The following is a 57,671-nucleotide window of genomic DNA, read 5'->3' as shown; positions in this document are numbered from 1 at the left end:
TTCCGAAAGCTGCACTTTCTTCTCAAGTTCCTGCCTGTCACTTAAGGTATCCATCTTTTCAAAGCCTTCTTCATCCCCGGCAATCTGATCCATCTCAATAATACCCATGGACTGAATCTTCTCCAAGATAGCCTTACGGTCTTTTTTTAGCGCGCAGATACTAATTCTTTGCATCTGCAATACTGCCATAGCCGCATCCCTCCTTTTCTAGTATTCTTTTTTCAGCCATGTTAGAATTATATCAGTTCTGCAATAATCGCAGATACCGCTTCTGATTCTTTCGACAAAGCCGCTGCTTTTAGAGATGCTATCTCTTTCTCTACTTCAGCCAGCGCTTCTTGTTCCGACTTCTTACCCATTTCTTTTGCCGCATCAAGATTGGCTGCTGCTTTTGCTTTCGCTTCTGCTTCCACCTGCTCTTTTATACTTCCGGCTTCCGCAGAGGCTTTTTCAAGGATATCGGTACATGTTGCTTCAGCTTCTCTTACAATCTCTTCTGCTGCATTCTCCGTCTCCTTGATGGTTTTAATGGTTTCTTCTACCATCTGTTCACCACCTCTCTTGTTGTTAAAACAATACTGTAGTTAAAATTATAATATGGTTTTCTGGAAAAGTCTAGAAATTTGTTGCTTTTTCACAAAATCTTATCCTACAAGTTGATACATTTTTGTTAATTATCTAACATCTTCGTTGATTTCGAATCTTTCTTTTGACCTTTTACCACTCTAAATGATGCAGATGACCCTCCAGATTCATCCCTGCAAACCCATTCTGCCTGAGTGCTTCATATAAGACAATCGCTACAGAATTCCCCAGGTTCAGTGATCGGATATCTCCAATCATCGGAATCCGAATACAGTCATCTTTATGTTTTACCAAAATCTCTTCTGGTATTCCGGCACTTTCTTTTCCAAACATAATATAACAATTCGGCTCATACTTGACGTCTGTATATACGTTGGGCGCCTTTGTTGTTGCCATGTAGATCTTCGCTCCGGGGTTGCGTTCCAGAAAATCTTCATAGTTAATATATGTAGTTACGTCCAGATTACTCCAATAATCCATCCCGGCGCGTTTTAAGTTCTTTTCATTCAATCGAAAGCCTAATGGCTCGATGAGATGAAGTTTTGTATTGGTAGCGACACAGGTTCGTCCGATGTTGCCTGTGTTGGCTGGTATCTCTGGTTCAAACAGTACTATGTTTAGCATGATCTGACCTCCTAATCTTGGTTTCTGAGCCTGTCTATGAAATGTCCCAAGCGGCCGATTGCTTCTTTGAGATCTTCCAGAGAGTAGGCATAGGATACTCGCAGGTAGCCTTCGCCGCAATCTCCGAATGCGCTTCCTGGTACTACGGCTACTTTTTCTTCTTCCAGGAATCTGGTAGCGAATTCTTCGGAGGTCATGCCGAATTCCTGGATGTTCGGGAAGATGTAGAACGCGCCGAAGGGTTCAAAGCAATCTAACTGCATCCGCTTGAATTCATGCAGCAGGAATCTTCTTCTCTGATTGTATGCGGTTCGCATCTGTTGTACTTCATCATCGCAGTTTCTCAAGCCTTCAATTGCAGCATACTGGCTGTTGGTCGGCGCACACATAATTGCAAACTGGTGAATCTTCAACATCTGCTCTACGATCTTTTTCTGACCGCAGATGTATCCGAGTCTCCAGCCCGTCATCGCGAATCCTTTAGAGAATCCATTGATGACCAGTGTGCGTTCTTTCATTCCCGGCAAGGATGCGATGGATACATGGTCGTATTTGTATGTAAGTTCAGAATAGATCTCATCTGACAGCACAAATATATCATGTTTCTTCACCACTTCTGCGATCGGTTCCAGATCCTCTTTTGTCATAATTGCCCCGGTAGGGTTGTTCGGATATGGCAGAACCAATATCTTCGTCTTTGGTGTAATAGCTGCTTCCAGTTCTTCTGCCGTCAACTTGAATTCATTCTTCTGCTGCAGCGGAATGACTACCGGAACACCGTCTGCCAGGACTGTACACGGTAGATAGGATACATAACTTGGCTGCGGAATCAACACTTCATCACCAGGATCAAGCATCGCACGAAATGCAATATCAATTCCCTCACTTCCTCCTACCGTCACGATAATCTCACTGTCGGGATCATAGGAAACGCTAATCTTTCTCTGTAAATATTTACTTATCTCTATTTTTAAATCTTTTAAGCCTGCATTGGAAGTATAGAAAGTCCGTCCTCTCTCCAGAGAATAGATGCCTTCCTCGCGAATCCTCCACGGTGTGTCAAAATCCGGTTCTCCAACTCCCAGTGAGATTGCATCCGGCATCTCACTGACCAGATCAAAGAACTTGCGGATGCCTGACGGTGCAATGCCGACTACTTTCTTTGATAATGGGTCTCTCATTATGGTGTCACCAGCATCCTTTCTGATTTATTTTTCTTGAACATGATAGTTCCATGGTCTTTGTATTTCTTCAATATAAAATACGTCGAAGTACTGATTACATCTTCGATCGGAGATAATTTGCCTGAGACAAATCTTGAAACCTCCTGAAGCGTCTTTCCTTCCAGGGTTACTAACAGATCATATCCTCCGGATATCAGATAAACGGCTGTTACTTCCGGATAATTACAGATTCTCTCTGCCGTCTTATCGAACCCCTGATCTCTTCGCGGTGTCACACGAACCTCGATCAATGCATTCACATGCTCTTCTCCTGCCTTATCCCAGTCAATCAGCGTATGATAACCGCAGATAATCTTCTCCTTCTCCATCTGTGCGATCTCATTGGCAATCGTCACTTCGTCAGTTCCCATAAGAACTGCCAGTTCTCCCAGATCAACTCTGCTATTCTTCTCCAGATACTTCAATATCTGTTTCCTGATATCTTCCATCTTCTGCTCCTTTGCTATATATCTTCATAATCTCATCCGGCGCAGGTCGGTCTATGTACCGAACCTCTTCTCCGTTGTGAAGCATCTTATCATTGTTATCCGTCATCCGACCAATGACAGATGCTTCCACCTGTTCCCTTCGAAGCGCATCTGCCAGTGCTTCCCCATCGTCAGTTACCATCAGGAGACTTCCAACGGACGTTAACTGGTAAGGATTCAGCCTGTAATGCTCGCAGACCTCTATCGTCTCCTGCAGGACAGACAGTTTTCTCATGTCCAGTTCCAGTCCCGTATCGGCTTCTTTCGCCAGATTCCACAAAGCAGCCAGGATTCCTCCTTCTGTAATCTGACGCACGGCAGATACGCCCACGGCTTTTGCAACATCTATTTCTTTCAGGGCGAATATCTTCTCCCTGTAAGACAATATCTGCTTCATAAATGCCGGAGCGAATCTCTTCCTCAATTCTTGTTCTCTCTCATCCGCGATCCGTACCATGCCATCCATACCAGCCCATCCGGTAAGGACAACATCCTGCCCGGCTCGTCCAGTCTCCAGACACCACGGCTCGTCCTTTGGCGCTCGCGCAATACCCGTAACCGTAACCACAGGAATATTGACCACAGGGCTCTGCACACCCTTCACGCCAGTCAGTTCTATCCCCTGCTCTTTACAGGTATTCTTCATAATCTTCTCCATCGTACGAATCCTGGACTTATACGCATACTCCGGAATCGTAATCTGCACCTCAACACCCAGACACTTCCCACCAGATGCCGCCAACGAATTCACAACCGACGCAATCCCATGTATCCCAATCCCCTTCGACTGCCCACACACAACCGCCGTCTCGCTTAACAAATTCTCCGAATCTGTCCCTATCTTCATACACCTTCACCTCTAAATATACAGAACACCCCCGCTTCTCCCAAGCGGGGGTCCTTCCCCTAATATCTATATCCATTAAATAATTCAGAACCGCATACACAGCCGAACTACAACTGTGCCGCCTGAACAACCGCCTCATTGATCTTCCCCTGATCCTGGGTCGCAATTGCCGCTCTCACCAACGCCGCCGCTTCCGCATTCTCCGAAGCCGTCCCTACCTTAATGATCTGATCCGATTTCTCATATGTACTATAGTTAATCACATCCCGGCTGACTTCCACTCCATCCTGGTACACTATCTTCCACAACTGAGCCGTCTTACCGGTATGCGGACTTCCCGCATAACTTATGCTGCCAAGAGGTGCCTCTGCGTCCTCCTTGTAAGTGACCCCATAGTCATCCGTCGTAAGCGTTTCACTTTCAAAATCCACACTTCTTCCCGGATCACGGGTCTCTTTTCCATATATTGTAAACCTTAATTGATTCGCGCCATCAATCCCCGCCGCTATATAGATAGGGGTATCATAACTATTTTTAAATACAAAGTCCAGATAATCCCCTGCAATCGCCGCATCTCTGGAAGGTGACACATAATTTACCAGCATGGAGTGCGGATACCGCTCCACGACCTCCAGTTCTGCGAATAACACCGCATTATATAACGTCGTGGATACCTGGCAGATTCCTCCGCCAAAAGAGTCCACTACCTGCCCGTTCTCATAAGATCCTGCTTCTACATATCCATGCTCTGCATCATAAGGAGCCGTCTCATCATGAACCGACAGTTCTTCTCCCGGCATCAGTACTTTGCCATTCAAATGATCCACACCCGTCTTAAGGTTCTGCCATCTCTCGCCTCCGCCTGCATCTGTAGAAAATGTTCCCAATTCATCCTGTATGGTCTGTAGGTCTTCCTCCGTGACCTTCGGCTTCTCTTTCTTCAAAACCATCTTAACGGATAGGTCTTCATGTTTCCACTCATGATTCAATGCATTCTCAATCTCAGATAAGGAAGATTCTATATTAACGGTCTTTCCTTCCTGTTCCTTGGTAATCCGGAATCCGCCTGCACTCTTCTCAATCGCTGCATCTACCGCATGATCCGCCAGCGGCACCACGCGCTCTGTAATAATGGCACCAGCCCTTTCCTCATCCAATATAAAATTCTCCGCCAGCGTCAGTCTCTCTTTAGAAAGTCTTTTTAACTTCCGATAACGTCCCCAGATGCTGCCCTTTTTTCCATAATTTACCGCTTTTTGTATCGTCTTATCTATATCCTGATATGCAAGCCCCAGTTCCTCCAATGTTGCGTTCGCAGATGTATCTCCCACTTTCATGGTCACCACCTTCGCCTGGTCTTCTGCCAGATGCTGCTGTAACGCTTCCTTTGCTTCCTTCTGAGTCATCCCGGATACGTCCATGTCTCCGATAAAGATATTGTCGCAGATCTTATCTTCCGGGAATTCCCCCACATAGTGATGCAGAATTCCATATGCAACGCCTAAGATAATGAAAGCACACACGCAAAATAGACCTGCAAGCACTCTCCTTCTTCTCCGTCTTGCTTTGGATATCTTCTTCCTCTTGCGTCCCGTTTTCTGTCTACGATACTCTCCTGCCATTCTAATCCCTCTATATCTCTCTGATAACTAACACTACACCATCAGATATGGTATGATCGTGGTTGCAACCATAGCCACTATGACAACCATGATCACAATCGCTATAATTCTCCTAGTCTTTCTGTCGTTAAAATTCATACAACTACCTTCTTCTCTCTTGATACTTCACTACATTTTATACTCTTTGCAATATTTTTGCAAGAAACAATTCTGGCACTTCGGGCTCCTTGCCGTACAGATCGTCCTGCCAAACGTTATAATCTGGATATTATACAGAATCCAATGATCCTTGGGAAGTTCTTTCATCAGATCCATCTCTATCTTCTCCGGGTCCTGATTCTTCGTAAGACCCAACCGGTTAGAGATCCGCTTCACATGAGTATCTACCACAACACTCGGATCATGATAGATATTACCCCGAATCACATTGGCAGTCTTCCTTCCCACACCCGCCAGCGAAGTCAGATCTTCCAGTGTATGCGGAACTTCTCCGTCGAATTTATCCCTGATATCCTTCATGCAGGCAATGATATTCTTCGCTTTATTATGGTAGAATCCCGTGGGCTTAATATCCTGCTCCAGTTCTTTTAAGTCCGCCTCAGCAAATGCTTCTACCGACGTGTACTTCTGAAACAGATCCGCCGTCACAATATTCACTCTGGCATCCGTACACTGCGCACTCAGCATAGTTGCAGCCAAAAGCTGCCACGGAGTCTCGTAATTCAGATAGCATACATATTCGGTTCCATACTGTTCATCCAGCAGTGCCAGTATCTCTTTCGTTCTTTTTTTCATGATATCTCCTTATCTATGTAATCTGCTTTCTCTATCCTTCACAGTGTTTTCTCTTCTCTTTATAAAGTTTCTGTGCTTCTACTGCGCAAGTTCTTGCATCCTGACTCAAAGGATTCCGCTCCTGATAATCGAACAGAATGTATTCCCCAAGATAATCAAAATATTCCAGATGGGTCATCTTACGCATCTGATTCCTGTCATAACCAGCATATGTCGGAAGATACTCCCGCATCTCTTCCTCATTTTCATAAAATGCCCTTAACTGTTCTTTGGACACCTTATACTCTCCGGCGAATTCCGGGCGCATCTTCGCATTCTCCCGAAGATAATAATCATACGTTAACAATTCCCGGTAATACTCCTTCTTTGCCTCATGGTTTCTTTTAATATATTCCAACAGGATCTCATACCTGGCGCTTCGCTTATGCTGGATGCTGCCAAGATTCTTCTCCTCATAAAACCCGCGCAGCTCATCGTACATTCGGAACGCCGAATCATACTCTCCCTCCAGCGCTTCCATAGTATAGGTAAACTGTCTGCTATTATAATATACCTCTACCATCTCCTCTATGCCCTTCAGCCGGATTACATCCTCATAGATCAGCCACTTGGTATATAAGACCTCATAAGGCGGCTTACTCTTATAGACCAGTCCATACGCTTCTTTTTGCTCTTCCATATAAGATCCCTTCAGAACTTTCAGGAATCCCAATTGCAACTGTTCCGGTTTCAATGCATAGACATCATCAAACGAACGGGCAAAACTATGGATATCTTCATATGGAAGCCCTGCAATAAGATCCAGATGCTGATGAATATTCCCACTCTTCCGGATTCTATTCACAATCTTCGCAACCTTCGCAAAATCCATCGTCCGGCGTATCTCCCGGATGGTATCCGGGTTCGTAGACTGTACCCCGATCTCTAATTGCACCAGTCCCGGGCGCATGCTCTCCAGAAGCCGAAGTTCCTCTTCATTCAAGAGATCGGCTGCCACCTCAAAATGAAAATTCGTAATTCCTCTGTCGTGTTCTACAATATAGTTCCAGATAGCCATCGCATGATCATGCTTACAGTTGAATGTCCGATCCACGAACTTCACTTGCGGCACTTCATGGTCGATAAAGAACTGTAATTCCTTTTTTACCAACTCCAGATTCCGGAATCTCAGTCGCTTGTCCACAGACGAAAGACAATAACTACAGGAAAACGGGCATCCCCGGCTGCTCTCATAATAGACAATCTTGTGTTCAAAATCTTCAATCTGATGATAGATAAATGGCACTTTGCTTAATGCCATAACCTGACGCCACGGCTGTACCTCCACATCTCCTTTTGAATCTCGGAAGGTAATCCCGTCAATCCTTCGCAGGCTTTCATCTGTGCCTCCCTCTTCACGATATGCCCTGCACAGCCTTGCGAATGTCTCTTCTCCTTCCCCTTTCATAACACCTTTCACTTGGGGAAGACGCCCCAGAACATCTTCCGAGTCATAGGATACCTCCGGGCCGCCAAGCCAGATTGGCAGACCCTGTCTTAATTTCCCCAGTTCCCGGATAAGATCCTCGATATATTCCAGATTCCAGATATAGCATGAAAAACACAGGACATCCGGCTTACGCTTATAGATGTCCATGAGAATATCATCTTTCTGCTGGTTAATCGTATATTCCGCCAATTCAACCCCTTCATCCTGCGAATATGCTTTCAGGCTGTACACGGCAAGGTTCGAATGTATGTATTTGGCATTCACAGCCACCAATAATATCTTCATGTTTATCTCCCAATCTCCATTATCATATGACATGGATGATTTTTGCCTGAATTATAACATGCATCATCCAAAAAGTCAGTACTATAACACAAGGTTTTTCCTTACCCCATTGACATTTCGCTTAAAATAATGTAAATTAGAACTCGTGCAGCCGGGGTGTTAGCGGTACCTTGTACCTGCAATCCGCTATAGCAGGGGTGATATTGCGCAGAGGGCATAGATTTGTAGAGCTGCCCTTGACAAGTGGCGTCGAGGCTTGGGTCTTACGCGACGGAATTCTGTGAATCGTGTCAGGTCGGGAACGAAGCAACACTAAGCAGAACCTTCCGGGTGCCGTAAGGGTGCCTGGGCTGAGTTAACTGTTAAGGTAACGTCTGGGAATCTACGTTCGAAGCGCAATGCACAAAGAAGAGCATATGATAAGAGGGTATCCGCATCGTCATCTTACGACTTTGGAACACCCTCTTTTTATTTTACTTTTCTCTTTTCTTCGCTTCCCGCAATTCCTTGAAAAATGACTTCATCATCTGGCTGCATTCTTCTTCCATTACCCCGGTTGTCAGTTCCACCTGATGATTGAATTCCTCCATCTGGAGCAGATTCAGAATAGAACCTGCGCACCCGGCTTTCGGGTTCATACAGCCTACTACCACTCTGGTCATCCGGGATTGTACAATCGCGCCGGAACACATCTGGCAGGGCTCCAGAGTCACATACATGGTGCATTCTTCCAGACGCCAGTCATTCATCTTCCTGCTTGCTTTTTTAATTGCAATCAGTTCTGCATGTGCCAGTGTATTCTTATCCGTCGTCCTTCTATTATAGCCGCGCCCGATAATCTTATCCTGATATACAATGACGCATCCAATCGGGACCTCACCGATCGCATAGGCTTTTTTCGCCTGTTTGATCGCTTCTTTCATGTATTTTTCGTCTATACTCTGCATCGTACTTCTCCATATATCCATCGTTATATTCTGATGATTCATCACCTGGGCGGCTGTCTTTTGACATAGCGGCACCAGTATCCGAACTGCTCCTGGTCATTCTTCTCTTCCTCTGTAAGTTCTATACGGATATCCCGAATCGGAACAAATTCCGAGAAGCCAAATGCCCCCGCCGCCTTTGCCTCCTGCGGATGATAGATGCCAGGCACGCCAAGCCTTAACCGCTCTCCATCATCCAGAAGCACAAGATGATGGTAATTATAATATCCATGCAGCAGAAAACTATTATTGGACCACTTCCATTCACATCTTGGAAGACGCGCCAGTTCACTGCGCTGGATCTTAGAGCACTTAAAAGGGCTGGCAGGCTGCGCCTCGGATGAAGAATCGCTTTTTACGTTCTCCGCACATGCCTCTTCCATCATCTGCACCTCTTCCCCCTCTTCAGACGGAGAATTTTCTGGTTCCATCTTTTCTTCCGAAACCTTATCTGTCGGCATATCTTCTGAGGATGTGTTCTCTGAAGGCACCTTTTCCGGCGCTTCCGCCTCTGGTATCTCCTCCATACGCTCTTCCCGCTGCGTCACTTCCTGCCGCATTCGTTCCTCTAGCCCTTCCGGCTTCTGCCGCCATACGCGCATATGCTCTATATCGACAGGCATGTCATCCCACACAGCAGCATATCTGTGTCCCGTCTCACTCTCTAGGATAATCCCGTTGATCCGCGTGAAATTCCCCGGCACTCCAACATCCTCTTTCGTATAATACAGCCTGTAATTAATGGCAGGGTTCACATTATCCACTGTTCCCTGCCATATGCCTACGCATTCATCACCATCTTCATAGAACAGATAGATGCTCAACTTCTTCTCGCCTTTCATGTGCAGCCCTTTGCCATGTATATGTACCGCACACTCCTCTTCACCTTGCTCTACTTTAATGAAACCCACATTGCGTAGTCTTCTTCCCTGGTTATATTCGTACAGATAACGAATAAAACGCTTCAAACCTTCACTTCCAATCCTGGTTTATTTATCACAATCTATTCTCCAGGATTGTAAAAAATGCATACTTTATTTTCTTATATATGAATCGCCTATATAATCGCCTTCAACTCCTGATACAATCTCTTGGCATAACTGTCCGTCATTCCACAGATATAATCCGTTACCAGAAGCAGCCTCAGATACAACTTCTCAATCTCCGATTTCCCTTCCGCCTGATAATGATACGCCCGCTTATAATTGCTTGAAATAAAAGATACCATCCTCGCACTGATTGCATCCATCTGCTGCGTGTGGTCATCATACTTCACAACTGAGGTCATGAACTTATCCATTAAGAAATCCAGCATCGTCCCTTCTGTCACTTCCATCCGGTAGATTGCTTCCGCTGTGAACACTTCGCGAAATGCCAGATCTCCCAGAAGATCCATTAATTTCTCCGCAAATGTCTGATAGAAAAGGTCATGTCCGTAAGTCCCCTGCATAATCGCCTGATAATTGGAGGTGAATCCATATGTCGCACAACTGATCAGGAATCCCTGCACCCGGATAATCCAATTCTTAATCGCATACTCTTCCGGGTTCTCCACATGTTTCTCTTTCCCGCGCAGATACAGTTCTGACAATTTATCCGCCGGCTGAAATCCACCGCTTCCTGCACCCGAATATGTCTCCTGCAATTCTGTCAGTTCATCCAATAATTTATAATACGTCAAAAATCCCTTGATATATGCATCCTCAATATCCGCCGTCTTATAAGCAATATCATCCGCCGCCTCCAGAATGAATGTCAGCGGATGTCTCTTCCCATTCGTCCCCGTCTCTCTGGAAACCTCTTCATATATCTCCTGATCCGCAAAATAATATCCCAGTTTCTTATCCTTGATATTACCGGACTTCTCATTGATTTCCACAGAAGACACCGGATATTTCACAATCGTACTGAGAAGGGCATAGGTAAGATTCATCCCATTCTCATCCACTAGAAAATGCAGTTTGCTCACCAGCCTCAGTGCCTGTGCATTGCCCTCAAAATGATAGAAATCTTCCCGCATCTGCGGTGTCAGAATCTGATCAATCGGTGTTCCATGATACTGAAGCGCCGACAGATTCTTCCGAAACCAATCTCTGATTGCATCTTCCCCAAAATGTCCAAACGGCGGATTCCCAATATCATGAATCAGCCCCGCACACTGAAGAATACTGCATATCTCCTCTTTCATCCTCGGAGTGAAACTCGAATCTTTCTTATATACCAATATATTTTCTCCAATATTCTGTCCCAGAGATTTGGCAAACGAGGACACCTCCAGTGAATGTGTCAGCCTCGTTCTGATAAAGTCGCTCTTATCCAACGGGAATACCTGAGTCTTGTCCTGTAGACGGCGAAATGACGCACTGCCAATAATCCGATGGTAGTCCTTCTCGAATTCACTGCGCAGGTCAGAATTCCTGGTATATCGATTCTTTGCCGAACTTCCTCTATTTCTCTTCGTTGATAATAACTGCTCCCAGTTCACTTACGTTCAACTCTCTTCCTGCCATTCTCTAATCCAGATAGATCGGCGGATCATAATCCTTGCCAAGGAGCATCTTCTTTCTCTCCTGATATCCAAGAAATGCCCACTCCGTCATATCTGTCCACGCATGATTGCTTCTGTCATACACCTGCACATAACCAATTCTCGTCGGATGCATACGCACACTGTTGGACTGATACTCTCTTCCGGTATATGGATTCACATCACCATTGACAAGATCTTCTTCCTCCTGGCTTTCCTGCATATAATCTTCCTGTATGGATTCTTCGTCCATATATTCTGCAGATTCTTCGTCTACATAATCTTCCTGCACATACGCCTCTTCTGCATAACCTGTATCTGCATCATCCTCTGTATATCCATCCGCATACTCATCTGTAACATACTCAGTCTGCCGATCATCTTCATACTCAGCCTGTGTAACTTCCCCATTATACAGCTCCCGCTCGTCTTCTTCCACTATGTATTCATCCTGAGCATGTGGTTCTTGTTCTTCCTCTTGGCGAGACAAATCTTCTGTTGGCTGCGTGACTATCGACTGCGAAACTGTCGATTGTGGAACTTCCTGCTTCTTCTTACGCCGCTTCAGATAGGCTCTCCATCCACGGACTTTCTTCTCAGGCTCTTCTTCTATAACTGATGTCTCGTCTGATACCTCTTCTTGTGGCTCATCCGGATACTCTTCCGCTATCTGCTCTGACGATTCTCTCGGGACCTCTTCCTGTTCCCCCGTTGACAACTCCTCTGTCGACGCCTCATAACCAGCCTCCTGATGATCCGCCACAGACTCTTCTATAGATTCCTCATATCCTGAAGTCTCATACTCCGAAGTCTCGTACTCTAATGCGTCATGCTCTGATGCATCATATTCTGATGTACTGTAATCCGCCTCCGGCAGTTCTGCATTCTCTGCCTCTGCCAATGGCATCTCCTCAACCGGCTCCTCTTCGGGCGGCAGTTCCGCATTCCCCTCCAAGGCATCCAGGACTTCGTGAATCTCCACAAGTTCGCCAATCGTAATATCCCTTTCATGAGCCACTGGCGCCGCTTCCGCGGATGCCTTCTCCTGTCTGTCTTCTATATTATTATGTGTTCTTTCTGTTGGAATACTTTCACCCAGAATACTTAATTGAAACGGGCATCCGAGGATCTCCGCGATCATACGCATATCCTGCTCCTGAAAATTATCCCTGCCCAGTCTCTGTGTCAGATTCTGGCGGGACATCTTCTTCCCGGTCTGCGCTTCAATCGTCTCAGCGAGTTCCTTAATCGTCATACCCTTACGACTCAAGATAATTTTGACTTGCTCCCCAAACGTTAAATCCAGCATTGCTTGTCCTCCTTATTCAATTACTTTTGTATACTCACCCATCAGGCTTAATCTTTCGTTTCTGTAAACTATTCTATTTCTTGATAAACCTAACTTTTTCCCTCACTTTATTCTAACAAATACTTAAAAACCCGTCAACCAATGCCCTGAAGAAATTATGCACAAGGAATCTATTTTTCCATTATATTAACTACCAAATTTTTGTAAAATCTTTTGATTTTTCTGTACATTTCTCATAAAATATTAATTTTTTCTAAAATTGCTATTTACAAATCTCTCCGTCCGTGTATAATAAAGGTCATCAAAAACAAGGGCGTTTTCCTTCGGGAAGATGCCCTTACTTTTTATATCATAGGCAACTTCGTTCCCTATGATATAAACCCCTCCGGGGGATCGCACTGCGGCGAAGTAGAAGATGTCGCTAAGGCAACCCCGCAGGCGGAGAATCCTGCAAATCAGGATTCTATTTCATAAAGGAATTAAGGAGGTAAGTGCTATGAAGAAACTGGAGATTATCATTCAGCCGGAGAAACTGGAAGACTTAAAATCAATTCTTGACGAAAGCAGCGTAAACGGTCTGATGATTAGCAATGTAATGGGTTACGGCAATCAAAAGGGACACAAGAAAGTGTACCGCGGTGCAGAATATAATGTAAATCTTCTTCCGAAAGTAAAAGTTGAAACTGTGATCGAACCGGATGTTGCTGAGATGCTGATTGAAAAGATCGTATCTGAGATTCGTACCGGTACATACGGTGATGGCAAGATCTTCGTATATGAAGTAGAAGATGCAGTTCGTATCCGTACCGGCGAGCGTGGATCGGATGCTTTATAAAATCCTGATCCCAGCAATCAGACAACTCAATACCGCAAACTATCAAAGGAGATAATCGCGAAAATAAAAAATTGCAGTTATCTCCTTTCTTATTCCATTTTACGTAAATGAGGAGGTAATTATATGGATTTAGCAACTTTAATAGGAAATGGCATGGATGCCACAGAAGCAGCCGGTCTGCTTATGAATGTCATGTGGACCATGGTCGGTACAGTACTCGTATACTTTATGCAGGCCGGATTCGCAATGTGTGAAGCAGGTTTCACAAGAGCCAAAAACACTGGCAATATCTTAATGAAGAATATGATGGATTTCGTTCTTGGAAGTTTGTTCTTCTTCATATTCGGATTCGCGATCATGCATGGAACCGACTGGAACGGAATCATCGGAATCAAAGGTTTCTTCAATCCAACTTCACTGGCAGATGCGGACGGTATGTTTAACGGCCTCCCAATCGGAGTCTTCATGATCTTCCATACGGTGTTCTGTGCAACAAGTGCAACTATCGTATCCGGATCTATGGCAGAGAGAACTAAGTTCGCAGCATACCTGGCGTACAGCGCAACAATCAGTATCTTCATCTACCCGGTATCCGGACACTGGATCTGGGGCGGCGGCTTCTTATCTCAGTTAGGATTCCACGATTTCGCCGGATCTACCGCAGTACATATGGTCGGCGGTATCTGCGCACTGGTTGGCGCTAAGATCCTCGGACCTCGTATTGGAAAATACGACAAAGACGGCAAAGCAAGAGCCATCCCAGGCCACAACCTTCCAATCGCAGCACTCGGCGTATTCATCCTGTGGTTCTGCTGGTTCGGATTCAACTGTGGTTCTACTACCGCAGCATCTACAAGCCTTGGTCATATCGCTATGACTACAAACCTTGCAGCAGCAGCGGCAACATTACTGGCTATGATCGTAACATGGGTTCGCTATGGCAAACCTGATGTATCCATGACATTCAATGGCTCCCTTGCCGGACTTGTAGCGATCACAGCAGGCTGTGATGTGGTAAATGAATGGGAAGCAATCATCATCGGTGTTCTTGCCGGCATCCTGGTTGTATTCTCTGTAGAGTTCTTCGATAAAATTGCCAAGATTGATGACCCGGTTGGTGCCATCAGCGTACACGGTGTATGCGGTGCTTTCGGAACAATCCTGACCGGTGTCTTCGGAAACGGCTACACACTCGGAACTCAGCTACTTGGCGTTGCAGCAACAGCAGCATTCGTATTCGTTATGGCATTCATCGTATTTACGGTCATTGATAAGACAATTGGTCTTAGAGTTACCAGAGAAGAAGAAATCGACGGACTCGATGTTCACGAACATGGTTCTTCTGCTTACGCAGATTTTAACTTTAGAATCTAGTCCATGGCACATAGATTTCCCACTCTATCAATATCAAGCGGACGGGGAGCAGTTGTATCATTACAACTGCTCCCCGGTTTTGCCATACCTCTGACACATTCGCACAGATGCGTTACCATCACAGCACCATCTTCCCATTCAATTCCCGAACCACGGTTTCATCCATCTTCATGATCTCCCTGTCATATGTAAGAATCCCGTTCACCTCTTCTTCAACATCTGACAATTGCGTATACACCGTAGCAGATAGCCCCTTCACAATATTCGGAATCACTTCTCGTTCTATCCACTCCTGATACCCATGCGTCAGTTCTTTCTTCTTAACATATATCCTGTATCCATACACCTTCTTATACATCCGATGCCCCGGCACACTTAAGGAATATCCGCCGAATTCCGTAAGCGCCGTCACTCTTCGTTCCGGACGTATTTTCAGCGGGAAGAAATAATCATGAATACTCCGGATATCCCCGCCTCCCTGATCAAACCAACCACTTGCCTGATCGATCAATCTGGAATCATCAATCTCCCTCGCGATCCGGGTCACCACATCCGCATGGAACTGCCCCCAGCCCTCATTGAAGATTACCCACGTCACAATCGAAGGATGATTATACAGGTGATGCATCGTCCTTCGCATCTCGTGGACGAATTGCCTCCTTCCCCGCTCTTCCTTTCGACCAAGCAACCTCAAATGAGAATCTTTCATTTTAATATGAAGAAACTCCATCGCCGTTGCCATATAAGTAACATGCCACGCCTTGTATGGTCTTCCTCCATTCACCATATCCTGCCACACCAACATCCCAAGACGGTCACAGTGATAATACCATCTCTGCGGCTCAATCTTCAGATGCTTCCGCAGCATATTAAATCCCAGATCCTTCATCGTCCGGATATCATAGACCATAGCCTCGTCACAGGGCGGCGTATACAGACCATCCGGCCAATATCCCTGATCCAGCACTCCTTTTTGAAAATACGGCTGGTTATTCAGATACATTCGAGGGATTCCTCTGCCATCCTTCTCCACGCTAATCTTACGCATGGCAGCATAACTTTGGACACAGTCTTCACCCATTCTGACTTCTATACTATATAGATATGGATCTTCAGGACTCCAACTATGCATATACGGCAACGGTATGTCTACGCATCTCCCTGTTATTCCTTCTGCCTGAATCGGCTGCATATCCTCAGAATACACCATAACGGATATATTTTCCCGAAAACGAGAGTTCACTTTTATACGGAGAATTTTCTTATCATATAAGGGCATTGTAACAATATCTTCAATATGTTGATCCGGAACAAGTTCCATCCACACCGTCTGCCAGATTCCACTCTGCGCCGTATAGAACATACCGCCTCTGTTCAATCTCTGCTTTCCCCTACTATAATAGGAAGCATCACTGTAGTCCCTGACCATCACAACCAGTTCATTCGCCTCTTCCTCTAAAGCATCTGTCACATCCACGGAAAATGGCAAATAACCACCCAGATGCTTCTTCAGAATCTTTCCATTCACGTAAACGACCGCATACTGGTCCACCGCGCCAAAATTAAGAATCCATCTCTTTCCCTCTTCCGGCTTAACCTGAGATGGCAGCATTCTGCGATACCAAAGATATTCCGCCGGCTTCAACTGCCGGTTCACCCCCGACAGAGACGCCTCCGGCGAAAACGGAACCAGGATCTCACCATCATAATCCTGCGGCATCCCGTCCTCTATGGCAATCACATATTCCCAGACTCCATTCAGATTCACGTAACTCTCCCTCCGAAGCAGTGGTCTGGGGTACTCCTCCAATACGTGCTCTCTATCAATCTGCTCTGTCCATCTTGTCTTCAATTGCTTCATACACATTCCCCCGTATGTCTTCCTACTATAAATCCATCACATGAAGTTCTTCATCAATCTCGCAATCCGTCGTACAGACTGCCATTCTGGCATTCATCCCTGGTTTCCTATATTCCTTAAAATAATACTTCTCCGGGAATTCCTCCGGCCATCTTAAGAGAACCGGTCCTGCATTCTTCTCCCATCCGATCTCAAAAGAACGCGTATCCAGAGCCATCCCCCGCCGTGTCGCCTTCATAAAACTCTCCTTCATCACCCAGTAACGATAGAACAACTGCGTCTGCTTTTCCCCGCTTTCATTCATAATATGCTCATATTCCCCCGGACAGAAGAATCTCTTTGCCACATTCTCCCTGAACTCCTTCACTTCCTCCAGGTCACACCCCACCTGTGTCCCCGGGATGTCACTATATGCACACATCACATAATCCCCCGAATGCGACAGGTTATACACTGCCCCCTCCGGCACATCACACGTCTCCTTCACCTTCTCCCACAAACTCCACACCCCAACACTCTGCACCTTATCCTTCACAAGCCTGCACCGATCCACCTTCTCCTTCCGCCACCCCGGAAGCCTCCCATAATACTCCCAATACGTCTCTTCCGCCAGCAAAGCCCGAACATCCGCCACCCAGACCCTTACCATATCACTTACACCCCTCTCCCATTCTTTTTTCCGCTCTCAAGCCACTTCTATACTATAAATTCTATTATAAAATCCTCTCCCCCATTTTACAACCCACACATCCCCACAGGACTGTGTCCCCCTCTGCATCCTTTTTCTCATTTACACGTAACAGTTCAGCCCGCGCCATTCGCAAAACGCATCTGCGATGCTTCTCCGCTGCTACGCAGCTCTTTTTGCTCATAAAATGGCGCTCTGCTCATAAGCCGGATTGTGTGTTCATTCATGCAAGCATGATTCGCCCACAATCCGGCTTATGGCTGAACTGTTACTCATTTACAAATTATTTTCCCCAAAAGTGTTGACAACCATTTTTCGTTGCGGTAGACTAACATTAGTCTTTTTCGCACTTTAAACAACTAAAATTTTACAGTACGAATATTGCACTGATTTCGTATTCTACATATGGAGGAACATAAATTATGATCATTGTATTAAAACCACGCATTACAAAAGACGATGTCTCCCGTGTGGAACAGATGATAAAGAGACGTGGACTGGACACACATATTGTTGAAGGTGCCGGCCAGACCATTATCGGATGTATCGGAGACACCACTAAGATTGATTCCAAACTTTTCGAGGTTGACTCATCCGTAGACAAAGTTATGCACGTTCAGGAGCCATACAAACTGGCGAACCGTGCTTTCCACCCGGAAGATTCTATCGTTGATATCTCCGGTGTCAAAGTCGGCGGAGATAATCTTGCATTGATCGCAGGACCATGCTCTGTAGAATCTTTTGAGCAGGTATTAGAGATTGCCAAGGCAGCCAAGGCTTCCGGAGCCAACCTGTTAAGAGGCGGCGCTTTCAAACCTAGAACCAGCCCATATTCTTTCCAGGGTCTGGGACTTGAAGGACTGGATATCTTATGTGAAGTCAAGAAAGAGACCGGACTTCCAATTGTAACAGAATTAATGTCACCTGATTATCTGGACATATTTAACGAGAAAGTAGATTTGATTCAGATTGGTGCCCGCAATATGCAGAATTTTGATCTTTTGAAGCAATTAGGACAACTTGACCGTCCAATTCTTCTGAAGAGAGGCTTAAATGCTACTTACGAAGAATGGATTATGTCCGCAGAATACATCATGGCATCCGGTAACGAGAATGTTATCCTCTGCGAACGTGGAATCCGTACGTTTGAAACTTATACAAGAAATACTCTGGATCTTCAGAGTATTCCGGTACTGCGCAAACTTACACACCTTCCGGTTATCGTAGACCCAAGCCATGCCGGAGGAAAATGGTGGCTGGTAGAGCCTATGGCGAAAGCGGCTATTGCTGCCGGCGCTGACGGACTTATGATCGAAGTTCACAACAATCCGGAATGTGCATTGTGCGATGGCGCTCAGTCCCTGAAGCCAGCAAAATATGATACACTTATCAAAGAAGTTGCTCAGATTGCTGAAGTAATCGGGAAACACATGTAATTCGAATACATTTAACTAAAATATATCTTATTCAGGAGTAATATTATGAAACTGATGGTTAATCTGGGAAAAAACAGTTATCCCATTTATATTGAAAACAACATATTATCCCAGGCTGCTGCTTACATAAGCGAAGTATTTACCGGAAAGAAGATTATGATCGTCTCAGATGACAACGTATATCCTCTGTATGGACAGCAGCTTACAGATGCACTGTCTCAGACGTATGATTGCTATCATCTGGTACTTCCACATGGGGAATCTACCAAAGATTTTCAGATGCTTCCTACGGTATACTCAGCCCTTTTGGATGCCAAATTATCCAGAAGCGATCTGATCATCGCTCTTGGCGGCGGTGTCATCGGCGACCTGACCGGGTTCGCCGCTTCCAGTTACCTAAGAGGAGTGAAACTGGTTCAGATTCCGACTTCACTGCTTGCACAGGTAGACTCTTCTGTTGGCGGCAAAGTTGCAGTAGACCTGCCTCAGGGCAAGAATCTGGTTGGTGCATTCTACCAGCCTTCGCTGGTACTGATCGATCCACTCGTATTGAATTCGCTGAACAAACATTTTATCAGCGATGGTATGGGCGAAGTGATAAAGTACGGATGTATTAAAGACGCCGAATTATTTCACATCCTGGAATCGCACGATTCTTTCGAAGAACTTAAGGAAGAATTACCAGCCATCATTTATCGCTGCGTCGATATTAAGCGGATTGTTGTGGAGCATGACCAGTTTGACACTGGAGAGCGTATGCTCCTGAACTTCGGTCACACTCTTGCTCACACAATAGAGCAATATTTTAATTATGAAAGAGAGAGCCACGGAGAAGCCGTTGCTATCGGCATGTACCAGATTACAAAACTTGCCGAAGACCAAGGCCTAACCCCAATCGGAACTGCCGATCGTATTCTGAATGTATTGAAGAAATACGGGATGCCTTATGAGTGCCAGTTACCGCTTAGGGAACTGACGAACGCTATCACTCTTGATAAGAAGAATCTGAACAACAAGTTGAATGTAATTCTATTACATGATATTGGGTCCAGTTATATCTACCCAACAACTATAGAATTCTTTAACCGGCATAATAAAAACATATAACTATAGAATCCCTTAAAAAGAGCCACATGCGATATTGCATATGACTCTTTTTTAATTTTCGTTCTTTAATTGTTAACAATTAGTTCGTATTTTCATCACACTTTTATCACAGTTTCTGCGTATACTATAATTGTTCGAAAGAACAAAATTCTTTTTCATAACTTTTTCCTCAGGGCTGCACTCCTCCCAATTTGCAGTCCTTTTTAATTGCATTTTTATGCTTAGCCTTTCAATCCGCTCAAGGTAATCCCCCTTTAATCGCCTGACGCATGATAAAGACTCCGAAAGCAGTCGGAAGCGGAAGGGTAATACCAAAAAAACTTTATTTCCAATTTGGTACTTTTTGGTACTTCACTTGATTTTCAAGCACGTCCATGTTATACTACTCCACGTTGCAAAGCCCTCAAAACCAAGGTCTTATGGGGCTTGCCGCCGATTCCCGGCGTAACCCAGATACCTGCGGTATCTGAGTCTCGCGGCATTCGCCGGATGAATATGCAAGCATATTCGCCCGACTCATTGCTTCGCGGAAATGCACCGTGTGTTCGAGACCTTCCACACGTAAAACAAAACTAAAGGAGAACAAAATCATGAAAAAACAGAACATCAACTTTCTAACCCAGGCAGCCATGATCGCTGCCATCTATGTGGTGCTCACTTATGTATTCGCACCATTTTCTTTCGGAGAAGTCCAGGTAAGAATTGCCGAAGCGCTTACCATCCTTCCAGCATTCACCCCAGCCGCTATTCCCGGTCTGTTCGTTGGATGCCTGATTGGTAACATCTTAGGCGGAGCAATCCTCCCAGACATCATCTTCGGAAGTCTTGCAACCCTAATCGGCGCAACCTTCACCTACACACTTCGAAGTAAAAATCAGTTCCTGGCACCACTGCCTCCAATTGCGGCTAATACAGTTATCGTGCCATTCGTGCTGTACTATGGATACGGCGTAGCACTGCCAATTCCATTCATGATGCTGACCGTTGGAATCGGAGAGGTATTATCTTGCGGAGTTTTGGGAATGGTGCTGTACTTTGCATTAAAGAAATATAAGAATATTATTTTCCGTCCAATCGGAGGAAGAGCTTAATCAAAAAGGGACACGGCAATTTTAAATAGGGACGGGGGAAATCTCAATTTCCCCCGTCCCTATTTGCTATCCGATGTACGTATTGCCGCTTCCTGTGGTCATCTGATCCATCTGTTCATACGAAACACTTAAACGTTCCCCACTCGCCACATCAATATAAACCACATTCGTATCACTATACCCAATCAGAATTACTGCGCTATCCGCACTCAGCATTCCAATCACCGGGATATCCCGATTCAGGACATACAATAGTTCTTCTGTCGTACACCCTGTAAGATCAAGGCATCTGCCGCCATTTAGGTCCTTTACAATATCCACTGGCGCCTCATTCTGCTTCAACCTGTTACTCATCGTCTGGATGATTTCTTCTTTCCCACTGACCTCATACCTAAGATCCCGGTTGCCTCTTTCCCAGACATACGACTGGTCGGAGTCTACCACGACACCGTTGTACGAATTCGCCTGCTGGATTGCTTCTCCAGCCTTGTCGTAGATTCCCTGCAATTCTCCATAGCCATACACATAATATCCACCCGTGCTGCTGACATCATCGAAACTAACCGTTACCGGATTCTCAAACATAATCTGTTTCGGCTTTAGTATCTTCGGCTCTTTATCGGAAATACCGTCATTATAGGCAAGCCTTACCTGTGACTCTTTTAATTCTGTAACATAGGACTCCAGATAGATATTGCTCTTTTCCTTCTCCTCGTTATTCGTAATGTAATCCGAAGCAATACCTGTATAAGTCCCTCCGTTCTTTGTCACCCGGTTCAGGGTTATCATATTATCCTCGAATGTCGCACCAAGCACATAGGTTTCATCCACCTGATAGGTCTTAACAATCTCGCTCTTGCTATTCTGTATCTCGATCTTATACATCGGAACTGTCGTCTCTCCGGAGACCGTCTTCCCCATATCCTCAGTCTTCGCAACTCCATATACGAAGTCATTTTTCACGAATCCCAATGGACGGATGCACTCACCCGAACCACACTTGGCCGTCCGCTCCTTGCCAGACGCAAGATTCATTACAACAATCTTAGTTGCAGAATCCATCTCACCTCCATCCTGATAGGCTACCAGATGCCCGTCCTCTGACACCACATACTGGTCATCATCCAGATTCTCGACCACCGTATTGCTCTTTTCACTCTCCACATCGAACTCATAGAGAGTGCCATCCACCATGACGTACAGCATGTTCCTGTCTACGCTGTAATAGACCAGTTTGCTCAGTTCGCCTGCCGCATATCCGGCAGATTGGTCACTGGAGACGAATACCTTCTCCTCAACAGAATTCTTCTCTATATCATAATAATAGATTGCAATGCCAACCTCACCCTCATGCTCGCCGCGGCTCATATATCCGCACACCGCGAACACCGTATCACCAGCCTTATCCATTTCCAGTAATTTTATCTTATTTAGGGAAATCATATTGCGGACATCGCTGTTCTCGGCATCGGCAAAACTGAACACCAGCGACATCTCATCCGCTTCTTTATTGTAATTCCACAACTCATTTGCCGCAACGAAAGATACTACCGTGCCATCATCATTGACGATATAAGACATATCTCTTGGCACAATTCCAAGAAGGATGCCCTTCTCATTCAACACTTGCTTCGTCGCATCGAATATCTGCTCCATAGTCCGGTCATAGTCCAGAAGGTATGTCTTCTGCGCATCTGCTATGTGGCGCACACGGAAGAACTCCTTCACACTGTACACATCCGTCTCATTTTCCTCACCTTTACAACGCACACGGTACTCTAACTGTACAGACATCGAATTGCTGTTAATCTCTTTGATGTTCCAGCGCTCTCCCTTCTCAACCGTCGGCTCCAAAGCCCCCCAGGACACATGGTCGTAATCTGAATGAATCGTCACATGACGTAAAGTAGAATTGTTAGCCTCCTCACTTGGCTCGATTGCCGCGCCAACCCCGGCGCCTTCCACCTTGCCAAGGGCACTCTCATGGAAATTACGGATATAATCCAGACATTCCAGCACATTTGCATTCGCCGCATCTACAACCCTGGTGTAGAAATATATCGTCTTATCATCCTTAGTATTCAGCGTAATCTCCAATACCTGTTCTCCGTCAAGAATCCCTTCACCATTAAGATCCACCACGAAGTTCTCGTTTACATCATCCACTTTTTCACTTTTCAGTTTCTTCTCCCCATCCAAAGAATACACTGTATAACTGGCACTTTGGATCTTATTGCCATATGCCTGAATCTCAGCATTGAGCCTCTGTCCTGAAACCGGCGTTATAGTGTCACGCATCGCCGGTATGTCCATCTTCTTAGCATATCCGCTCAAAGTATTCAGCGCATATCCGTCATAGGAAAAAGATACCTGCGGATAAGTTGCTGTTCCCATATCGGCAGTCATGTTATCATTGCCTTTATTCGTATAATAACTGAAGCCGATGACCGCTATGATAAATATTACAGCCAGAACTCCGGCTTCTATCAATCTATTTTTCCATTTCATCTATTGTTCCCCTTTATGATCTAACAACCGTCCAAGCGTCGGTGACACATGCAGATATTCCTCGCACTGCCTGATTGCTTCCCGGTTCTCCCCTTTTTTGCCAGTCTTAATCGCACGGATTAATATATTCTTCGGCGTATGCTCCATATCAATGAACTCCAGAATCTGGGCATGATACCCTTCCCGCTCCAGATACTCGGCACGCAGCGCATCCGTTACAAGCGCCGCCATACGCTCCTTGATCAGCCCGTATTTGAAAATAGGCTGCAGCACCTCATTATACATCTGCCCATTCAGTTCATGCTGGCAGCACGGCACCGACAGAATCACCTTCGCATCCCAGCCCACAGCCTTCTCCAGCGCGAAATCCGTCGCAGTGTCACAAGCATGAAGCGTCACTACCATATCAACTTTGCTGGCACCCGTGTAATCTGCGATATTTCCCTCTAAAAATCTTAACTTCTCATAGCCGTATTTCTGACTAAGTTCATTACAATGCCGGATCACATCCTTCTTAAGATCCAGCCCTATAATACGTATGTCGTAGTTTTTCAGTTCATGCAGATAATAATACATGGCAAATGTCAGATATGACTTGCCACATCCGAAATCCAGAATCGTCAACTCCCGATCCTTATCCAGTTCCGGCAAAATATCTTCAATGAATTCCAGGAAACGATTGATCTGTCGAAATTTGTCGAATCTGGAATTCACAATCTTGCCTTCTTTCGTCATCACGCCAAGATCCTGAAGAAATGGAACCGGCACTCCCTCTTCCAGCACATACTTCTTCTTCCGATTGTGGCTCATATCAATGTCCTTTCTCTCACATTTACAAGCCTTCCTCTTAATCGTAACCTTGCCTTTCTTGCTGACCAGAACCGTATACTGATAAGTCTTGGTCTCCATCTGTAACTGGCGCATATTCTCCATATACATAAGAAGCAGTTCACACGCCTCCCGGGGCGCCGCATTCCTGTGAAATGCCTGATTATTCTGGAATAATTCGAGTTGGAATATTAGTTTTTCCTTCTGAAGCAGCGGGCGAACCTTGACCTTCGATGGTCCCTCCTTCTGCCTGGGGTTGCTGAGGGTTGCTGAGATAAATTCTATATTTAGATTTTCCTGTAATAATTTGCTTAATTCATTCATAATATTATTATTGTAATGTTTTTTCCCCCCAAGCGCAAGGTGGGGACGGGGGTTTTTTCAATTTCCCCCGTCCCCAATTGGATTTGCCGTGTCCCTTTTTAATTTTGCCCTGTCCCTATTGGGAATGTGATGGTAACCCTGAACAGATCCCCGTCGAGATACAGGTCGAACTTGCCTCCCTGCATCTCAGTCAGCGTCTTGGCTATGGACAATCCCAGCCCGCTTCCTTCCGTGCTCCGGGAGATATCCCCGCGGATGAACCTCTCAGTCAACTCATCTGCCGAGATGTTCAACGGCTGATCTGAGATATTCTTAAGGCTGAATATCGCCGTGGTTCCTGTGGTGTATAGATCTGCATATACCCTGGTGCCTTCCATCGCATACTTAGCAGCATTATTATAGATATTCGCCAGCACTCTCCACAATCGTCTTCCATCCGCCCGGATGATCACCTCTCTATCCGGAAGCGACATCACCTCTTTCAAATTTCGGGCAGTGAATTTCTCTTCGAATTCTCCGCTGGTCTGCTGGATCATCTCCACCAGATTGATATTCATATACTCAAGCGTAATATTCCCCGAACTTACCTTGGACGCTTCCACCACATCCTCAGTCAGTGTCTTGAGCCTCTGGGACTTCGCCTCCAGAACTTCAATATATCTTCGAATCTTCGGATCTTCAAAATTCTCCTGCTTCAATAGTTCTACGTAATTAATAATAGACGTAAGCGGTGTCTTAATATCATGAGACACATTGGTAATCAGATCCGTCTTCAGGCGCTCGCTCTTCATACTCTTCTCCAGAGCAGCGTCGAGCCCTTCCCCAATAGAATTAATTTTCTCGGCAATAATCCTCTGATCATCACCCAAGCCCTTCACCGGTATCTTGTAGTCCACTTCACCCTTGGCAATCTTATCAACACCCATATTGATCCGATGCTTACCAATCGCCTGTTTTACCAGATAGACGAATGCCGCAAACTCTGCTGCCAGCATGATGATAACCCAGATCGCTGACGAACTAATGAGCACCAGCCAATGAATTAATACAAACAAGCCAAAGATGACCACTGCCTTCCAGACAGCATGCATATTCAGGAATATCTCTTTTACAAATCCGCACACACATCGCAGGATACTATTCTTCCACAGTTCTCCCGCCTTTATTCTTCTCACCAGACTCAGATATCCGGTCAGGAACATAACGCAAGTATAAGCCGCCCCGATTCCACCGACTACAATATACGAAATAGTCTGATTCGCCAGACCAAATCCTGCAGAATAAGTGACTACACTGCCATATGCATCATATACCTTACTCGATACATAAGATACACTCGTACCAAACAACAGGATTGGAATAATCCAGACCGCCACCACACACCCTGCTGCCAGTTCCGTCTTCCATCTGTCAAATGCATTCAGGTGCAGTTCATCATCACGGTCACTGCGCCCTGCAACTATCGTCAGCCATATGATAATGAAAACTGCCATGACACCTGCCGCAATTCCAAGCCACACGATCTCCTTCGCACTTGAACCGTATTTTTCATACAAACGTGATTCTGAATAGAATGCATCCTTAATCGGATAGGAGGTATCCACTCCCGCCGCATAGATGAAGCCGGTCTCCTTATTCCCAGAATATTTGACTTCGTCTCTCCATTCGGCGACTTCTATATCATTAAGGTTCGTTTCAAAATCTGCCAGTTCCGGCATGATCACTACATATCGTCCCATCTTCCGGAACTTATCCAAGTCCTTCTCTAACTCAGAATAATCTTTGAACTCTTTCCGATTACTATACACCCGCTTCGTATCCGTATCCACATACAGATATGCAAAATTCGTATCGCCTTCCAGATAAAATGACTCCAGATTCTGATAACTTCCCACTTCACTATTGATTCGGTAAATGGAATCGCGAAGCATTTGATAAGCCTCACTCAGCCGCCCGTTCCACTCCGGATTGTCATTGGCAAGTTCCATGACACTCTCGGCATCCATCGGCTTATATTTCTCCTCCACCCAGGTGCCGTCATAACTCCAGCAGTCAATATAGGCAATCTTGCCCTCTGCATCCTGAAGCCCCTTGAATTCGGTCGAAGAACTATTACCTTCGTAGAAATTACCTTCCCGCAGATCGTTGAGAATAGACTCCCCGGTGCCTCCCTGCCCGTCACTTTCCATCACGAACTTAAGTTCACCGCTGGCAATCAGTTCCTGAAACTCTTTATAATAGTAATAATGATAAGTATTGTCCGGTCGCTTACAGACGATAATATTGTCACCAAAATTCTTGCCTGTATCCGCATCACTCTCTTCACCGTTCTGATGCCATTCAGCACCCCATTCGACCAATTCCTCAAGCCGGTAAGCCAGACCGCTTACATTCTCATTATCAATCTTCGATTCATTATAATATGTTTGAATATCTACAATCTTCTGTGGGTCATATTTTCCATCCGTCTCAAACAGTTCCCGCATGCCGATCGCATTCAGCATCTCATAACTGCAGCTTCTTAACTGCTCATTAAAACTCGTCGTATCCTCATACGCTTTCACCGGCTCTCCTACCAGCGCCTCTCTCCACAACGCAGGATAGGACATCATCCACAGAAAACTAACCACTACAATCACCAGCAATATATGCTCCAGCACAATCAGGATGCTCTTCGCAAGCGTAGATTTATACCATTGATGATTCATACAGACTCCCTTCTAAAGTTTCTCTATCTTATACCCGACTCCCCAGACCACTTTCAGATAACGCGGCTCTTTGGGGTTGATCTCGATCTTCTCCCGGATATGCCGGATATGTACTGCCACCGTGTTATCCACGCCTATGGCGTCCTCATTCCAGATGCTTTCATAGATCTGATCGATAGAGAAGACTTTTCCTTGATTCTTCATTAACAGTAATAAGATATTATATTCGATTGGCGTAAGTTTCACTGGTTCACCGTCAACCGTAACTTCTTTCAGATCATCATTAATAGACAGACCACCAACCTCATATACCGCCTGGCTCGTATGGTCTACCGTACTTCCAAGCTGAGTATATCTGCGCAGTTGAGATTTGACTCTGGCTACTAACTCCAGAGGGTTGAAAGGTTTCGTCACATAATCATCGGCTCCCACATTCAGACCGAGTATCTTATCTGCATCCTCGGATTTGGCAGACAGAATGATAATCGGCATGTTGTTCTCCTCACGAATCTTAAGGGTGGCTCTGATTCCATCTAACCGGGGCATCATTACATCAATCACCAGAAGATCTACTTTCTCTGATTTTAATACCTTCAACGCTTCTTCCCCGTCATATGCCTTTAATACCTGATAGCCCTCCTGGGACAGATAGATATCTATGGCCTCTACTATTTCCCTGTCATCATCACATACTAATATTTTTGACATCTTCATCACCTCCCTTATACTATACAAGAATAGCAGGAATTTTTTAAGAGCAATTTGTGGAAATTCTTAAGATATTATGAAATCCCATCTTCCTGTGAAATGTCGTATTATGTCTTTACGTGTCGAAAAATTACTGATTCTGTCCGGCTTTCTAATCTGATTAATATTTTCGCTATAATATTGGTTTGTAGCATGCTTTTTTTGTTTCTCAATGATAAGGTGGTAAAGAGGAAAATGTTATGAATGAACAGGATATTGAATATCTGATACGTTCTCTTGGGATCGGCTCCACTTATCGTGGATACCGGTATCTGAATTACGGAATCAAATTATGTTTGGAGGATGAGGATTATCTTCTCTCCGTCAGCAAATTACTCTATCCTCTGATTGCAAGACATTACCGGACAACCAGTTACAGCGTTGAGAGGGATATTCGAACTATCATTAAGGTGTGCTGGGAAAGAGGGAATAAGAGGCTCCTTCAGGAGATTGCATTGAGGCCAATGCATGAACGCCCTTCCTGCAGCGAATTTCTTGACATATTGACTGCTCATTTAAGACAGAAATCCGCTTCCAGACTTGTAGTTTAGGCTTTCTTTTTAACTTCTTAAGTGCTTCTTAAGAAATTTTCTTTTTCTTTTATAGTTTTAACATACTTTGGACATAATTTTCTTTTATACTTGTAGTCAGATAGTTGATTAACACTCACTATCTCCCCCTCATAAAGTAACGCACCGAGAGGGTTCGGTGCAGCACTTTACTCTCATTCCTTTAGATAACTATAACAACAAGAGATCCGCTAACCAGCATGGTTAGCGGATCTCTTTGTTCACACTTACAGCCTCTTCTCAAAATTCCCATCCACGGAACACCCTTCCGTAAGTATCATAAACGCATGAGGATCAATACTATGTACGATATGCTTGATCTGCGGTACCTCATACTTAGAAGCCATAACAAACAATATGTAAGAAGTCTTTCTCGTATAAGCGCCCTCTCCATCCCAATTCGTAACGCCTCGTCCGGTCTGCTCCATAATCGCCTTCGATATTCCTTCTTTCTTGGTAAATATCATAATACTCGTATTGATATTCTGAATATGTACTTTATCAACTACCAGTGAGAATACCGTTGCATAGATTAATGAATAGATAACGATCTCAATATCATACATGAATAAACAGATACCATATACAAAGATATTCAATATAATACTAACTTTTCCAACACTTGCATTCGGATATTTCTTTGCACAGCAGACTCCTATAATATCCGGTCCGCCTGCCGTACCTCTTCCCCGAAGGATCAAACCACTACCAAACCCTGATATGATTCCGCCTATGATACATGCCGTCAGATAATCCTCAACAATCGGGACGGACGGAATCGGAACCATTACCAGGAATGCACTGATAACCGCTACGCCGAATAATGACTTCACGGCAAATTCCTTCCCCATAATCCTAAGTCCCATATAAAATAACGGAACATTCATTATAAAATATATGATACCTGCGATATCTACGCCTGCCGGCACAGGCACATGGCACACGCTAACTAAAAATGTTCTGATCAGCTGCGCTATACCCAGGAAGCCTCCATTGTATAATCCAAGTGATGTAATCAGCAGATTAAGCCCCAACGCATAGATCAGGCTTCCCCCTACCATGCAAAATATCTGCGTTAACTGTTCTCTTTTCTTCGCATTCATCTCTCCAAATATCCTCCTTACGTCCAATCCGCATAATCATCATATTCCGCTCCCATTTCCACAGGAGTAACAGGCTCATTATATATAATAGAATCCGTCGTCAGATATTCAACCTCTGTCCGATTCTCATCACGCCCCGCATAACCTTTATACTGAAGCACGCAACCGGTCTCCTTGTCAATCCACAACGCAATGCTGTTCACCGGATTCAGATAGGATTCCCCCTTGCCTTCAACCTTCCAGCAATTCCGTCCGGCAATTGCTTCTTCACCAACAATCTCCCACTGATCTGGATCAAAAAGATATATGAATGCGGTAGCCTGAGGATATACACTGTATGTTGCATAATACAGATCTGTAATATTATTCCGATAATGATCAATATCTTTCACCTGCGGTCTTACCCGCTCATTGACATCCATCTTCACGATTGACTCATCTTCCAGGGTACGCCCTGTCGTACGGTAAGCCTTCTGTGCATGATAATATACGGTTGCTCCACTGCTATCCGCCAGCGCCGTCCAGTCGATATCCGCCGAGCGGACTCTTTCATAAGAGTAGGACGTCTCTTTATCAATCTTGTATTCTACGGAAGCCTCCGTTTCGCATCCCAACTGTCTGCCTTTCATGCGGAATGTGCCCTGCACCGTCGTATAGTGGTCGATTGCATTCAGCATCTGATCTATAACCGCTTCCTTATCCCCTGTAAAATCTCCTCGTTCCTTTCCTCTATCCTGAAGCGCTTCCTCCTCTGCCTCTTTTTCTTCTTTGGCGGCATTCTCTTTTGCTTCCTCTGTAAAATAAAATCCGTTGTCACTGAATTTGATCTGTTCAATCTGCTTCCAGTTCTCTAATTCTACAGCATAGATAATCGACTCCCCGTCATATTCCGGTACATAACTCAGTTTAGGCTTGATAACCTCTTTTCCACCTATCTCTCCCGCCTGGACATCCTGATCAATTGCCAGCAGGCATTCTGCGTCTTTGCCATCGATTACCATAGTGCTGCTTGTCATATAAGGCTGCTTATATGATACTATATTCGGGTAGAGAATGCCAGTTGCCGAGACTCTCATCTCATTCTTTCCTTCTCCCGCCCCGGAACTGATATATTCATCATCTACTTTTAGTTTCACCGGCACGTTTTGTTCTACTTTAGCTTCCCTGGAATATACAATCTCAACATCCACGGAATCTTCTTTGATCTGATGGCTGCCACTGATATAATAGATTCTCAGGTATTGTGTCTTTCCCTTATATGCAGTCTCATATGCTCTGCATTTCAACTGGGTCGAGCCCTGGGATACTCTCAGAAGGCATTCGTCGTCAACGATAAAGTCGAATCCATTACTCAAGACATCATCGGAAGTGTAGAAAAGTTTCTCGAACGGAGAGCCGTCACCCTTAATTGACAGATCTATGAATCCGGTTCTTGTGCCGCTATTATAGATGTTGTCTTCTACCGTGAGTTCGTAATCCTGGTATGTAACGCTGGAGTCGCCGCCGCCCAGGCTGCTGCATCCAACGAGCGCAATCGCTATGATGAATAATGATATAAAAACTACCGATAACGTATTCTTTAATTTTTTCCCTTTCATTTAACTCCTCCCTATGAGCAACCGTATCTGCTATATCTTTTGTGAAACTTATATATAATTATAACTTTTCCATGTATAATATGCAATTGTTTCGTCTGACATATCGGGCATAAATGATAACATTAGTATGCGCAAAAAATCCCCAGACAAGCTCATCACCCATCCGAGGATTCCACAATCTTATATTCTCATTATTTCCTTACGCGTCTCTCAACCCATCTGAATATATCCCGATACACCTGCGCCCGGTCTGTCTCGTTCAGGATCTCATGCCGGTCTCCTTTGTAAAGTTTCAAAGATACATCCTTGATCCCAGCCGCTTTATACTGTCCATATACCTTTCTGACACCCTTGCCGAATGCTCCCACCGGATCATCCGCACCAGCCACGAACAGTACCGGCAGGTCTTTCGGAATACGCTCCGTGTTTTTCTTCTTCGTCAGCACCTTCATACCCTCGAACATCTGATAATATGCGCTCAGAGTAAACATGAATGAACACAAAGGATCTTCCACATACTTCTGGCACCGTTCCTTATCGGACGTGATCCACTCTTTCGAAGTCTCTCCCGGTTCGAAGCGTTTATTAAAACCGCCGAAACTTAAGTTATCCACGAACTTGCTTCGGTATCTCCAGCCCTTGAATGCCGCAATCACACGGCACACCAACTGCCCCGCATTCAGGACAAGCGCACTCTGATATCCGGTTCCCATGATCACCGCTGCAGTCAAACCCTTGCCATACATAGTCAGGTACTGCCTTAACAGGAAAGAACCCATGCTATGTCCCATCATAACATATGGTACATTCGGATACTTCTTCTCCGTCATCTGCCGCAGATGCTGGATATCGCCAATCACATACTGATTCCCATGCGCTTTCGGGAAATATCCATAATCTTCCTCACTCTGGATCGATTTGCCATGTCCCAGATGGTCATGCCCCGTTACATAGTATCCCCGTGCACACATATACTCTGCGAACTCATGATATCGTTCGATATATTCCACCATACCATGGCAGATCTGAAGAACGCCTCTAACGTCGCCCTCCGGCACCCATTCCACGGCATGAATCCGAGTCTTCCCATCTCTGGAAAGATAATAAAAATCATTCTTCATCTATCTATCATCCATTCTTACATAATCTCTATGTTCCGCCAGCGGCTTATATGCCGGACGGATAATCTTGTCAACGTTCTTAAGTTCTTCCAGCCTGTGCGCACTCCATCCTACGATACGTGCTGCTGCGAAGATCGGCGTATACAATGACGGCGGAAGATCCAGCATACTATATACAAGACCACTGTAGAAATCCACGTTAGCATTTACACCTTTATAGATCTTCCTCTTCTCACCGATGACCTGCGGAGCCATACGCTCAACCATCTCATAGAGCGCATACTCCTCTTCATGACCTTTCTCCTGTGCCAACTGCTTCACAAATACCTTGAAGATGTCTGCTCTAGGATCAGATACTGAGTAGATCGCATGCCCCATACCATAGATCAATCCCTTCTGGTCGAATGCTTTCTTATCCAGAAGATCATTCAGATACTTGCGCACCTCATCTTCATCCGTCCAGTCCTTAACTACCTGTTTCATATCCTCGAACATCTGCGTAACCTTAATATTGGCACCGCCATGTTTTGGACCCTTCAGAGATGCCAGTGCCGCTACCATCGTAGAATAGGTATCTGTCCCTGAAGATGTAACAACATGTGTGGTAAATGTTGAATTATTACCACCACCATGATCCATATGAAGTACCAACGCCATATCCAGAATCTTTGCCTCCAGTTCCGTATACTTCCGGTCTTCACGAAGCATCATCAGAATATTCTCCGCCATGGATAATTCCGGTGACGGCGCATAGATAAACAGGTCCTCACCCAAACGATAGTTATATGCATGATAACCATATACCATCAACATCGGAAACTGACTGATCAGGTTCAGGCACTGGCGAAGCACGTTCGGAATCGATGTATCATCCGCTTTCGCATCATAAGAATACAGATTCAGAATAGAACGAGAGATACTGTTCATCATATCTCTGCTCGGTGCCTTCATAATAACATCCCTTACGAATGTTGGCGGAAGTGTCCGGCGCTCTACCAATGTCTCATGGAATACTTCCAATTCCTTTGCTGTCGGCAGTTCACCAAACAACAGAAGATATGCAATCTCTTCGAATCCGAAATGCTGATCTTCCAGGAAGCCTTTCACCAGATCCTTGATATTGTATCCGCGATAATAGAGATTACCTTCACAAGGGACTTCTTTTCCATCAACCATCTTCTTCGCACATACATCGGATATATTCGTAAGCCCGGCAAGAACACCCTTACCATTGACATCACGAAGCCCTCTCTTCACCTCGTATTTCGTATATAAATCCTTATCAATTACATTATTCTCCTCACACAACTGCGCGAAATGCTCAATCTCCGGTGTGATCTCGAACAACGCAAATTCTCCTCTTCTCGCCATATACAGCACCCCTTTCTTCCGGAACCTCCTCCGTAAGATTACCAGATTCAAGTTCCGTCAACAATATTAATAGTTACTCAAATGGACTCTGAACGCTCTGACTGCATACTGTTCCACAATTCATTGCTTAAAACTGCGAATTCTTCCAGCGTTAAGGCTTCGCCCCTGACGCTGGCGCCTCTTCCCAACTGCTCGATCGCCTCTGTAATCGCCTCTTTGGAACACGTAATTCTGTCGGAATTCTTAAGTCCATTCGCCAGTGTCTTCCTCCGCTGATTAAATGAAGCCCTGATAATATCGAACATCAGGCGTTCATCCTTTACCTCTACCGGCGGCTTCTCATGACAGGTAAGCCTTATGACAGCCGACCCCACTTTCGGCCTTGGCATAAAACAGTTCGGTGGTACATTTGCCACAATATATGGCTCGGCATAATACTGCACCGCCAATGACAATGCCCCATAGTCCTTGCTGCCTGGTCCTGTCTGCATACGATCTGCCACTTCCTTCTGCACCATAACGGTAATACTTTCTACCGGCACATGATTCTCAAACAGCCCCATAATAATCGGGGTTGTAATATAGTAAGGAAGGTTCGCCACAACCTTAATAGGCTTTCCCTCATTCTCTTCGTTCGCTAAGTTCTGAATATCTAGTTTCAGAACATCCTCATTGATAATCGTTACGTTATCATATTCGCTTAATGTATCAGACAGTATCGGAATCAGATTCTTATCAATCTCCACTGCAATTACTTTCCCTGCCGCTTCTGCAAGATACTGGGTCATGGTTCCAATTCCCGGACCAATCTCCAGCACCATATCTTCCTTAGTAATATTGGCTGCACGGATAATCTTGTCTAATACGTGGGTATCAATCAAGAAGTTCTGACCGAATTTCTTCTGGAATGAAAAATTATATTTTTGCAGAATCTCTATGGTATTCTGTGGATTTCCTAAGGTTGGCTTGCTCATATGTGTACTCCCAAATAAAGGTAATAATCGTTATTATACAATATTTTGGATATTTTTGATATAGATAAAGAATTAAATAAAGATTAAGAAATTGTGAAATCTTTGGCTAATATCACGGATACGAATATTAAGATCTAACGAACACCAAGGGACTGTGGCATTTGCTAGAATATTCAAATAGCAACCACCACAGTCCCCCATATTATCACACCTATTTGAACAACAAGTCACAAGATATCACTATGCCATAGTCCTACTACTCCCGAATCACTCCACTCATAATGGAATGCGCCTCCAAAGCCACAACAATTTCTTCTCCTCTCATCCTAAGATGGCATTCGAACTTCTCTTCCGAGCGGTTCATCAGTACAAATACAATCTCACCATCTACATTCTTCCACACTGTAAAATCCACCTTATCCGTAAATCGGGTACTTGCCAGTCTTACTGCCCCTGGCTTGATAAAATGTGAGAAGTGCCAGTAATATCTGAGAATCCTACGCTCTTCCAGTTCCTTTTTCTCCATGTCGAACATATACGGCGCTTCGCATAGATTCCTTACATGATTCGGACCACCTTCGCTATCAAGCATCATATTCCAATCGTAGAATCCTTCCATGCCGTGATTCAGATTTCCCATCATATCATGAGCAAGACGCTCGGCGTTCTTCACTTGATCTGCCTTAGCATATTTTCCAAGTTCTATGCAACTCTCCGACAGAATCAGTTTCTTATCCGGATATACTTTCCGCATCAGATCCAATGCTTCAAAATGATCTCCACTATACCAGTGGAAAGCCACCCCTGCAACCAGATCATTCGTCGTATCATCGATGATATCCCTTGCCCGTTCATAGAGACGCTCCTTATTATGATCCCAGATAAATAGCTCCACGTCTCCCAAGCCATGTGCGTTAAGCGCCGGTGCCAGATAGTCACGCAGGAACTCTTGCTCCTCCTTAACCGTATATACACAGGAATCCCATGTCTGTACTGCCTTCGGCTCATTCTGAACGGACATGCGTGCCACTTCATATCCCCGGCTTTTAAATTCCTCCACATATCTGCACAAATATTCTGCCCAGCGTTTCCGATACTCAGGCTTCAGAGAGCCGCCGCCTGTCCGTTTCCCATTCGTCTTCATGTATGCCGGCGGCGACCACGGAGAGAGCATAATCTTCACTCTCTTTCCTGCTGTCCTCTCGGCGGCGTCAAGCATCGGAATAATATGTTTCTCAGTATCCGCGAACGAGAACTTCTTCAATTCCTCATCTTCTTCATCTGATGCCGCTTCATACATCTGAACCGAAGCATCGCAACTATCCATAGGAATACGCACCTGTGTATAACCCATATGCTCAGGCGAAAAATACATCTGAATCATCTCGTCCTGCTGTTCTTTGCTCAATTGAGAGAAGACATATCCTACCGCATCCGTTAGGGCGCCACCGAATCCTTCCATCGTCTGATATTCTACTTCTTCGTAGATATTCAGAACCTCATTTTCCACACCCTCGTCCGGTCTTGCAATGACCGTGTCCTTATTCATCGTTCCTTCGTTTGTCGTCGTATAAAGAATCGCTTTCATTTTCTTCTCCTCCAACAGTTTCGTATTTCATCCTCCAAACACAGACCTCATTCTGTTATCTGGAATGATTTCTTTGATTTGTTATCCCTTTTTCACTAGACATTCCTTCCGGTAAAAGCAGATTCCATATCTGTCGATCTTACTATACCCTTCTGCCCGAAGCCCTGCCTCGTAATTCTCTTTCTCTATCTGCAGCAGTGCTTCATCACATCCGGCTTCCATCATCCGGAATGTCTTCGACACCTTCAATTCCAAGATAAATGCCCTGCCTCGAACACTTGGAGTCTTCATAATAATATCCGTTCTTCCCGTTCCACTTTCCCGATTCGAGACAACCAGATACTTTCCTGATGCTTTCAGCAAACCTACAAGAAAACCGTGATAATAATTCTCCCCATAGTCAAAGAAACTAATCGTATCCATCAACTGCCCGGTCAGGAGATCTCCTATCACTTCACAATCATCATTTTCTATGGCAGTCAGAAGTGGAATCAGATTAGAATTCTGTATCTTCTTATCAAACCATTTCAGTATATGATTCCGATAAATAGAGCGAATCTCCTTATTCGGTATCGTCATCGTCAGATAGATCATGTCATCTCCCATTTTCTCCTTGACCTTCTTCAGATAGCCCGTAAAATATAGGAAATTCCAAAGACTATCTCTTGATTCATGGATAGCGTCATAAGTAATATCCTCATGAATCGGTTTCTCAATCGTTCCTCCTTCAATCATGCTTTCTATCTCCTGTCTGGTTGCCATATCGGCACCTTCAATCAGTTCTTTGATAATCGCATTCGAAGAAGTGTTCGACCAGTATGGACGTGGAAATGCATCTCTGTCTGTCAGCGCAACTTTGACATAATTGATAATACTCCACGGATTATAGATCTCCTTATTGCCAAACAGATAGCCATCGTACCATTCTTTGATCTCTTCATACTTATCTTCCAATCCATAATAAACCAGCATCTCTTTTACTTCATCTGCTGTAAATCCAAACATATCTGCATATTCCGGTCTTGTCACAGAATAAATCTCCAGATTATTAAGCCCGGTAAATATGCTCTCCCTGCTGATTCTCAAACACCCGGTAATCACTGCGAATTCCAGGCTCCCATTCGTCTTCAGGGCAGACTCAAACAAAGAGCGGATAAAATCAATCATTCTATCATAAAAGCCCGCAAAATATGCATTCTCTAACGGCACATCATACTCATCAATCAAGATAATGACTCTCTTATCATGATATTTTTCCAGGCAATATGATAAGAATTCCAGTCCGGTTGCATAATCCACCCGAGTTCCCTTCCGTGCCATTATATCCCGGAATCTTTGTTTTTCATCTTCTGCTAACGCCTCCATCTGCAGAACATAATCATGTCTGCGATATTCTTTTGCAATTTCATCTGTCAGGCAATGATATGCCATCTCATAATCCGGCTGTTTAGCAGATTTTAAGGACAAGTTAATGATTGGATACTGCCCTTGCTCTGACAGATACCGTTCTCCACAAGATGCAATTTTCAGTGATTCAAACATATATCTGTTATCGACCGGATTCCCCGACGCATCTAATTCCAATTCAAAAAATCTGCGGATCATACTCAGATTCAGAGTCTTACCAAATCTTCTTGGGCGAGTGAACAGATTCACGCTTGCTGCTGAATCAATCAATGTTTTTATCATCATGGTTTTATCCACATAATACATATCACCGTCAATTATTCTCTTAATATCCTCATGTCCAACTGGTAACTGCTTCTTCATATATTCACTCCTGTCCCTTTACAATTGCTTTACATGACCCTTCTATTAAAAAAACGCCTATACCTTCTATCCAAAAGTATAGACGTTTTTCCCGGTTTTCACAACCATTTCTAAACTAAAAAATCTCTTCTTACTTCTGCTCCACCTTAAGCGCCATCATCAGGAAATTAAGCAGCACATATCCCACAATCATCGTCGTAAGATAAACCTGGATTCCTCCCAGCTGCCCTGCTGCCGCACCCAGCGCCTCATTCCCGGTTCCCGCCAGATAAGCAGACATTTTATTCGTCGCCACGATTCCAATACACATCGGGAAGGTCATTCCTGCGAATCCCGGTGCGAATGGGAATGCGAAGAACTTCGGCAGCTTTATTATCACGAATGCCAGCGATGCCAGCACACAGAAGTATAATACGTATACCAGGATCTGATTCGGATTCTGCTCCACATTCAGATAACTTACCAGACACAGACTACACGGTGCCAGAAGTACGGCCATCGTATGATATACCGGAGCCTTCACTTCCACGGTAATCAGTCTCCAGAGCATGAATGGCAGAATTACGAAATAAACTACGATTCCGTAATACAGCACAATCTTCAGTATGCCACCCGCATTCATCACACCGCCCACAACGCAACTTACCATGATTCCATTATAAGTAACAAACCAACTAGGAACGAATGTGTTAATATTGCGGGACTTGATCACATTGCGGTAGGTAAATACCAATATATGTACCGCATGAATCCCTAGTGCGATAAACCAGATTCCCTTTCCAAGCATCGGCACATAATCAAAATAATAACTTCCAAGGATCATCAGCACCATGGTAAATCCGGCATACAGGCTGCATGGCACCACCGTCTCATATTCTTTTTTACAGGTACCCGGGAACCTTACGATCTTAACCAGATACAGCAAGATCACGATCGTTGCCGCCCACATTGTCAGATGGCGAACCCATACGTATCCCATCCCTGCATATACATTTCCAAGTGTCAGCGCCCCCACAAAAGTCGGCAATACCGGTACCGGCATTCTCTCTAAGCGATCCATATCTTCTCTCCTATTCCTCTTCAAAGTAGAATTCAAAATTATCTTTTACATGGAAGAAATCTGAGTAATCAATGTCGAATATTGGCTTCTTTACTTTACTTACATCAATCTTCCTTGCAATTAACTGCTGAAGGATTCCGCCATATGCCAGATCGCCCTGAAGCACTGCACCGACAATCCTGCCATCCTTGTGCAGAATCTTCTTATAAGAATCCTTCGTCTCTTTTACCTCCACCGTAATATCCTCATCCTTCAGGTTCACATTACCCAGAGACATGCTCGGGATTCCCAGGAAATTCATGGTAGATTTGCTGGCGAAAAAGTCGGACATCTGCCTTGGCACGCCTGCCATATTGCTGGCTGCCACGATTCCTTCCTTCACTGCTGCCGGCCAGATCGGGCTGGTTCCGGATACATCTCCTGCTCCATAGATATCATCATCACTGGTCTTTCCTGTCTCGTCATAAACAAGCCCAAAACGGCTCGTCTCGATTCCACTTCCCTCCAAGAACTCTACATTCGAGCGCACGCCTGCGGTAACCACTACGAAATCACATGGAAGCCTGGTTCCATCTGTCAGAACTGCTTCTGTAATCTGCCGGTTCTCATCCAGGATCACCTCTGCGATTCCAACGCCATAATACTGCTTCACGCCCTGATCTTCGAATGCTTTCTGATAGGTTCCTGCTGCCCGCTCATCCAATTGCTTCACAAGCAGCCAGTCTGCCATCTCCACCAGTGTCACCTTCACTCCCAGATGCAGGAATCCAACCGTACAGTCCAGTCCTACAAGTCCGGCACCCATGACGATAATGTGTTTTGCAGTCTTCGCTACTTCTTTTAGCACTTCCATGTCCTCAATATTACGGAAGCCAACTACATTCTTCGCTTCTTTCAGATTCTTCACCGGCGGGATGAATGTATGTGAGCCTGTGGCAATTAAAAGTTTATCATAGTCAACCCGTTCTCCATCTTCAAGAACAACTTGCTTCTCTTTCGGATCGACACTAATACACGCTTTTCCCTTGATCCAGTCTACCCGGTAAAGTTCAGCAAAATCAGGTTCTGCAAAGCAGATCCGCTCCATGTCCCTTTCTCCACTCAGATACTGATGAAGGATACAGCGGGAATAGATCGCCTGATCTTTGGAGATCAGGACAATCTCGCTGTCCGGGTCAATCTTCCTTAATTCTCTTACTCCATTTACGCCTGCGGCGGAAGAGCCTAATACTACGTATTTCATACCTGCACCTCCTCTACCGTAATCGCCTGCATTGGACATTTCTCAACACACATTGGTTTTGCGCTTCCATCTTCACTTCTATGCACACACATATTACATTTCATAATCTCTTTCTGATGGATGCTGTCGTATTTCAGGATTCCATACGGGCAGGACATGATGCACATATAGCAGCTTGCACACTGTTCCTTATCATATTCCACATATCCTGTCTCAGGATTCTTCTTCATAGCTCCTGTCATGCAAGTATATACACATTCCGGTCTTTCGCAGTGCCGGCAGAAAATCGGCGCCGGTTTCGTCTCACTGTCTATGGTTACCCGGTTCCTTGCATCCGTGCTTTCCGTCTCATGGCTGACTACACAGGCAGTCACACAAGTCAGGCAGCCGATACAGCGGCTGCGGTCAATTTTAATCCGATACATAAGCCCCTCCTAACATTTTTCGAAACGAACCGGTGTCGCCTTATATGATGGCTCTTTCGAATAAGAATCATAGAGCGACGGTGTCAGTTTGTTACATTCCACGTAATGAATCGGCGCATACAGTTCATCATGCTGCACATTCTCCGTTACCTTAACGGTGAATACCGCATCCTGTCCATTTACCGAATAGACGCGGACCTCATCCATCTCCTGGATGCCGGACTCTTTCGCAAGTTCTGTATTCATATACAGATAGGCTTTCTTAACAGAGACATCCTCTACGAACCGTACTTCTTTCGTTCTGCTCTGGGTATGCCACTGTCCCACGCTTCCTCGTCCTGTATTCAGCACGTATAGGAATTCCTCCGTAACCGGCAATGGATTCTCGCGTACCTCTTCGAATATAAACTGCGCTTTCTTAGACGGAGTAAAGAACTTGCCATCACCATAGAGACGTCTCTGTTCTTCTGCATTCTCTTCCTCTTTTCCCTCAGGGTAAGGCCACTGGATTCCATGGGATTCCTCTAATCCTTCCCATGTCACGCCTGTGATGTCACAAGGCATCCCTCTTGAACATTCTTTCATGAGATTGAAGCAGTCTTTCGGGGTCTCCCATCCCTTCAAGGCATCTCCCATTCCAAGTGCTTTTCCAACTCCAAGAACCGCCTCATAATCGGAGATCTCATTCTCTCCGCGCTCAAGCACCGGACGCATTGCCGACAGACGACGTTCCAGATTAATATAGGTTCCCTCTTTCTTAAGTCCCGGCACTACCGGGAAGAATACGGTACAGTCTTCCGCACTTTCAATCGTATCATAGATATCCTGCACCACGAACAACTCCAGTTTCTTCGCTGCCTGGGCAAATGTCTCGTTATTCGTCCAACTATGTCTCGGATTCGTACACAGAATCCACAGTCCCTTAATCTCACCTGCATTGATGCCCTCGATAATCTGGTTATAGGTCTTGGTCGGTTTCTCGGCAAGCATCTCTTCGTCCACTCCCAGCACTTCTGAAATCCGTTTCCTTCTTGCCGGATTGGTGAAATCTCCGCCGCCGAAGAAGACTGCTGTATTGCTGTAAGAACGGGAACCCATCGCATTACACTGTCCGGTAATGGAATTCGCTCCGGTTCCCGGCTTGCCGATATTGCCGGTCATCAATGCCAGATTAATGATTGCCTGCGCCGTACGTACCGCCTCGTATCCCTGGTTTACTCCCATTGTCCACCAGAAAGAGACTCTCTTTCCACTATGGATCAATTCTACAAGTTCCAGGATCTGTTCTTCTGAAAGTCCGGTTCCTTCTGCTCCGCGTTTCAGTGTATAACTCTTTACGAACTCTTTGAATTCCTCGAACTTCTCCGTATGCTCTTCGATAAACTTATGATCCAGATAATCTTTCTCAATGAGCAGATTCGCAACCGTATATAAGAGCAGCAGATCGCTTCTCCACTTCAGTCCATACCAGTAATCTGCGTTCATTGCAGTCTCTGATTTCCTCGGATCGATGACGATAATCTTATGATCCGGCACCTGGTTCTGTCTCACTCTTCCCCACAGAATCGGATGTGCAACCACCGGATTCGATCCAATGAAAATAATCCGGTCTGACAGTTCCAGATCTTTCAGCGTGAATCCCGGCGCGTCAAATCCATAACTCTGCTTGTGTGCAACGACCGCTGTCGCCATACACAGACGTGTATTACCATCTACATTCGCTTTCAGATAGTTACGCATCACATGGCCAAATATAGCGAATTCTTCCATTGTCAACTGTCCGGTACTGATTCCTGCCACGCTCTCCTGACCGTATTTTGCCTGAAGTTCTTTTAATTTGTCTGCCACATACCGGAACCCTTCTTCCCAGGACACTTCTTTAAAAGTCCCATCTTCCTTCCGAATCTTCGGCAGGCTGTTAGGCTTTACCGTCGTCTGCTGCTTATCCAAAGACAGCCCCTTGATACAGCAGAAGCCATCGTTCACCGGATACCCTTTCGTCGGCACTGCCTTGACTACGCGATTGTTCTCCACATAAAAGTCCAGATTGCAGTCAATCGCACAGTAATTACAGGTTGATTGTATTTTCTTCATAATCCTATCCCTCTCCTGCCTGTTATCTGTCAAAATGAATGCCGTCCCAGTAGACGCACTCTTTCATGATCGTCTCCGGCATCAGTTCCACACCGTCCAATGCCCACTTCTTATATTCCTCGAACCCTACACGGTCAATAATGTATCCGATATGCTCTTTTCTTGCCGGAGCATCCGGGGAAATATATTGTTCCACGAATTTGTAGGTATTCAGGATGATCTTAATAATATTATCTGCATCCGCCCATACGAGGAAATCCTGTCCAAGACGTGGATTCTTCTTTCCGGTTCTTCCCATGATCGCAAGTTTATAATATTTCTTCTTGCTTCTGGTCAGCGCACGGGTTGGGCATTTCGTAATGCAGACGCCACAGCCGATACATTTCTCTTCATCTCTGACAATCTTATAATTCTCAACACGCAGGGCACTTACGGATAACTTCTTACAGCCCTTCACACACGCCTGGCAGTTTACGCAGCGGGTCGGATCATACTGCGGCATCGTCATACCGATAATTCCAAAGTCATGCATCCTGGCTTTGGCACAGTCATTGGAACATCCCGTACATGCAATCTTAAAATGCAGGTCATTCGGGAAGACTGCCTTCTCGATTCTCTTTGCCAGTTCAGCGGTATTGTAATTGGCAAACGGACAGACGTTATTGCCGATGCAGGCGCTGATATTTCTCGTACCGGAAGCCGGGTAACCTGTCTCCGGATCTGTCTGGTTAATCTCCAGTTTCTCGATGATCGGCTGGAGTTTCTTATTAATCTCATCCATGTCTTCGTAACGGATTCCTTCAATCTCGAATCCCTGGCGGGTGGTAAGATGTACATATCCATTTCCATAGGTCTGTGCGATCTCCTGAACCATTCCCAGCACTTCCGCATTCAGATACCCTCCCGGGACACGGATTCTGGATGCACCGATTCCTCTGACTTTGGATACACGGAATGCATTCTTCTTTAATTTCTTTGTATTAATATCTAATCCCACTTACGTCACCTCCTAATCAATCAGTTCTTTTCCATCAACATAGTTAAATACCGGTCCATCCAGGCAGATATAGGTAGAACCGATCTTACAATGACCACATTTTCCAAGACCGCAGCACATCTTCCGCTCATTGGACACCCAGATATTCTCTTCCGGCACTCCCAATTTCAAGATCTCCATTACAGTAAACTTAATCATGACCGGGGGTCCTACACAGATAAATGCTGTGTTCTTAATATCTTCGAATTTCAATTCCGGGATATACTTCGTAACCATGCCAACCGGACCTTCGTATCCTTCCGGCGCAGTATCTACCGTCTTAATCACCTGAATCTGCTCATTCCAGAACTCAAAATCATCTTTGAACAGGACATCTTTCGGTGATTTGAATCCAGCGATTAATGTTGTACTTACTGCCTCTTCCGTATGATGTGCGAAATAATCTACCACTCCGCGTACTGGAGAGAGACCTGTTCCACCCGCAACAACTACCAGTTCCTTGCCCCTGTAATTTGCGATCTCGAATCCATTGCCGTATGGTCCACGGATGAAGAAACTGTCTCCCACATAATTCTCGAAGATCTCATTGGTTACTTTTCCAACTCGGCGTATGGTGAAATCTACCGTTCCCTCGCCGATTCCGCTGACAGAGATCGGTGCCTCGCCATATTTTGGAATCGATACTTCAAAAAACTGTCCCGGCTTTACCTCTCCGTCGAATTCCATACGGAACGTATACTCAAGATCCGTATGCTTGATAACCTCTCGAATCGTTGATAACTGAGGAATATATTCATTTTTCATTATTCTTCTTCCTCCTTTGCTAAACGGTTGACACAATTGGAATAAGATATGTACTCCGGACAAACATCATCGCAGCGGCCGCAGCCTACGCACATCGGATAGCCGAAACGTTTCTCATAATCATAGATCTTATGCATCACTTTAAAACGCATCCGGTCTCCCTGGCTCTTTCGGAAGCCATGCCCGCCTGCCATGTCCGTATAGCCATCTACTTGGCAGGATGCCCACACTCTGCGGCGCTCGCCCACTTTCGGGTTATCTTTATAGAAGATATCCTGCATAGTGAAACAGGTACAGGTAGGACAGACGAAATTACAGCGTCCGCAGCCGATACAGCGGTCTCCGTATTCCTGCCAGATTGCTTTGGTGAAACTCTCATTTGACAGGTGTTTCGGCAGCGTAACCTTCTCTTTATTCTCTGTCACATAATCCGGTGTAACCTCTACAGCCTTGCCCATGGTTGCATTTTCTAACTCTTTTCCCTGACTGGATTGCAATGCCTTCTCAAGTTCCGGATTCTTAATATCTGCATACACGACCTCACCGTCCACTTTCAGATATGCGTCATAATGATCCGCCCGGTTCGTTCCCATGCTGACACAAAATCCTGATTCGCAGGTCTCCTTGCATCCCATGAGGATAAATTTCGCCCGCTCTCTTACTCTCGCATAATAGAAGTCCCCGAATCCATTCTTCAGATAGATCTCATCCAGACGTTTCACAGCGTGCAGATCACAGGAACGTAAGAAGATTAAAATATCTTTCTCTGGCCCCTTCGGTACCGTCGTCTGGTCTTCTGTAAAGTAAAACAGCGTCTCATTAATAGCCAGCAGAGTCTCTTTGAAAGAATAATCGGATTTCTTATTCCATACGATCTCGTCCAGAGAAGTAATCTTCCCATACCGGATAATGTCCGTATCAGAAAAACATCCTTCTCCTTCCATCAATTTCGGCCCGAATATTTCATAAGTCTTCACCCAGTCCTGAAACATCTGCCCGGCCTCTGTCTTCGATAGTTGATAGCCCATAATTTCTCCTTTCCCATCTTACATGCTCTTGTTGATAATATCTTAACAATAAGCACAAAAAAATTCTGTGATGTACATCACAGAACTTTTTAAACACTTATAGATTTTCATTATATTTTCCCAGTCTTATAGAAAATTGACATCTTCTGAGGATTCACAATCGTGATTCTCTTCTTCTGAATCCTCATAAGACCATATTCTGTCAACGTGTTACACAGTCTGGAAGTCGTCTCTCTTGGTGCCCCCAGCATATCAGCCAGGAACGTAATCGACATATTGATATCTATCTCAATCCCCTCCGGTGTCATAACGCCAAAATCCCTGGACAATTTCCACAGTTTCGCCGCCAGCTTCCGCTCCAGATAGATACTTCCCATCGTGTTCTTAAGCTGATGCCCCAGGCGCCAGATTCTCCGTTCCTGCGTCTCCATAACCGCTTTAACCAAACTGAAATCCTCTTCCATACACCGCAGAAACTCCGGAACGGGCACTACAAAAACGCGGCTTTTCTCTATGGTCTCACAATAGAGCGAAGCCGGATGTGTATTCAGTACATGCTCATTGAGCAATACTCCCGGACCGAATACGAAGATAATCTTTCGCTTGCCGGTGTGCGTCAGATTATAGATGATGGACTTGCCCGATATCTGGATATATACGTTGCCGATGTCCTCCTTCGCCCGTATGATGATCTGCCCTTTTCCGCATTCTTTGACATTTCCCTTCTGCCATAACTTCTCCAGCGTATCGGTGGATACGCCTTGAAAAAACTGCTGCTGATACAATTCATTCTTTCCCTGCATAGTTCACTCTCTTCCGAAAATATAATCGTTATTATCACTCTATAAATATCTGCCCAGCATCCATATCAAATACAATGGCACGCTATAGGTCATTGTATTCTCTACCAATGAATTTAATTTATCATATTATTCTTGTTGCTTCAATTCTGGTTTGCATTTTTCATATGAATTTTGTTATTTTATCACGTTTTTTCATATAAACTTTTGAATTATCTCTTCACATAAAGGGAATGCGCGAAGCGCATTCATGCGCCGAGCGCGGTCGCTTGCAACATACTACCTCTCACGCGAGCGTACATCCTCCCGGAGGGTTTTTATACCATAAGAAACTTCATTTTCTATGACACAAAAAAAACCACCGTCCCCGCAGCTCACAATGTCTGCAAAAACAGTGATTTTCAAGTGCGCGATCAGGGGTTCGAACCCTGGACACCCTGATTAAGAGTCAGGTGCTCTACCAACTGAGCTAATCGCGCATTTCTTAATTTTTTATTACGTATTTCCTTAACGCAAGTGCTATTATATAACAGTTTTTTGGGGAATGCAAGTGTTTTTTTATAATTTTTTATATTTTTTGTCATTGAAATTTTTCAAGGTAAATGCAACACCCTGTTGCACTTACTCTGAAAAGTCTATCTGTTGCAGTTACTTTGGAAATATACGATCAATCACTTCCAAACGCTATTCCAACTTCTGCTTCACCTTAGTTCGGGGACAAAGCCTTCTGATCTTGTCCCCGTATTTTCTTATCCCTTATTTTATTCCCCCTCATTTACTATTCCTTTTACTCATACAAAAACCTCACATATTCATAGATCTCCGCAAAATCCACCTTGCAATCTCCCCCATAGATTCTCACCGGCACCGTATCTTCGAAACTATACAATACTGGCCAATCATCATGCTCATAGTCATATACCAGTACTTTTCTTTTTTCCGGATCTACCTGCCAGTATTCCCTTACTCCGGCATTCGCATACTTTTCCGTCTTAAGATACGAATCCTTCTTTCTAGTAGATGGCAAGAGAATCTCTACAACCAGGTCAGGGGCTCCATATACGATCCCTTTTCGGAATTTACTCCTGTCACAAACGACCAAGACATCAGGCTGAAGCATCGTCTTATCATCACAATCCAACTGGACATCCAGCGGAGCATATGCCGGAATACAGGTTCCATTACTTCGGTCTATATAATCCGTCAGTGTTCTGAATATCTGACCGCTAATCAATTGATGGATATGGGTTGGTGCCGCTATATCGTAGATTACGCCATCTATCAGTTCCACTCTTCTCTCATCTGGCAAAGCATAATAATCTTCTAATGTATATTCCCCCTGCTTCCTCTCTGACTTATACGCAATCAGCGGCTCTCTTATCATCCCTTCCGTCTTTCCTGCTAATACATTCTCATATTCTAATTGCTTTTTTCCATCCTGCCTTTTTTCGTTTTGCATCTCTTCATTCATTTTATCACTTCCCCCATATAATCTGATTATTATTACAACGTACCATGCCCGCAGCCTCCTGACAATACAGGCTGTACCTGACAGACTATAACTGGTTCGCAATCTCCCTTAACGTCCTCCCCACGTTATTCCCATGTACATACAAAACCTTCTGCCCCTTCTTCTTCTCATTCATGATCTTGTAATACAATCCGTGCTTAAGAATATCCGTGTTAAAAATGATGTACTCTTTATTCCTCAGAATAGCCGCATCAAAATTCATATGATCCGAGGTCAGGAACTGGCTTTGCGGAAGGCACTTCCGCATCTTCTTCTGCCAGTTCCGATGACCGCCGATCACGATGCTTCTGCCTAATCCGTCAATCTCCGACTCCTGGTTCTCATCTTTGATTCCATCTTCCTCTCGTTCTTCTTCCTCGCCCATCTGGAAGATAAAATTACGAAGTGCGGTCAATTCCTCTTTTTCTTTCTTATACTGCTCTTCGTTCTCTTTCTGCAGATTCTCCAATTTTTCTATCCGTACTTTGGCCACTGCCAGTTCCGACTCCTTCTCCTGTTTCTGCCGCTCTAATGTTTCGACTTTTTCTTCCATATGGCTCATCTCGCACTCCAGGCGCATCACGGTCTTTTCTTCATACAATTTGCGATACCTGATCTCTTCCGGATTATCCGCCTCATACAATACCTCAATCTGCCGGATGTATTTGCACAATGTTGCAATCAGAAGTAACTGCCTGTATGCTTCCCACTCTTTCTCCTCGAAGACGGCACAGAGATTCTCTGCCTCCTTCCTCTCAAGACATATCCCTGACAACATCCGAAGTTCCAGACCAAACAAACGGAATAATTCTCGCATCCGCTCTTTTTCCTCGCATTCCTGAACTCTGTCTTCCTCATCTCCTGACATCTCCAGATATTCACTTGCAAAATAAGACTCCGGATGATTATGCTCCTTTAGAAATCTCCGATAGACTCTCCTGCCTTCCGACAGATCCTGCTCTTCTCTGCCACCATCATGAAGCCATCCATTCTCATAGCGCATGAACATACATACTACCTGGCAGAATTCGTAATCCTGTATAATCGGAATCTCCAGATCTTCTGCGATTACCAGCTGCAGCATCATCTGAGACAGGTCTAATTCCATAGAATTATCATACGACATATAATCCTTGAGACTCTCTCCCTGAAACGTATGCATCTTCTTAATCGTATTCTTCATCGGGCGATAACCGGCATAGATGATATCCATCAGCAGTTGATATCTGCTGCTATCTTCCTCCTCTTTTCTAAGCAGCATCATAAAACCTATCGCAATCCTTGCCGCCTTTCTCTCTTCCAGCAGGAACCATTCCAGAAACCTTGTCCCGTAATACGCAGACTCCCGGTATGCATCACAGTATTGCACGGCATGATCCCTTGTCACCTCCATAAGCATCGTACGGCTGCGTTCATTTCTCACGATTCCATAGACAATAAACGGAATACTGTCAATCTGTATCTCTTTTTGATGCATATACAGAATCGGTTCCATCAGCATCCTGTCTGCGTCCGAGAACTGTTCCAACTTTCTGGCTGATAATCTCTTCCCTACCAGCGCATCATACATCTGCTCCTTATTCATATCATCCCATTCCATCTGCATCTCGACCATCCCATATCTGGAATCGGTGATCTGAAACAGATTCTCCCTTTTGTCAGCCGTCATCATCGCACTGACTACCAGATTCTTTATCTTCGCTTCTCTCATACACCGATCCATGAAAGCAGCCTTTGTATTTACATGACAATACAGTCCCTTATATGCAATTTTATTTCCCTTCATATATATCCTCCTATTACAGATTAACGTTTGCATCACTACTGGAAATCAGTTGCTGACAATCAAAGACATCCCTCCCTGCCATGATAAACTCTTTTGAAACATTGGAACCATTCGGCGATCTGCCGCAGATACCTTAATCAAATGAAAAAATAGAATGTATTTCATTTAGTGAACCTAATTCTAGCATATCCGGATCTTCACTTCAAGAAATATTGATGTTAAGGCACGGAAAATCGTTCGACAGAATTCTACATTTCTTCTCGGCTGTCTCACTCATATTTTCTTTCTCAGTTACATATATTAGTGGAAGGGGTGTATTTTCATGAATATAATAAATAGAATGATTAATAAGAAGGACAAGCCTTATATCATCATCGCTATTGCCCTTGGATTCCTGAACCATTTCCTATATGATTGGTCTGATCATGCGGCATTCACAGCTCTTTTCTGCCCTGTGAATGAATCTGTGTGGGAGCATTTGAAACTTCTGTTCTTTCCCTTGCTCTTTGTAACGGTACTTGAATACCTGCGTTCCAAAGGCGCGATCATCCGTTTCTTCTATTATCGCTTTCTGTCAGCAATGGGGGCGATGGGGTCTACCATCATGCTCTTCTATACTTATACGGGTATGATAGGACGGAATTATCTTGTCTTTGATATTTCCATCTTTTTTTCCAGCATTCTAATTGCCTTTGCAATCTATCGTTATTGTTGTAAACGGCAATGGAATGAACCTTCTCAGAGTACAACGTTCTCCATGTGGATCGTAGTCGCCCTGCTGTTTTTCGCCTTTACCTGTTTTCCTCCCGATATACCATTGTTCTTTCCAACGCCATAATATTGCCTGTATTTTACGGGTTCTGTTCTCTAAAATGTAACAGTTCAGCCCGCGCCATTCGCAAAACGCATCTGCGATGCTTCTCCGCTGCTACGCAGCTCTTTTTGCTCATAAAATGGCGCTCTGCTCATAAGCCGGATTGTGTGTTCATTCATGCAAGCATGATTCGCCCACAATCCGGCTTATGGCTGAACTGTTACTCTAAAATTAATATATTTCCAAGTCTTCAATGCATTTTCCTTACTATTGTAGTATAATTGGGATGACACTTTATTACGTTACAAGAAAGGAGCATATGTTATGGCAAACGAATCTGTTCGTTGTAAGATAGAACATCACGCAATCCTGTTCGCATTTCTTGCCAAAAGAGCTATCGAACTATGTGGTGACAAAGGCAAAGAGGCTATCCTCCAGGGCATGACTACCTATGGCAATGAGCGCGGTGCCCGTATGGCTGCCAATGCATTGGCACACGGGGATGAACTCACCACCATGACCAACCAGGCTTATGGAGAGTGGAAGCCGGACTATGATGGTCAGATGGAATTCGGGCAGTTAAGAACACAGCCTACCCTCCAGACATATATTTCCAAATGTGCCTGGTGCGATGCCTGGAAGAAACATGATTTGACAGAATACGGGAAACTTTATTGTGTCAATGTTGATAATGCAGTTTACCAGGGATTCCGTTCAGACTTTGTCTGTACCCCAGTTACCGCCTCTATGAGTTGGGGCGGTAAGCGGTGTGAATTCGACTGGGGACATCCCCTGACACCGGAGGAGTCCGAAGAACTTACCAAAAAGAAAAAAGAACTTGGGACTTCCTGTATGAAGGACTTTAATTTCCACACTGCCCATATCAAACATACCATCAGCAAGACACTGATTGAGACTCTGGGTGCGGAGGGGCAGAAGGCTGTAGACCTGGCACTCCAAGACTTTGCAGATACATTTGGACAGGAATATCTGGATGTCTTAGAAGGGGTCTATCCTGCTGTTTAAATAAGGAGGCATAGATATATGACTGACAACTTGAAGGCGAGAACCACCGATATCTCTACCGCTGAACATACTAAGAATATTATTGCCAACTGGATCAGTTCCCATGAACACGAGTTAATCGAAACAGCCGATTATATCTTCCACCATCCGGAACTGGCTTATCAGGAGACACTATCTTCTAAGTATCTGGCAGAATACCTGGCAAAGCATGGGTTCCAGCTTACCTATAAGACTGCAGGAATTGATACTGCATTTACCGCTGTCTGGACGAACGGAGCCGAACAGCAAAATCCTATTTTGGGATTTTTGGCTGAATACGACGCTTTGGCAGAACTCGGACATGCCTGCGGACACAATCTTCTTGGAACTGCGGTTGCCGCTGCTGCCTGCGCTTTGAAAGCAGATATGGAAGCGAACCGCACTCCCGGAACAATCCGTGTCTACGGCTGCCCGGCAGAAGAGATCATGTCCGGTAAGATTGTGATGAATGACCACGGTGTGTTCGATGATCTGGATGTGGCTGTGACCTGGCATCCATTCGACCGGAACCGAATCAGCAACGATATCTGGCAATCGCAGGATATCAAGAACTATACCTTCCACGGTGTCAGCGCCCACGCTTCGAAGTCCCCCGAAAACGGAAGAAGCGCGCTGGATGCCGCAGAACTTATGAATATTGGCGTGAACTATCTGCGGGAACATGTGCCGCTGGATGTGCGGATGCACTATGCCTATATCGATAATGGGCTGCCCGCAAACGTCGTTCCCGACTTTGCCAAGACCAACTACTTCATCCGTTCCAGCAAACGTGCGCGGACCGAGGATGCCAGCAAGCGTGTAGATGACTGCGCCAAAGGCGCTGCCATGATGACCGGAACCACCGTGGACATTGAACTGCTCGGCAGCTGCAAAGAGATGAAAGTCAACCGGATACTGACAGAGATCTACTACGAAGCAATGACTAAGATTCCTACCCCTGAGTACACCCAGGAAGAATTAAACTTTGCAGCCAAGATTACCGAGGAAGCCAGGCTTGTAAACAGCGGAACTTATTTCTCCGGGCTGGAGCCTTTGGAAGATGCCCCTGTTCCTATCTCTATAGGCACCGACGCTTCCGAAGTCAGCCACACCGTTCCCCTGATTACCATCAGTGCCGCAACCATGTGTAAAGGCACTCCTCTCCATCACTGGGCTGCCGCAAAACAAGCAGGCATGAGCATCGGACAGAAAGGTATGCTGTATGCGGCACGTTGCATGGCAGAGGGAACGAAATTATTGATTGAGAAACCAGGAAGTTTACAGAAGGCGTGGGACTTCCATTTGGGGACGGGGGAAATCTAGATTTCCCCCGTCCCAGAATGAATTTGCTGCGTCCCTTTTTGAAATCCCCCTGTCCCTTTTTGAATTTCCCCTGTCCCTTTCCAATCAGGTACACCACATATGTCAAATGGGTACACCACATATGTCAATTTGGGACGTAGTAAAAGTGCATTTTACTACGTCCCCAACCAAAGGAGGTTACATTATGATAACAAAGAAAATAGGAATTATCGGCTGTGGCAACATGGGCGGCGCAATCCTCTACGGAGCACTGGAGAGCGGAATCCTCCCCAAAGAAAACGTCTACGTATACGACATCAATCCGACTATGATGGAAAAAGCACAGAGTTGGGGTGTAAACCTCGCCAAAGATGACGAAGATGTCTGCGCAAACAGCGACATCATCCTTCTGGCAGTAAAGCCACAGAACGCAGCAGAAGCATTATCCATGTGTAAGAAATCGTTAGATGGCAAAGCCATGATGTCCATTGTTGCAGGTGTCACGGTAGAACGTCTTCGCAACATGATTGACGGCACTCCAAGAATCCTTCGCTTATTACCGAACACACCAGCCATGGTATTCGAAGGCGCATTCGCAGTATGCTCCGACAATGATTTTACAGACGAAGAACTTACCATCGCCAAATCAATTTATAAGACCATCGGTGTCATCGAGATGGTGCCTGAACACCTGATTGACGCTGCCTGCGCCCTGAACGGCGGTGGTCCGGCATACGTTGCGATGTTTATTGAAGCAATGGCTGACGGCGGTGTAAAACAAGGACTTCCAAGAGCAACTGCTTACCGCCTCGCAGCACAGACCTGTCTCGGCACTGCCAAGATGATTCTCGAAAAGGGCATCCATCCGGGCGAACTGAAAGATATGGTAACCTCCCCGGGCGGAACTACCATTGAAGGCTGTGAAGCACTGGAAAAAGGCGGCATGAGAGGCGCCGTTATCGATTGCATTAATAAAGCAACGGAGAAATCCAAGAAACTTTAAAATTTACTAACCACTAAATCGAATCGGGGACGGGGGAAATTGAAAAAACCCCCGTCCCCAAAGTGGGCTTAATACCCTGCCCCGCTGTCCGTATTTTTCATAATCTTAACCAGCCTACTCGTTCCAAGTCTGTCTGCGCCAAGCCTCATGAATTCTTCAGCATCATCAAAAGAAGAAATTCCACCTGCCGCTTTCACTTTCACGTCTTTTCCAATATGATTTCTCATGAGTTCTACATCTGCAAAAGTTGCTCCCGAAGTGGAGAATCCCGTGGAAGTCTTAATATATTCAGCTCCGGCGTTTGTAACAATCTCACACATTTTAATTTTTTCTTCTTCTGTAAGCAGGCATGTCTCGATAATCACTTTTAATATCTTTCCACCACACGCTTCATGAATCTGACGTATTTCGTCTTCGATCTCCTGATATCTCTTGTCTTTGAGATATCCGATATTGATTACCATATCGATTTCATCCGCACCATTTGCAATAGCATCTTTTGTTTCGAATACCTTTACTGCAGTTGTATGATATCCATTTGGGAAACCTATAACCGTACAGATTGGCAACTTGCCTTCTACATATTCTGCCGCCTGTTTTACATAAGCGGCCGGAATACATGCAGATGCAGTTTCATAATTCATCGCATCATCAAGAATCTGCCGAATCTCATCCCATGTAGCTGTCTGGGTAAGCAATGTATGATCTACAATCTTTAAAACATCTTTTTTCTCCATAACTGTCCTTTCTGTAATAAGTTTTCTCCTATTACCCACATGTTTTATACTAATTTTTCAAGAACCGAACTTCCAATGGTTCCTTCCGGCATGTCTACCCCGAAATTTTCCGCAATCGTTGCTCCTATTACCGCAAAAGTCTGTGTATCTTCAAGCCTGCCACACTCTTTGAAAGATGGTGAATATGCAAGAAATGGAACTTTCTCTCTCGTATGGTCTGTTCCGGTATGTGTCGGGTCATTTCCATGATCAGCCGTAATGATTAACAGATCATCTTCTTTCAGAAGATTCAAGAATTCGCCAAGCTTCACATCGAATTTTTCCAGTTCTTGTGCATATCCCTGCACATCACGGCGATGTCCCCATAAAGCATCAAAATCCACCAGGTTGACATAACAAAGTCCTTCAAAATCTTTCTTTGCGATCTCAATCGTCTGCTCCATTCCATGTACGGAGCTCTTAGATTTATTAGATTCCGTAATTCCCTCACCATCGAAAATGTCGAAAATCTTTCCTACAGAAATCACGTCAAACCCTGCATCTTTTAATACATTAAGCACCGTTCTTCCATATGGTTTAAGCGCATAATCATGACGGTTGCTCGTTCTTTTAAATTCACCTTTTTTCTTTCCAACATAAGGCCTTGCAATCACACGTCCAACCTTCCACTCATCTTTCATGGTGATTTCTCTGGCAATTTCACAACAGCGATATAACTCTTCCAGTCCGAATGTTTCTTCATTTCCACAGATCTGCAATACGGAATCTGCTGATGTGTAGACAATCATATGACCAGTAGCAATTTCTTCTTCCGCCAGTTCTTCCAGAATCTCCGTACCACTGGCACTCTTGTTTCCAATAATTGTGCGTCCGGTTCTAGCAGACAACTCATCCAGCAACTCTTGTGGAAATCCTGTCTCCGTGAATGTCTGGAATGGTTTTGTAATGTGTAATCCCATCATTTCCCAATGACCGGTCATCGTATCTTTTCCGGTACTTGCTTCATTCAGTTTCATAAAATATCCCAACGGTTTTTCCACTGGTTCTATCTGATGTAATGAATGCAGATTCGCCATACCCAATCTCTGAAGATTTGGTATTTTCAGTTCTTCAACGTTTTGAGAAATATGACCTAATGTATCCGTTCCGGAATCTCCATAGGCGGACGCATCATCCAATGCGCCCACACCTAAAGAATCAATTACAATTGTAAAAATTCTATTGTATCTCTTTTCACTCATTTTTTATACCCTTTAGAATAATGTAATAATACCAACCAGGGATGCCGCAATTGAGATGACCATCTGCATACCTGTGGAAGCACCTTCTGCAATAGCATCAATTACATTGGCATTATTTCCTTTGTTATCCATCTTAACATCCGTGATGGACTGTACTGCTTCCGTCTGTGGCAGCAACATTTTCGCGATCAATATACTGCCGACCGGAACCATTGCACTTGCAATCAGCAGATAATCCATAGGAATTCCAAGCGCATGGTATCCACCTAAAATAGACACGGACATACTTCCCATTCCTGAAACCAAGATTACTAAGATCTCACTATCTGTCAAAGACTTAATGTATTTGCTTACCAGAATCGGACTGTCTGTTTGACCCAGGAACATATTTGCAACTGCTACAAAACTTTCTACCTCTGTCGTTCCCATCAGTTTTCCTACTGCTTTCCCAATCCATTTTACAACGAATCCCAAAACTCCAATATAATATAACAGGCTTACCAATGCAGAAACAAAGATGATATTACCTAATGTCTGAACAATGAAAATGCTTCCCGCCGATGCACTGTCTGCAAGGCTTCCAAAGACAAAAGACAATCCCCCTTGTCCACAATTAATAACTGCCATAATCCCATCAGATATAACAGACACAATTATTTTTCCGATCGGAATCTTAACTAATAAGATTGCAATAATAAATTGTGCAACAATGGCTTTTAATACTGCTTTCCATTTAATATTTTTTCGGTCCCATGACAATAAGAAAATAATCCCTAAGACTACTACAATGCCCAGTAAATTCAATAAAAACTTCATCTTATGCGCCTCCCGGAATTATCTTTCCTTATCTGCTTTGATCAGTTTTCGAATCGCTTCAACAGCTACCTTGATTGCAGCTTCTGTATCATGTACCATCGGGTTATCCATTTCCAAAGCATTTCTTTCCTGATTTCCCACAACCAAGAAGTTGGAACCACAACGAACTCTTAAATGGCTTGCTGCAATAAATAATGCTGCTGATTCCATTTCTGATGCCTTGCATCCCATACGTTTCCATGCTTCCCATTTGTTCAACAATTCATAACTTACCGGCATTCTCTGTGGTTCATGCTGACCATAAAATGCATCCTTACACTGTACGACACCTGCATGGTATGTCAATCCCAGATCTTTACTTGCCTGTACAAGTGCATTTGTAACATCCAGATCAGCTACTGCTGGATATTCAATTGGTGCATATTCCCGGCTTGTCCCCTCCATTCGGATAGCACCTGTTGCAACTACGATGTCTCCGCCTTTTACATCCAATTCGATTCCGCCGCATGTTCCTACACGGATAAATGTATCAGCCCCGCAAAGTACCAATTCTTCCAAAGCAATTGATGCTGAAGGTCCGCCGATA

General features: G+C 44.7%; 50 protein-coding genes, 1 tRNA gene and 1 other RNA gene (1 of these 52 running past the window's edge). 11 read left to right on the top strand and 41 right to left on the bottom strand.

Features of this window, described 5'->3' with window-relative positions; translation table 11 throughout:
* From ACQRBN_RS07630 to ACQRBN_RS07590, 9 genes are all read right to left on the bottom strand, one after another.
* A protein-coding gene (locus ACQRBN_RS07630) for a V-type ATP synthase subunit I (protein WP_427738399.1) crosses the window boundary here: on the bottom strand, positions 1 to 189 show its beginning. Its footprint begins 1,827 nt before the window's first position; the window shows 189 of its 2,016 coding nt (coding positions 1-189); its start codon is at positions 187 to 189; the stop codon falls past the left edge of the window.
* Between the two features lie 47 nt (positions 190 to 236).
* Positions 237 to 545 (bottom strand): hypothetical protein, encoded by a 309-nt coding sequence (locus ACQRBN_RS07625; RefSeq protein ID WP_427738398.1) that lies wholly within the window; start codon positions 543 to 545, stop codon positions 237 to 239.
* 172 nt (positions 546 to 717) lie between these two features.
* A complete protein-coding gene (locus ACQRBN_RS07620; protein ID WP_427738397.1) occupies positions 718 to 1,209 on the bottom strand; it encodes a tRNA (cytidine(34)-2'-O)-methyltransferase in 492 nt (163 codons plus the stop codon).
* 11 nt (positions 1,210 to 1,220) lie between these two features.
* Positions 1,221 to 2,390 (bottom strand): aminotransferase class I/II-fold pyridoxal phosphate-dependent enzyme, encoded by a 1,170-nt coding sequence (locus ACQRBN_RS07615; RefSeq protein WP_427738396.1) that lies wholly within the window; start codon positions 2,388 to 2,390, stop codon positions 1,221 to 1,223.
* Positions 2,390 to 2,881: an Lrp/AsnC family transcriptional regulator gene (locus tag ACQRBN_RS07610; protein ID WP_427738395.1), complete on the bottom strand. Its 492-nt coding sequence runs from the start codon at positions 2,879 to 2,881 to the stop codon at positions 2,390 to 2,392. The genes ACQRBN_RS07615 and ACQRBN_RS07610 overlap by 1 nt, the downstream gene beginning before the upstream one ends.
* The gene (locus ACQRBN_RS07605; protein ID WP_427738394.1) at positions 2,835 to 3,767 is read right to left on the bottom strand and encodes an AIR synthase-related protein; all 933 of its coding nucleotides are present in this window, start codon (positions 3,765 to 3,767) and stop codon (positions 2,835 to 2,837) included. Before ACQRBN_RS07605 ends, ACQRBN_RS07610 begins: the two co-directional genes overlap by 47 nt.
* Before the next feature lie 107 nt (positions 3,768 to 3,874).
* Positions 3,875 to 5,389, bottom strand: a complete 1,515-nt coding sequence (locus ACQRBN_RS07600) for a VanW family protein (protein ID WP_427738393.1) — start codon at positions 5,387 to 5,389, stop codon at positions 3,875 to 3,877.
* A gap of 168 nt (positions 5,390 to 5,557) precedes the next feature.
* Entirely contained in the window at positions 5,558 to 6,184 is a 627-nt protein-coding gene (gene nth / locus ACQRBN_RS07595) for an endonuclease III (protein WP_427738392.1), read from the bottom strand.
* A gap of 31 nt (positions 6,185 to 6,215) precedes the next feature.
* Entirely contained in the window at positions 6,216 to 7,958 is a 1,743-nt protein-coding gene (locus ACQRBN_RS07590; protein WP_427738391.1) for a B12-binding domain-containing radical SAM protein, read from the bottom strand.
* Positions 7,959 to 8,101: 143 nt separating this feature from the next.
* Between ACQRBN_RS07590 and ffs the strand changes: the two genes are divergently transcribed.
* An RNA gene (ffs, locus tag ACQRBN_RS07585) (signal recognition particle sRNA large type) lies at positions 8,102 to 8,364 on the top strand.
* Between the two features lie 67 nt (positions 8,365 to 8,431).
* Here ffs and tadA read toward each other — a convergent pair.
* From tadA to ACQRBN_RS07565, 4 genes are all read right to left on the bottom strand, one after another.
* On the bottom strand, positions 8,432 to 8,905 hold the full coding sequence (gene tadA, locus ACQRBN_RS07580; protein ID WP_427738390.1) for a tRNA adenosine(34) deaminase TadA: 474 nt from the start codon (positions 8,903 to 8,905) through the stop codon (positions 8,432 to 8,434).
* A 41-nt stretch (positions 8,906 to 8,946) separates the two neighbouring features.
* A complete protein-coding gene (locus ACQRBN_RS07575) occupies positions 8,947 to 9,912 on the bottom strand; it encodes a DUF6128 domain-containing protein (RefSeq protein ID WP_427738389.1) in 966 nt (321 codons plus the stop codon).
* Between the two features lie 89 nt (positions 9,913 to 10,001).
* Complete coding sequence (locus tag ACQRBN_RS07570; RefSeq protein WP_427738388.1) at positions 10,002 to 11,429, bottom strand: deoxyguanosinetriphosphate triphosphohydrolase; 1,428 nt, start codon at positions 11,427 to 11,429, stop codon at positions 10,002 to 10,004.
* A gap of 28 nt (positions 11,430 to 11,457) precedes the next feature.
* Positions 11,458 to 12,780 (bottom strand): hypothetical protein, encoded by a 1,323-nt coding sequence (locus ACQRBN_RS07565; protein WP_427738387.1) that lies wholly within the window; start codon positions 12,778 to 12,780, stop codon positions 11,458 to 11,460.
* 496 nt (positions 12,781 to 13,276) lie between these two features.
* Here ACQRBN_RS07565 and ACQRBN_RS07560 point away from each other — a divergent pair, with 496 nt between their 5' ends.
* Entirely contained in the window at positions 13,277 to 13,615 is a 339-nt protein-coding gene (locus tag ACQRBN_RS07560; protein ID WP_427738386.1) for a P-II family nitrogen regulator, read from the top strand.
* Positions 13,616 to 13,738: 123 nt separating this feature from the next.
* The gene (locus tag ACQRBN_RS07555) at positions 13,739 to 14,989 is read left to right on the top strand and encodes an ammonium transporter (protein WP_427738385.1); all 1,251 of its coding nucleotides are present in this window, start codon (positions 13,739 to 13,741) and stop codon (positions 14,987 to 14,989) included.
* A 118-nt stretch (positions 14,990 to 15,107) separates the two neighbouring features.
* Here the strand turns inward: ACQRBN_RS07555 and ACQRBN_RS07550 are convergent, their stop codons facing one another.
* Positions 15,108 to 16,850, bottom strand: a complete 1,743-nt coding sequence (locus ACQRBN_RS07550) for a glycoside hydrolase family 2 protein (protein WP_427738384.1) — start codon at positions 16,848 to 16,850, stop codon at positions 15,108 to 15,110.
* Between the two features lie 25 nt (positions 16,851 to 16,875).
* Positions 16,876 to 17,499 carry a 4'-phosphopantetheinyl transferase family protein gene (locus tag ACQRBN_RS07545; RefSeq protein ID WP_427738383.1) on the bottom strand — a complete coding sequence of 208 codons (624 nt, stop codon included), beginning with the start codon at positions 17,497 to 17,499 and terminating at the stop codon, positions 16,876 to 16,878.
* A gap of 461 nt (positions 17,500 to 17,960) precedes the next feature.
* Between ACQRBN_RS07545 and aroF the strand changes: the two genes are divergently transcribed.
* From aroF to ACQRBN_RS07530, 3 genes are all read left to right on the top strand, one after another.
* A complete protein-coding gene (gene aroF / locus ACQRBN_RS07540; RefSeq protein WP_427738382.1) occupies positions 17,961 to 18,974 on the top strand; it encodes a 3-deoxy-7-phosphoheptulonate synthase in 1,014 nt (337 codons plus the stop codon).
* A gap of 45 nt (positions 18,975 to 19,019) precedes the next feature.
* Positions 19,020 to 20,081 carry a 3-dehydroquinate synthase gene (gene aroB, locus ACQRBN_RS07535; RefSeq protein ID WP_427738381.1) on the top strand — a complete coding sequence of 354 codons (1,062 nt, stop codon included), beginning with the start codon at positions 19,020 to 19,022 and terminating at the stop codon, positions 20,079 to 20,081.
* Between the two features lie 590 nt (positions 20,082 to 20,671).
* Entirely contained in the window at positions 20,672 to 21,172 is a 501-nt protein-coding gene (locus tag ACQRBN_RS07530) for a QueT transporter family protein (RefSeq protein ID WP_427738380.1), read from the top strand.
* 66 nt (positions 21,173 to 21,238) lie between these two features.
* Here ACQRBN_RS07530 and ACQRBN_RS07525 read toward each other — a convergent pair whose 3' ends face one another.
* From ACQRBN_RS07525 to ACQRBN_RS07510, 4 genes are all read right to left on the bottom strand, one after another.
* Positions 21,239 to 23,680, bottom strand: coding sequence for a hypothetical protein (locus tag ACQRBN_RS07525; RefSeq protein WP_427738379.1), 2,442 nt, complete (start codon positions 23,678 to 23,680; stop codon positions 21,239 to 21,241).
* Positions 23,681 to 24,832, bottom strand: coding sequence for a class I SAM-dependent methyltransferase (locus tag ACQRBN_RS07520; RefSeq protein ID WP_427738378.1), 1,152 nt, complete (start codon positions 24,830 to 24,832; stop codon positions 23,681 to 23,683). It abuts the gene before it with no gap.
* Positions 24,833 to 24,930: 98 nt separating this feature from the next.
* The gene (locus tag ACQRBN_RS07515) at positions 24,931 to 27,540 is read right to left on the bottom strand and encodes a sensor histidine kinase (RefSeq protein WP_427738377.1); all 2,610 of its coding nucleotides are present in this window, start codon (positions 27,538 to 27,540) and stop codon (positions 24,931 to 24,933) included.
* 12 nt (positions 27,541 to 27,552) lie between these two features.
* On the bottom strand, positions 27,553 to 28,248 hold the full coding sequence (locus ACQRBN_RS07510; RefSeq protein ID WP_427738376.1) for a response regulator transcription factor: 696 nt from the start codon (positions 28,246 to 28,248) through the stop codon (positions 27,553 to 27,555).
* Between the two features lie 239 nt (positions 28,249 to 28,487).
* Here ACQRBN_RS07510 and ACQRBN_RS07505 point away from each other — a divergent pair, with 239 nt between their 5' ends.
* Positions 28,488 to 28,838, top strand: coding sequence for a sporulation initiation factor Spo0A C-terminal domain-containing protein (locus tag ACQRBN_RS07505; protein WP_427738375.1), 351 nt, complete (start codon positions 28,488 to 28,490; stop codon positions 28,836 to 28,838).
* Between the two features lie 245 nt (positions 28,839 to 29,083).
* Here the strand turns inward: ACQRBN_RS07505 and ACQRBN_RS07500 are convergent, their stop codons facing one another.
* The 18 genes from ACQRBN_RS07500 to ACQRBN_RS07415 all read right to left on the bottom strand — a co-directional run bounded on the left by ACQRBN_RS07500 (position 29,084) and on the right by ACQRBN_RS07415 (position 50,128).
* Positions 29,084 to 29,959, bottom strand: coding sequence for a YitT family protein (locus ACQRBN_RS07500; protein WP_427738374.1), 876 nt, complete (start codon positions 29,957 to 29,959; stop codon positions 29,084 to 29,086).
* 17 nt (positions 29,960 to 29,976) lie between these two features.
* A complete protein-coding gene (locus tag ACQRBN_RS07495) occupies positions 29,977 to 31,557 on the bottom strand; it encodes a hypothetical protein (protein ID WP_427738373.1) in 1,581 nt (526 codons plus the stop codon).
* Between the two features lie 191 nt (positions 31,558 to 31,748).
* Positions 31,749 to 32,678: an alpha/beta fold hydrolase gene (locus ACQRBN_RS07490; protein WP_427738372.1), complete on the bottom strand. Its 930-nt coding sequence runs from the start codon at positions 32,676 to 32,678 to the stop codon at positions 31,749 to 31,751.
* Positions 32,679 to 34,049, bottom strand: coding sequence for a citrate/2-methylcitrate synthase (locus tag ACQRBN_RS07485; RefSeq protein WP_427738370.1), 1,371 nt, complete (start codon positions 34,047 to 34,049; stop codon positions 32,679 to 32,681).
* 77 nt (positions 34,050 to 34,126) lie between these two features.
* Positions 34,127 to 35,023, bottom strand: a complete 897-nt coding sequence (gene rsmA / locus ACQRBN_RS07480) for a 16S rRNA (adenine(1518)-N(6)/adenine(1519)-N(6))-dimethyltransferase RsmA (protein ID WP_427738369.1) — start codon at positions 35,021 to 35,023, stop codon at positions 34,127 to 34,129.
* A 256-nt stretch (positions 35,024 to 35,279) separates the two neighbouring features.
* Positions 35,280 to 36,611: a glycoside hydrolase family 30 protein gene (locus tag ACQRBN_RS07475; protein WP_427738368.1), complete on the bottom strand. Its 1,332-nt coding sequence runs from the start codon at positions 36,609 to 36,611 to the stop codon at positions 35,280 to 35,282.
* Between the two features lie 81 nt (positions 36,612 to 36,692).
* Positions 36,693 to 38,381: an AAA family ATPase gene (locus tag ACQRBN_RS07470; protein ID WP_427738367.1), complete on the bottom strand. Its 1,689-nt coding sequence runs from the start codon at positions 38,379 to 38,381 to the stop codon at positions 36,693 to 36,695.
* A 130-nt stretch (positions 38,382 to 38,511) separates the two neighbouring features.
* Entirely contained in the window at positions 38,512 to 39,441 is a 930-nt protein-coding gene (locus tag ACQRBN_RS07465) for a TDT family transporter (protein ID WP_427738366.1), read from the bottom strand.
* A 10-nt stretch (positions 39,442 to 39,451) separates the two neighbouring features.
* Positions 39,452 to 40,684, bottom strand: coding sequence for an NAD(P)/FAD-dependent oxidoreductase (locus tag ACQRBN_RS07460; protein WP_427738365.1), 1,233 nt, complete (start codon positions 40,682 to 40,684; stop codon positions 39,452 to 39,454).
* Positions 40,681 to 41,109: a 4Fe-4S dicluster domain-containing protein gene (locus tag ACQRBN_RS07455; protein WP_427738364.1), complete on the bottom strand. Its 429-nt coding sequence runs from the start codon at positions 41,107 to 41,109 to the stop codon at positions 40,681 to 40,683. The genes ACQRBN_RS07460 and ACQRBN_RS07455 overlap by 4 nt, the downstream gene beginning before the upstream one ends.
* A gap of 9 nt (positions 41,110 to 41,118) precedes the next feature.
* A complete protein-coding gene (locus ACQRBN_RS07450; RefSeq protein WP_427738363.1) occupies positions 41,119 to 43,203 on the bottom strand; it encodes a molybdopterin oxidoreductase family protein in 2,085 nt (694 codons plus the stop codon).
* A 22-nt stretch (positions 43,204 to 43,225) separates the two neighbouring features.
* Complete coding sequence (asrC, locus tag ACQRBN_RS07445) at positions 43,226 to 44,200, bottom strand: sulfite reductase subunit C (RefSeq protein WP_427738362.1); 975 nt, start codon at positions 44,198 to 44,200, stop codon at positions 43,226 to 43,228.
* Between the two features lie 12 nt (positions 44,201 to 44,212).
* A complete protein-coding gene (asrB, locus tag ACQRBN_RS07440) occupies positions 44,213 to 45,007 on the bottom strand; it encodes an anaerobic sulfite reductase subunit AsrB (RefSeq protein WP_427738418.1) in 795 nt (264 codons plus the stop codon).
* On the bottom strand, positions 45,004 to 46,032 hold the full coding sequence (gene asrA / locus ACQRBN_RS07435; RefSeq protein ID WP_427738361.1) for an anaerobic sulfite reductase subunit AsrA: 1,029 nt from the start codon (positions 46,030 to 46,032) through the stop codon (positions 45,004 to 45,006). The genes asrB and asrA overlap by 4 nt, the downstream gene beginning before the upstream one ends.
* Positions 46,033 to 46,142: 110 nt before the next feature.
* Positions 46,143 to 46,835 (bottom strand): Crp/Fnr family transcriptional regulator, encoded by a 693-nt coding sequence (locus ACQRBN_RS07430; protein ID WP_427738360.1) that lies wholly within the window; start codon positions 46,833 to 46,835, stop codon positions 46,143 to 46,145.
* Positions 46,836 to 47,238: 403 nt separating this feature from the next.
* Positions 47,239 to 47,311, bottom strand: a tRNA-Lys gene (locus ACQRBN_RS07425).
* Between the two features lie 308 nt (positions 47,312 to 47,619).
* On the bottom strand, positions 47,620 to 48,303 hold the full coding sequence (locus ACQRBN_RS07420; protein ID WP_427738359.1) for a Uma2 family endonuclease: 684 nt from the start codon (positions 48,301 to 48,303) through the stop codon (positions 47,620 to 47,622).
* Between the two features lie 85 nt (positions 48,304 to 48,388).
* Entirely contained in the window at positions 48,389 to 50,128 is a 1,740-nt protein-coding gene (locus tag ACQRBN_RS07415) for a hypothetical protein (RefSeq protein ID WP_427738358.1), read from the bottom strand.
* 322 nt (positions 50,129 to 50,450) lie between these two features.
* On the opposite strand from ACQRBN_RS07415, the gene ACQRBN_RS07410 reads away from it, so the two are divergent.
* The 4 genes from ACQRBN_RS07410 to proC all read left to right on the top strand — a co-directional run bounded on the left by ACQRBN_RS07410 (position 50,451) and on the right by proC (position 54,291).
* The gene (locus ACQRBN_RS07410; RefSeq protein ID WP_427738357.1) at positions 50,451 to 50,966 is read left to right on the top strand and encodes a DUF6512 family protein; all 516 of its coding nucleotides are present in this window, start codon (positions 50,451 to 50,453) and stop codon (positions 50,964 to 50,966) included.
* Positions 50,967 to 51,266: 300 nt separating this feature from the next.
* The gene (locus ACQRBN_RS07405) at positions 51,267 to 51,968 is read left to right on the top strand and encodes an L-2-amino-thiazoline-4-carboxylic acid hydrolase (RefSeq protein ID WP_427738356.1); all 702 of its coding nucleotides are present in this window, start codon (positions 51,267 to 51,269) and stop codon (positions 51,966 to 51,968) included.
* 18 nt (positions 51,969 to 51,986) lie between these two features.
* Positions 51,987 to 53,309 carry an amidohydrolase gene (locus ACQRBN_RS07400; protein ID WP_427738355.1) on the top strand — a complete coding sequence of 441 codons (1,323 nt, stop codon included), beginning with the start codon at positions 51,987 to 51,989 and terminating at the stop codon, positions 53,307 to 53,309.
* A gap of 184 nt (positions 53,310 to 53,493) precedes the next feature.
* The gene (gene proC / locus ACQRBN_RS07395; protein ID WP_427738354.1) at positions 53,494 to 54,291 is read left to right on the top strand and encodes a pyrroline-5-carboxylate reductase; all 798 of its coding nucleotides are present in this window, start codon (positions 53,494 to 53,496) and stop codon (positions 54,289 to 54,291) included.
* A gap of 68 nt (positions 54,292 to 54,359) precedes the next feature.
* Here the strand turns inward: proC and deoC are convergent, their stop codons facing one another.
* The 4 genes from deoC to ACQRBN_RS07375 all read right to left on the bottom strand — a co-directional run.
* Entirely contained in the window at positions 54,360 to 55,028 is a 669-nt protein-coding gene (deoC, locus tag ACQRBN_RS07390) for a deoxyribose-phosphate aldolase (RefSeq protein ID WP_427738353.1), read from the bottom strand.
* Positions 55,029 to 55,072: 44 nt separating this feature from the next.
* Complete coding sequence (locus ACQRBN_RS07385) at positions 55,073 to 56,269, bottom strand: phosphopentomutase (protein ID WP_427738352.1); 1,197 nt, start codon at positions 56,267 to 56,269, stop codon at positions 55,073 to 55,075.
* Positions 56,270 to 56,281: 12 nt separating this feature from the next.
* Positions 56,282 to 57,085, bottom strand: a complete 804-nt coding sequence (locus ACQRBN_RS07380) for a Na+ dependent nucleoside transporter N-terminal domain-containing protein (RefSeq protein ID WP_427738351.1) — start codon at positions 57,083 to 57,085, stop codon at positions 56,282 to 56,284.
* 18 nt (positions 57,086 to 57,103) lie between these two features.
* A partial coding sequence (locus ACQRBN_RS07375; protein ID WP_427738350.1) for a nucleoside phosphorylase occupies positions 57,104 to 57,671 on the bottom strand: 568 nt, incomplete at its 5' end.

This window comes from Bariatricus sp. SGI.154, from assembly GCF_050313795.1.
GTDB lineage: Bacteria > Bacillota > Clostridia > Lachnospirales > Lachnospiraceae > CAMBRQ01.
Note: the sequence above shows the minus strand (reverse complement) of the source record. Positions and strands in the feature narration are given on the sequence as shown.

What these genes read in the sequence shown, in the direction of transcription:
- ACQRBN_RS07625 (WP_427738398.1), bottom strand. Translation starts at nt 545, where the DNA reads ATGGTAGAAGAAACCATTAAAACCATCAAGGAGACGGAGAATGCAGCA.
- ACQRBN_RS07620 (WP_427738397.1), bottom strand. Translation starts at nt 1,209, where the DNA reads ATGCTAAACATAGTACTGTTTGAACCAGAGATACCAGCCAACACAGGC.
- ACQRBN_RS07615 (WP_427738396.1), bottom strand. Translation starts at nt 2,390, where the DNA reads ATGAGAGACCCATTATCAAAGAAAGTAGTCGGCATTGCACCGTCAGGC.
- ACQRBN_RS07610 (WP_427738395.1), bottom strand. Translation starts at nt 2,881, where the DNA reads ATGGAAGATATCAGGAAACAGATATTGAAGTATCTGGAGAAGAATAGC.
- ACQRBN_RS07605 (WP_427738394.1), bottom strand. Translation starts at nt 3,767, where the DNA reads ATGAAGATAGGGACAGATTCGGAGAATTTGTTAAGCGAGACGGCGGTT.
- ACQRBN_RS07600 (WP_427738393.1), bottom strand. Translation starts at nt 5,389, where the DNA reads ATGGCAGGAGAGTATCGTAGACAGAAAACGGGACGCAAGAGGAAGAAG.
- nth (WP_427738392.1), bottom strand. Translation starts at nt 6,184, where the DNA reads ATGAAAAAAAGAACGAAAGAGATACTGGCACTGCTGGATGAACAGTAT.
- ACQRBN_RS07590 (WP_427738391.1), bottom strand. Translation starts at nt 7,958, where the DNA reads ATGAAGATATTATTGGTGGCTGTGAATGCCAAATACATACATTCGAAC.
- tadA (WP_427738390.1), bottom strand. Translation starts at nt 8,905, where the DNA reads ATGCAGAGTATAGACGAAAAATACATGAAAGAAGCGATCAAACAGGCG.
- ACQRBN_RS07565 (WP_427738387.1), bottom strand. Translation starts at nt 12,780, where the DNA reads ATGCTGGATTTAACGTTTGGGGAGCAAGTCAAAATTATCTTGAGTCGT.
- ACQRBN_RS07560 (WP_427738386.1), top strand. Translation starts at nt 13,277, where the DNA reads ATGAAGAAACTGGAGATTATCATTCAGCCGGAGAAACTGGAAGACTTA.
- ACQRBN_RS07555 (WP_427738385.1), top strand. Translation starts at nt 13,739, where the DNA reads ATGGATTTAGCAACTTTAATAGGAAATGGCATGGATGCCACAGAAGCA.
- ACQRBN_RS07550 (WP_427738384.1), bottom strand. Translation starts at nt 16,850, where the DNA reads ATGAAGCAATTGAAGACAAGATGGACAGAGCAGATTGATAGAGAGCAC.
- ACQRBN_RS07545 (WP_427738383.1), bottom strand. Translation starts at nt 17,499, where the DNA reads ATGGTAAGGGTCTGGGTGGCGGATGTTCGGGCTTTGCTGGCGGAAGAG.
- aroF (WP_427738382.1), top strand. Translation starts at nt 17,961, where the DNA reads ATGATCATTGTATTAAAACCACGCATTACAAAAGACGATGTCTCCCGT.
- aroB (WP_427738381.1), top strand. Translation starts at nt 19,020, where the DNA reads ATGAAACTGATGGTTAATCTGGGAAAAAACAGTTATCCCATTTATATT.
- ACQRBN_RS07530 (WP_427738380.1), top strand. Translation starts at nt 20,672, where the DNA reads ATGAAAAAACAGAACATCAACTTTCTAACCCAGGCAGCCATGATCGCT.
- ACQRBN_RS07525 (WP_427738379.1), bottom strand. Translation starts at nt 23,680, where the DNA reads ATGAAATGGAAAAATAGATTGATAGAAGCCGGAGTTCTGGCTGTAATA.
- ACQRBN_RS07520 (WP_427738378.1), bottom strand. Translation starts at nt 24,832, where the DNA reads ATGAATGAATTAAGCAAATTATTACAGGAAAATCTAAATATAGAATTT.
- ACQRBN_RS07515 (WP_427738377.1), bottom strand. Translation starts at nt 27,540, where the DNA reads ATGAATCATCAATGGTATAAATCTACGCTTGCGAAGAGCATCCTGATT.
- ACQRBN_RS07510 (WP_427738376.1), bottom strand. Translation starts at nt 28,248, where the DNA reads ATGTCAAAAATATTAGTATGTGATGATGACAGGGAAATAGTAGAGGCC.
- ACQRBN_RS07505 (WP_427738375.1), top strand. Translation starts at nt 28,488, where the DNA reads ATGAATGAACAGGATATTGAATATCTGATACGTTCTCTTGGGATCGGC.
- ACQRBN_RS07500 (WP_427738374.1), bottom strand. Translation starts at nt 29,959, where the DNA reads ATGAATGCGAAGAAAAGAGAACAGTTAACGCAGATATTTTGCATGGTA.
- ACQRBN_RS07495 (WP_427738373.1), bottom strand. Translation starts at nt 31,557, where the DNA reads ATGAAAGGGAAAAAATTAAAGAATACGTTATCGGTAGTTTTTATATCA.
- ACQRBN_RS07490 (WP_427738372.1), bottom strand. Translation starts at nt 32,678, where the DNA reads ATGAAGAATGATTTTTATTATCTTTCCAGAGATGGGAAGACTCGGATT.
- ACQRBN_RS07485 (WP_427738370.1), bottom strand. Translation starts at nt 34,049, where the DNA reads ATGGCGAGAAGAGGAGAATTTGCGTTGTTCGAGATCACACCGGAGATT.
- rsmA (WP_427738369.1), bottom strand. Translation starts at nt 35,023, where the DNA reads ATGAGCAAGCCAACCTTAGGAAATCCACAGAATACCATAGAGATTCTG.
- ACQRBN_RS07475 (WP_427738368.1), bottom strand. Translation starts at nt 36,611, where the DNA reads ATGAAAGCGATTCTTTATACGACGACAAACGAAGGAACGATGAATAAG.
- ACQRBN_RS07470 (WP_427738367.1), bottom strand. Translation starts at nt 38,381, where the DNA reads ATGAAGAAGCAGTTACCAGTTGGACATGAGGATATTAAGAGAATAATT.
- ACQRBN_RS07465 (WP_427738366.1), bottom strand. Translation starts at nt 39,441, where the DNA reads ATGGATCGCTTAGAGAGAATGCCGGTACCGGTATTGCCGACTTTTGTG.
- ACQRBN_RS07460 (WP_427738365.1), bottom strand. Translation starts at nt 40,684, where the DNA reads ATGAAATACGTAGTATTAGGCTCTTCCGCCGCAGGCGTAAATGGAGTA.
- ACQRBN_RS07455 (WP_427738364.1), bottom strand. Translation starts at nt 41,109, where the DNA reads ATGTATCGGATTAAAATTGACCGCAGCCGCTGTATCGGCTGCCTGACT.
- ACQRBN_RS07450 (WP_427738363.1), bottom strand. Translation starts at nt 43,203, where the DNA reads ATGAAGAAAATACAATCAACCTGTAATTACTGTGCGATTGACTGCAAT.
- asrA (WP_427738361.1), bottom strand. Translation starts at nt 46,032, where the DNA reads ATGGGCTATCAACTATCGAAGACAGAGGCCGGGCAGATGTTTCAGGAC.
- ACQRBN_RS07430 (WP_427738360.1), bottom strand. Translation starts at nt 46,835, where the DNA reads ATGCAGGGAAAGAATGAATTGTATCAGCAGCAGTTTTTTCAAGGCGTA.
- ACQRBN_RS07420 (WP_427738359.1), bottom strand. Translation starts at nt 48,303, where the DNA reads ATGAATGAAGAGATGCAAAACGAAAAAAGGCAGGATGGAAAAAAGCAA.
- ACQRBN_RS07415 (WP_427738358.1), bottom strand. Translation starts at nt 50,128, where the DNA reads ATGAAGGGAAATAAAATTGCATATAAGGGACTGTATTGTCATGTAAAT.
- ACQRBN_RS07410 (WP_427738357.1), top strand. Translation starts at nt 50,451, where the DNA reads ATGAATATAATAAATAGAATGATTAATAAGAAGGACAAGCCTTATATC.
- ACQRBN_RS07405 (WP_427738356.1), top strand. Translation starts at nt 51,267, where the DNA reads ATGGCAAACGAATCTGTTCGTTGTAAGATAGAACATCACGCAATCCTG.
- ACQRBN_RS07400 (WP_427738355.1), top strand. Translation starts at nt 51,987, where the DNA reads ATGACTGACAACTTGAAGGCGAGAACCACCGATATCTCTACCGCTGAA.
- proC (WP_427738354.1), top strand. Translation starts at nt 53,494, where the DNA reads ATGATAACAAAGAAAATAGGAATTATCGGCTGTGGCAACATGGGCGGC.
- deoC (WP_427738353.1), bottom strand. Translation starts at nt 55,028, where the DNA reads ATGGAGAAAAAAGATGTTTTAAAGATTGTAGATCATACATTGCTTACC.
- ACQRBN_RS07385 (WP_427738352.1), bottom strand. Translation starts at nt 56,269, where the DNA reads ATGAGTGAAAAGAGATACAATAGAATTTTTACAATTGTAATTGATTCT.
- ACQRBN_RS07380 (WP_427738351.1), bottom strand. Translation starts at nt 57,085, where the DNA reads ATGAAGTTTTTATTGAATTTACTGGGCATTGTAGTAGTCTTAGGGATT.